Genomic DNA, 57,671 nt, shown 5'->3' on the forward strand with positions numbered 1-57,671 from the left:
GCCCGGCTCACCGAGCAAATTTTTGATGGCGGCTTTTTTGCGCTTTCCGCAAAAAAGGTGACAGCGGAAATTTGTCCGGTGCAGCCGTTTGTTAGAGCATGCCTGCATTTCGTAATAATGTTGCCGCACCAATTGCCTTCCGAACGGCGGCTCCAATTTCTGAGTGCTTACGTCCATTGGATATTGAGCAAAGTGCCTTCAGCTCTTTTTCATTGCTGATTCTTGGGGCTGCCTCAATATTAATGGCTGAATTTACCGTTCTTACATAGACATAAATGCACTTTTTTTCAAATGCCTTACCTGTCTTAGCGCCAGAAGCTTTATAGGCGCTCCAGTCGTCAAGTTTTAACTTTGACAAGCCCTGATCATTTTTCATACGGAATGCCAATAATTTGTCGCAGAGAGCCAAGCCTAAAGCTTCGTCTGTAGCGTTTGCATCAAGAACAACCGGATCTCCAAACTCAGAAATTCCGGCAATCGAGCACACAATGAACTTGTCTTCGTTGTACAGGTATAGAGCCGCGCGCAGCTCGGTTCCGAGCCTCGCCTTAGCGTCAGTAATCTCCCGAGTGGATTGATCAGGCAATACCCTCATGCGTCTCTTTTTCCTAAATAAATTCTCCAACATTGTGCGCTCTAACGCCCGCAGCACGCGCGGCTTTGTAGTGGCGAAGCCGCAACGAAAAAGCCGTCGCCGTGCCTGCGCTTGTTAACTATGACTGGAAACCAACTTGGTACATTCATCGATAATTTCCGGAATACAGTTTTCTGCCGTGATGCCTATATTTTCATGGTCGTGTTGTTCGTGCGCAAGAAGACCAAATGCTGCCAGCTCAGTTGGCCAATCAAGATCACGGTTGATTTCTCCGAGCTTGGCACAACCAATGTTAGGGTCAATGTCACCCGCCAATATTTTTTTAGCAATTTTCAACGCATCAGCTAACATTTCGATTTTCTCAGTTTCGTCCATAGCTTGCTTTTACAGTTAACGCTGCGAGCAGCGGCGCGTGTTTTTGCGTCCGCTGCCTTGCCTGGTTAAGTGGCGATACACCCACCCTACCTAAGGGCACGATGTGAGCCTGCGAACCAGAGCTGAATTTTGGCACCCGCAAGAACTGAAGACTTGAAGATACCCCCAACCTGAAATGTGGCCGCCCACAACGAACGGGAACACCGAGCCACAACCTATTATTTTTCTAACGGCACCCAGTTGCTCGCTCATGGCACCGACTTGGAAGCTTACGCTGCCATAAAAAAGCAGAGCCATTTAACGCTCAGCTCACCGAGTAAATTTGCGATGGCGGCTTTTGTGCGCAATTATGCACAAAAGATGACAGCGAAAATTTATCCGGTGCAGCTGATTGTTATGTGACCCCTTGGCTTGATAAAACACTTCTAACTTGCTCTTCATTCTCAGCATATTCCTCTACAAGATAACCGATCAAATCCTCGACGCTTCTGCCTACCTCTCTGACCTCATCCAGACCATCAACGCAGTAAACAACGAAAACAGGCGTCGCCCCGTCAAAATAGAACCCTGTTATTGTGTGGTCTGACTCCCACAGAGGCGTTACGTCCAGGCCAGACGGATAAAAAGCTTCCGACTCAAGGTAATACTTTGGCTCATTGCATCTGAACTCCAGATCTTCGTGAACAAACTCACCTCGAGTAAGCTTCAATAACGCACTCGTCAAATTAAGCTTACTGATTTTAAGTTTTCTGTCGTGCTCAGAAGCCCTCATGGCACCCTGCCTTTACACATAACAGCGTATTCAGTCGAACGGTTCGACATATCTTTTTTCGACATAATTCTTAATGGACCAAAGGGCACATATCCGAAAAGCACTTTACTTTCAGCACCTTAACGAGCAAACGCGAGACTTTCTCGTCTGGCAAAACTCGAACGTGCGGCTTATTTCCGGGAATCAGGTGCACTTAACCGCTTCACATGACTTATTAAAATCACTTTATATCAACCGGTTAGCTTTTTCTGTAAGTCATATCCTACAAAGATTAGGACCCATCTGTTGAGCACGACCCGCGCCATCATTTAAATATCGTGCTTCGGAATAAATACGCCAACGACATCCACACAGCATCCTCCCCGTTAGAGTGAGTCGAGGAACGGAGCCCTGTGACGGCGCAGAGCAAAAAACCTGTCTGAGCGGAGCGAGTCTTTTTTGCGTCCGTCACAGGGCGAGTACCGGAGTGTGCCCGCGAAGCGGGTCGAACGGAGTCGGGGCAAGGGGGCGGAAGCGGGGGTTTGCAAAACATGTTTTGCCCGCTGGAGCGCCATTCCCATACCGGGGAATGGCCGGAATGCCAGAGGGGTGTCGCGTAGCACCCCTTTGGGCCCGTCCGGCGAGGACACTCACGGTTATCGGTTCGATGGCATCACAGGTTGGCAGCAAGCCATCCAGGCGGGGACCACCATCACCGCAGGTTCGCACCTCGAGAGGTGCTCCTACAGCAACCCAGACCTCCAATGAACCAGGCCCAGACCACGCGGCGCATGGCGCCTACAAGAACGCCCCCTCTGTGGGTTACAATGTCTCCCCTTATGCACAGTTACTGACCATTACGAGGTTCCCATGCCGCAGTATCGCTCCCGTACCACCACCCATGGCCGCAATATGGCCGGCGCCCGTGCCCTGTGGCGCGCCACGGGCATGAAGGACGGTGACTTCGGCAAGCCGATTATTGCCATCGCCAACTCTTTTACCCAGTTCGTGCCCGGTCACGTGCACCTGAAGGACATGGGGCAGCTGGTGGCCGGCGAGGTAGAGAAGGCCGGCGGGATCGCCAAGGAATTCAACACCATTGCGGTGGATGACGGCATCGCCATGGGCCACGACGGGATGCTCTACTCCCTGCCCAGCCGCGACATCATTGCCGATTCCGTGGAGTACATGGCCAACGCCCACTGCGCCGACGCGCTGGTGTGCATTTCCAACTGCGACAAGATCACCCCCGGCATGCTGATGGCCGCCATGCGCCTGAACATCCCGGTGATCTTCGTCTCCGGCGGCCCCATGGAAGCGGGCAAGACCAAGCTGGCCGAGGGCAAGCTGGATCTGGTGGACGCCATGGTGATGGCAGCGGATGACAGCGTGGACGACGAGACGCTCAACGAGGTGGAGCGCTCCGCGTGTCCCACCTGTGGATCCTGCTCCGGCATGTTCACCGCCAACTCCATGAACTGCCTGACCGAAGCCCTGGGCCTGTCCCTGCCGGGCAACGGTTCCCTGCTGGCCACCCACGCCGACCGCCGCGAGCTGTTCCTGGAAGCGGGCCGTCGCATCGTGGATATCACCCGACGCTATTACGAGCAGGACGAGGAAGCGTTGTTGCCGCGCAATATCGCCACCGTGCAGGCGTTCGAGAACGCCATGAGTCTGGACATCGCCATGGGCGGGTCCACCAACACCGTCCTGCACTTGCTGGCGGCGGCCCTGGAAGGGGAAGTGGACTTCACCATGGAAGACATCGACCGCCTGAGCCGCAAGGTGCCGTGCCTGTCCAAGGTGGCGCCGGCCACCCAGAAATACCACATGGAAGATGTGCACCGCGCCGGTGGCGTGATGGGCATCCTTGGGGAGCTGGACCGCGCCGGGCTGCTGCACCGCGACATCCCCATGGTGCATTCGGCCACCGTGGCGGAGGCACTGGAGCATTACGACATCATGCGCACCCAGGATGAGGGCGTGCGCAAGATGTTTACCGCTGGCCCTGCCGGCATCCCTACCCAGACCGCCTTCAGCCAGGACACCCGCTGGGAGAGCCTGGATGATGACCGCGAGAACGGCTGCATCCGCAACTACGAGCATGCCTACAGCAAGGACGGTGGCCTCGCCGTACTCTACGGCAATATCGCCGAGCGCGGCTGCATCGTGAAAACCGCGGGTGTCGACGACTCGATCCTTACCTTCACCGGCCGTGCGCGGGTGTTCGAATCCCAGGATTCTGCGGTGCGCGCCATCCTTGGCGATCAGATCGTGGCTGGTGACGTGGTGGTGATCCGCTATGAAGGCCCGAAAGGTGGCCCGGGCATGCAGGAAATGCTCTACCCCACCAGCTACCTGAAATCCAAGGGGCTGGGCAAGCAGTGTGCCCTGCTCACCGATGGCCGTTTCTCCGGCGGCACCTCTGGCCTGTCCATCGGCCATGCATCTCCGGAAGCTGCCGAGGGCGGCGCCATTGCCCTGGTGGAAGAAGGCGACACCATTGCCATCGATATCCCCAACCGCACCATCAACCTGGATATCACCAATGAGGAGCTGGCCCACCGCCGCACGCACATGGAAAACCGTGGCAAGCTGGCCTTCAAACCCAAGGAAATTCGTCCGCGCCGGGTTTCCACCGCGCTGAAGGCCTACGCGGCCCTGACCACCAGTGCCGACCGGGGTGCAGTTCGGGATCTCAGCCAGATCGGCGATTGATCTGCACGCCAGAAAAGGCGGCCTCAGGGCCGCCTTTTTTGTGCTCACAGTTACGGCCCGACCAACCCCGGAGGTTTCACGCGAACAGCAGACAACGCCACGCCCCCTGCTTTTAATTGTTTTCACGGATTCACAGCGAGGGCTTGCGTTATAGTCGAACGATCGACAACACCTCCCCTGCCGAAGGAGCAGCCAACCGCATGAGCCTCAAACACAAGCTGATGCCCCTGTTTGCCCGCCTGATCACCAGTGAGGGCCTGCAACAGTTCCGTCGCAGACTACTGGAGTGGCGTCGCGTGCTGCGCCGCCAACCCCACCAGGCCACGTTCTACTTCCGCATTGATGACCCTTACTCGGTGCTGATGGCCCAGGTGCTACCCCGGTTTGCCCGCCACTTCGGCATTCAGATCACCCCGAAAGTGGTGCTGTATCTGGACCAGCAGATGTACCCTGCCGCCGACATGCTCGCCGAGCTGGCTCCGCGGGATGCACGCCAACTGGCACAGCTGCACGACCTGAGTTTTCCGCAAGATTGGCAGCTGCCCCAGCGGGAAGTCAGCCTCGCAGCCACCCGCTGTCTGCTGCGTCACGAAAAGGATGAGCGCTTCTGGAGCCTGGCGGCAGCGCTGTCAGAGGCGCTGTGGCGCCATGACCATGACAGGCTGGAAGCCTTGCTCAGCGAACATGGACAGATGCCCGCCGACCGGGCTCAACTGGCCCTGGAGGCCCGTCGCGACCAGTTTCTCAACGATGGCCATTATCTCACCGGTACCCTGCTCTATCAGGGCGAATGGTACTGGAGCGTGGAGCGCCTGGATCATCTCGGTCGTCGGCTCAATGAGCTTGGTCTTGGCACACGGGACTGGCCGCTTCCCTATGGCCGCGCCAAACGGGCCTTGCTCACTCGCAGCGAAGCGTCCCTGAAAGGCAAGCCGCTGGTACTGTTCTTTTCATTCCGCAGCCCCTACTCCTACATCGCCCTGTCGCGCACCTACGCGCTGGCGGATCACTACGGGCTGGACCTGAAGATCCGCCCGGTGCTACCCATGGTGATGCGCGGCCTGAGCGTACCGAAGGAAAAACGTTTCTACATTCTCAAGGACGCCGCCCGTGAAGCCCGCCTGCACGATGTGCCCTTTGGCCGGGTGTGCGATCCGGTGGGTGCCGGGGTGGAACGCTGCATGGCCCTGTGGCCCTTTGCCGAAAAGGAAGGACGCTTGCGCGAATGGTTACGCGCTGCCGCCACCGGCATCTGGAGCCAGGGGATCAATGCCGCCAGCGATGGCGGTCTGAAATTCCTGGTGGAGAATGCCGGCCTCGACTGGAACCGGGCGCGGCGCTGGCTCGACGACGACAGCTGGCGCGACCGCGCCGAGGATAATCGCAGCGCTATGATGGCAGCGGGCAGCTGGGGCGTGCCCAGCTTTATGACGCAAGATGACATGGTATGGGGGCAGGATCGTTTTGCGATAATCGAGCGTAGCCTGCTAGCCTCGGTCTCACGAGAACGCGACGGCGGTTAAGATAGTCTGCCGAAGCGGGTTTGGTGGCCGCGGCGGCGGGGCAGAGTTGAAAGTTCAAGGTTTAAAAGCGCGGAAAGGGTTTATCGAAGTTTCAAATGCCCTGCCCACGCACCATACCCGTGAAGCGCGGAGCGTCAGAGCTGGAAATCGCAGGCTCTTTCTTCGCGTTTCAACATGAAACTTTGAACTGCTCCTGTCTCCACCTTCCTGCCCCCAAGAACATTTAAAAAACCAAGGAGAACCTCATGACCATTGCTTACTGGTGCGTGCTTGCCGCTATCTTTCTGCCCTACCTGTCCACCGGCATCGCCAAGTTTCAGGGCGGATTCGGCCCCAAACAGAACCACAATCCTCGCGAGTTTCTGGAAACCCTTGAGGGAAGCCGCAAGCGCGCGCACTGGGCCCAGCAAAACGGTTTTGAGGTCACACCGGCCTTTGCAGCCGCAGTGATCATTGCTCATATGGCGGCCACGGCGCCGCAGGGCACTATCGACGGCATCGCACTGGCCTTCGTCCTCAGCCGGGTCATGTTCACCGTCTGCTATGTGGCCGACTGGGCCAGCGCACGCACCCTGGTCTGGGCCTTCGGCATGGGCTGTATCGTAGCCCTGTTTGTGGGTGTGGGCGGTTAAACGCAGTTTCGAGTTGCAAGCGGCGAGTTTCGAAAAGCAGACCCCGGAGAACCCTCTGTATTTTTTGCTTTTCGCTACTCGCGTTTCGTAACTCGCAACGCATACCTACCTGCTGATGACCACATTCACCATCACCGTCAACGGCAAGGACACCTTCCCCTGCCGTGCAGAGCAGAAGATTATTGAAGCCGGCCAGCAGGCCGGCTTCAGCTTTCCCACGGCCTGCCGAAATGGCAACTGCCTGCGCTGCGAAGGCGGATTGACCTCTGGTCACGTTCTGCAAAAAAACCACACCATTCATGCGGGCGATGCCGGCAGCACTCAGGTGCTATACTGCGTTGCCTATCCCTTGAGCGATTGCGAGATTAGCGTGACAGATGTGACGGCCCCCGGCGAACTGCCGGTGCATACCCTCAATTGCCAGATCGTCCGGATTGAGTCTCTCAATCACGATGTTAGCCGTGCCTGGTTACAGCTGCCCGCTGGCAAGCGTATCCACTGGCATGCGGGGCAGTACCTGATGCTGAACCTGCATGGCGAGTGCTATCCATTCTCCATCGCCAATGCCTGCCAGGGGCGCCAGATCGAGCTGCACATCCGCCACGGCGACGACAACAGCGCCGCCCAGGACATCATGGCCAGCCTGAACAGCGACAGCACGGTCAGCGTCACCCTGCCCGCCGGCATTCGTTTTATTGATCAGGCGCCTGACCAGCCGGTGTGGTTCATCTGTGGCTCCACCGGTTTTGCACCGGTAAAGGCCATGATCGAACGACTGGTGGCGCTGGATTTCCAGCAACCCGTACGGCTGTTCTGGGGAGCCCGGACAACCCAGGATCTTTACCTGCCTGATCTGCCGGGGCAATGGACGGAAGAGCTGAAGGACTTCGAAGGCACTACCGCCCTGTCCGACATGCAGCACCCGGATCACCAACAAGGCCTGGTGCACGAAGCCGCCCTCGCCGCCCTCAGCGAACCGCATCTGCCCCTGTTCTTCCTCGGTGGGTCCCCGCCCATGGCATGGGCCGTGTTTGATGCGCTGGTGGAAGAAGGCGTCCCCGCTAACAACATTCACTGCGACGTGTTCGATTACGCACCCCGGGATTGACCCCCCTTTTTTCTGTAGGAGTTCCTCTCGAGGGACGAACCGCGCGAAGCGTCAAATCCAGGGCATTACGGGAGACAAGTTGTGAAAACCCTTCAACCGTGGTGTTTCTTGCTTTTCGAAACTTGCTCCTCGTAACTCGCATTTTTCGCCTGGAGGCAGGCTCCTGCGGCAACACCGGACGATGCACCAAAACAAAAAAGCCGCACCCTTGGGCGCGGCTTTTTTTCTCGTGTTACATGAAGCGTGATGCGTCTCTTAAAGCGCCTTGTCCGGCAACGGCAACGCCGGCAACTCACCCTGCAGGTTTTCCAGACGCTTTTCAAAAGTCTTCATGGCCTTGGTGGAATCGCCCAGGGCCTGATAAAGCCGGGAAAGTTCAGCCAGGGCAGTAGCACTCTGGCTGGAATTGGCGGCCGCTTCGAAGAAGCCCTGCGCCTTGCCCCACAACCGTGCTTTCAGTGCCACACGCCCTGCGGTAATCAGTACCGCCGCATTGCCCGGACGCTGTTCCAGCCAGCGTTCCAGCACCTGCAAAAGATCATCCGGAGAGACATCATCAATCGCTTCCAGCACCGGCGGTAAACGATCATCCCACTGCATCTCCAGCTGTTCGCGAACCAGATTAAGGGCGCCCTTGCCTCCTCCCAACTGGGCGAGAAAGCCGGTATAACGCGCAACCATGGCCGGGTCATTCTTGAGCTGAACCGGCACATCCTTCCAGAGCTTGCGCAGCTCCTCGCGGCGGCTGTCCGCATCATTGAAGCCTGGCTTGCGCGCAGTCTCCTGCAGCAGTGCCAGCCAGGCACGGCGCTCCCGGCGGGACTCTCCGTCACCGAAGGCACGCTTGAGACGCGGCATCAGTTTGCACAGGGCCGTCCAGTCCTTCTGGCTTTCCAGCACCTGCGCATAGGTACGCAGAATGCGCTTGTTACGCGGTGCCATGTCCGCCAGCACCTTCAATTCCTGGCGCGCCTGGTCCGGGTAGCCATCGTCGAGGGCAAAACGGGCTTTCATCAGCCCCGCCACCAGACGGCCACGTTGATCACTGCCGGCCTTTTCCAGATAGCGCTGAGAGGCATCAATATTGTCCTGCTCCTGGGCCGCTTCAGCGGCCAGCAGCCAGGCGAGCAGAGGCCAATCGCCGTCTTCACCCGCCGCCACCAGCAGGCGCTCGGATTTTTCCAGTTCGCCATCCACCAGCTGCAGAAAACCACTGCGAAGACGACGTGAGGCTACCGATTTTTTCCAGCGGCTGGTCGCACGAACCGGTTCCAGTGCATTCCATGCGGCGTTACCCAGCAGGGTTAATACCACCAGCGCCACGGCCGAAGCGATCAGCATCAACACCACAAAACCCAGCGTGGCATCCATGGAGAAATCATCCCGGATCACCAGCACATAGCCTGAGTCCGCCGCCATCCAGCGCCCCATCACCAAAGCGGCGACCAGCGCGGCAACGACCAGCAGAACTATTTTCTTCATGCGTCACCTTCCTTGCGCTTGAGGGCTTCGATGGCAGCCAGCCCGGCGCCAATCTCGGGCAGCACATAGGCCACCTGACGTCCGCCCATTTCCGCAATCACATCACGCATGTGAGAGGCACGAGGATCGTCGTTGCGGAACCACTGCTTGAGGGTCAACTCGGCATTGGCAAGAGCCTGCTGATACGCTTGCCCACGGCCCTGCATCAGGGCCAGTTGGGCCTGCTGCAGACTGCCATCCAGAGTCAGGCGGACCAATGAAGCCTGCTCGGCGGACAACGGTAAGGGCACTTGCCCTTCGTGATGGCGTATGTTCACCGGCATCCGATCCAGCAAGTCTTGCCACCAGGGCTGACTGATGTCCGGCAAATCCCGTTCCGGCGGCGCCTCTTCCGTCGGTACCGCCAACTCGGCAACGGTCTGGCGCAGCGCCCCCAGTTGCAGGACCATGCCCTGCACATCCACCTTGCCGGCGCGACTCAGCTTATCCATGTCCACGGCCAGGGCCTGACGGGCAGGCAATACGGAAGGATCATCAAGACGTGCGAGCACGTTGTCGGCCGCCTCCAGCAAGCGGCGAGCCGCCATGGCATCCTGGGTAAGTAGCAGACGCTGACTGGCCAGACTCGCCAAGGCACGCGCTTCGTTGATAAGCCAGAGTTTCTGGCCACCGGTCTTCATGTCGGTGAGGATCGCCTGATCCTTGATTCTCTGGGCAGCCTGTTCCGATTGTTTTTTCTCAAACGCAGCCAGGGCGCCTTGCACTTCGCTACGCTGGGTAGCCATCTCGGCCTTTAGCGTTTCCATCCGGCCGACCACATCCGCCTTGTCGGCCTCCAGACGCTGATACTCCTGCCAGCCCCACCACGCGCCGGCTGCGATCGCTGCGACAAGAATCAGAATAACGAGCACCAGCCAACGGGCCGCTCCGGTCTGGCGGGAAAAAAGACGGTCCTGCGTCATGACAGCTCCATATTCTGTTTTCTGATTATCGGTAAGGGCGACACTTCAAAAACCTTAATGGGGGCAAGGCCTTGTGTCCATTAAACAATGTAATGTGTTGCGTCAGGTCTGTTCAGGCACTACCGGCAGGGCAGACTGCATATCTTCATCATGGGCGCTGGCCGCCACCCGGATCTCGCCACCAAATTGCCCGGCAACAGCCTCGGCCACGCGCTCCCCCGCGGCCACAATGCCACACCCTGCGGGCACATAATCTGAGAGCGCACGCCAGCTGTCCACACTGGTGACCATGATCCAGTCACACCCCGCAGGCACCTGAAAATGCGGATTGGGCAAGCGTCGATAGAACGGCAGCGCTGTCACCTCGGCACCGCGATCGGTCAGCGTGTTCGCGAGCAATTCCCGACCACTGTCACCACGACAGATAAGCACTTTTTTCTCGGTCAGATCCTGCAGGCTGGGCAAGGCAAGCACCGCCTCGCTATTGAATCCCTGCTCGGGCCGTTCCCCCTGAAGGTGCCAGGCCTCCAGCTCTGCCGCCGTGGCCCGGCCCACGGCCAGCCAGTGCACGCCTACCGGCCACTGGGGCCACAGGTCTGCCATGGCGGTCAGCGCCAGCCGCGCCGCATTGGCGCTGGCAAAAAACACCGCATGGAACAGATCCAGATCCATCAACACCCGGCGAGTGTCACCGTCCACCGGAAGCGGCTCAATCACCAGAGCGGGAGAATGTGCCGCCTGATAACCCGCTTTCTGCAAGGCATCCATCAATGCCTGCTGCTGACCTGCCGGGCGGGTGACCAGAATCTGCATGATTAGTGACGGTCGTACAGGGCCTTGAGGATCGCATCGGCCCCCTGCCCCAGCAGCTCTTCAGCCAGACGGACGCCCAGCTTTGCGCCCTCACTCCGGTGGGCACGGCCTTCGGCATGCAGCACCCGGCTGCCGTCTTCCTCAGCCACCAACGCGCGCATCCACAGTTCATTCCCTTCCAGCAGGGCAAACCCGGCGATCGGCACCTGACAGCCCCCTTCCAGGCGACGATTCATGGCACGCTCGGCGACCACCCGGTCCCAGGTGTCCGCATCGCTGAGCGGGCTCAGCAGTTCGATGGTGCGATCGTCCCCTTCACGACATTCAATGCCCACAGCACCCTGGCCCACGGCAGGCAGGGATTCTTCCGGGGGCATCTCGTAACGGATGCGCTCATGCATCTCCAGACGCTTGAGACCCGCGGCCGCCAGGATAATGGCATCGAACTCACCGGCATCAAGCTTGCCCAGACGGGTCTGTACATTGCCACGCAGGCTTTTCACCACCAGGTCGGGCCGGTTGGCCTTCACCTGTGCCTGACGACGCAGGCTGGAGGTGCCCACGCAGGCGCCCTGGGGCAGCGCGGACAAACTTTCGAAGGTGTTGGACACAAAGGCATCGCGGGGGTCTTCCCGCTCACAAATCACCGGCAGCACAAAGCCTGCCGGCAGCTCCATGGGCACATCCTTCATGGAATGCACGGCGATGTCCGCACGGCCATCCATCATCGCCTCTTCCAGCTCCTTAACAAACAGCCCCTTGCCACCGATCTTGGCCAGCGGGGTATCGAGGATCTTGTCCCCCTGCGTCTTGATCCGCACCAGTTCCACACTCAACCCGTCATGCAGACTTTCCAGACGCTGCTGCACATACTCGGCCTGCCAGATGGCCAGCGGGCTGGAACGGGTGGCGATACGCAAGATTTCGCGGGACATGGGGGATCCTGTTGTTCAAATGAAAAGCTAGTTTACAGGAAAAGCAGCGGCAAGCTTCAAGCTGCAAGCTACAACGCGCCGTAAAGGATGGTGTTTGCTTCACGTTTTGGGCCGCGTCCCTACACGCCGAGCAAGCCGGAGAGGCTGAATAAAAAGCCACAAGACCACTCACCCGGATCGAGACCTACTCTTTTTAAACGACCGGGGCCGCGCCCAGATTCTGGACGCGGCCCCGGTGTTGCAGCCCGCACAAGCCTCAATGCCGCGTTGTAGCTTGAAGCTTGAAGCTCGTAGCTGTCTTTATCAGTTGCCGTACACCACCACTGTATATTCCGCCAGCACCCCGAAGAAGTTCTGCGCTTCGTAATCCACATGATGGATTTCGGTGATGCCACCGTTGCGGGCGGCGGTCTGGATGGTGGCATCGCCGGAGGCGATCAGGCCAAGGATGGAACGGGTGGAAGCACGGCCCACGCGGGTCGGTTTCTCAGTGGAGGCAGTTGCCGTCAGCGGCGCCTTCACATTGGCATACAGCAGACCGGATACCGGCATGGTGGCAGTGGCACAGCCACTGAGCAGCACGGCACTGGCGAGCAGCATAAGTAATTTTTTCATGGCGTTTTTCCTGTTGTTGTTATTTGAGGCAATTCTTTGGGCAACCCCCAGCAGAGCCCAAGGCTAGCATGACCGGGCAAGCCTGTTAATTACCCGATCTGTCACCCTCTAAAGACTCTGCAGCACCTTGCGCAGGCCAGCCACATGGCGGCGGCTAACCGTGAGACGCTCATCAATACCACGTAGCCGCACCTGATGATGACCGGCCGTCGCCAGTTCCATCCCCTCGATATACCGCAGCGCTACCAGCGCATTGCGGTGAATCCGCACAAATTGCTCGCCAAATTCCGTTTCCAGGTCCTTGAGGGTTTCGTCAATCAGCACTTCACCCTCACTGAAACAAACGGTGACGTACTTCTGGTCGGCCAGGAAATAGCGCACGTCATCCACCGGCACCAGCTCCAGCCCCCGATGGGTGCGGGCACTGATATGACCCCGGCGACGGGGTTTGTCCTCGCTGACTTCCCGGCCCAGCTCTGCCAGCTGCACCCGGTTCAGGGTCCGCGCCTTGGACAGGGCCATCTCCAGGTCACTGAGACTGACCGGCTTGAGCAGGTAGTCCACCGCATGAACCTTGAAGGCCTGCAGGGCGTGCTCATCATAGGCGGTACAGAAGATCAGCGCCGGCGGATTGTCGATCTTGCTGAGATGCTCGGCCGACTCCATGCCATCCATTTCCGGCATGCGAATATCCATCAGGACCACGTCCGGGCGATGCTCCTGGGCCTGCTCAATGGCTTCACGTCCATTGGCCGCTTCGGCAACCACTTCCACGTTGTCGGCTTTCTCGACCAAACGCTTCAGTCGATCCCGGGCCAGCTGTTCATCATCACACACTAGTACCCGCATAATTTTCGTCCCTTATCGTTGCAGCGGATATCGAATCTCGATCTCATATTCTTTTTCTTGTGGTGTGGCTTCCACCACCACTTGATCACCATACAGGGCTTCCAGACGATGGCGAATATTCTCCAGCGCCATGCGGTTACCCTTGTGATGACCATCGCCGGAAGGCTTGGGATTGCTTACCGACAACACCAGCATTCCGTCCGCTTCCACGGCACGGATGGTCACCAGACCTCCCGCAGCCAATGGTTGAATACCATGATAAATGGCATTTTCGAGCAAGGGTTGCAAGGTTAACAGTGGAATTGACACCCCTGCGGCATCCACCTGAATGTCCCACCCTACCTGAAGACGGTCGCCCATGCGGAGCTGTTCGATGTGGATATAGCGTCGGCACAACTCCAGCTCATCTTCCAGCGACGCCGCTGTCCCAGTGCTTTTCAGGCTGGCACGGAACAATACAGAGAGATCTTCCACCACCTGCTCAGCGGCATCTGGATCCACCGCGATCAGGCTGGAAATGATATTCATGGAATTGAACAGGAAATGGGGGCGAATCCGCGACTGCAGGGCCTGGATCCGTGACTGCAGCTCCGCTTGCCCTTTTTGCCGCAATTGCTCCTGGACATAGAAATAGCGCATCACCAGCCCGGTGATGATGGCCGCAATCAAGCCGTTGACCAGGGTTTCCCCATTGAACAGCGGCACCGCTGACAGGATACCTTCCACCCAACCCATCACAGCGTTGGCGATGACACTGAAAACCAGCGTATCCACCACCACCAGCAACACCACCGCAACGGCGGCCAAATCCGGAGAAAGACGATTGAGGCGGGGGCGAAGCTGGCACACCAGGGCTGCCGAGGTCAGGCCTACCCACTGCACAAACAAGGAAGTGCTCGCCAGTCTGGCCAGGCTGAAATCATCGTAATAGGTGGCAACCAGCGTCACCACCAACGCCAGCAGTTCCCCCACCACCACCACCACCAGCACCGCACGGGCGCTGCACAAATCCGGCAGAAAGCTTGAGGAGGGCTGCTCTTCCGTGGCCGCCATTCCTGCTCCTTGTCAGTAGAAATTATGAGTCTTCAAACACTTATACCTGAACATCGCTTCAGCCCCAAGGGATTGTTTTCAGGCGCCACCGCATCATCACGGGAGCATCTGCCTGCACTCAGTTATTCAGGGAGCCCCCTGTCCCTGCTATACTGCGCGCCCGCAATTCCGGCTTTAGATGAGCAAGACGATGACTGACAAGCAGCAGAACAAACTCTGGGGCGGCCGCTTCAGCGAATCCACCGACCAGTTCGTGCAGGAATTCACCGCCAGCGTGAATTTCGACCAGCGCATGTATCGTCAGGACATCTTTGGCTCCCAGGCCCACGCCACCATGTTGGCGGAAGTGGGTGTGCTCACCGAGGAAGAACGCGACGCCATCATCAATGGCCTGGCGGAAATCCAGAAGGAGATCGAAGCCGGCGAATTCCAGTGGTCCGTGGCCCTGGAAGACGTGCACATGAACATCGAGGCGCGCCTCACTGACAAGATTGGCATCACCGGCAAGAAGCTGCACACCGGCCGCAGCCGTAACGACCAGGTGGCCACGGATATTCGCCTCTGGCTACGTGACGAAATGCTGATCATGGAAGAGCAGTACCTGTACCTGATGCAGGGTCTGCTGAACCTGGCCGAACGCGAAGCCGCCACCATCATGCCCGGCTTTACCCATCTTCAGACGGCTCAGCCGGTGACCTTTGGCCACCATCTGCTGGCCTGGTTCGAGATGCTCAAGCGTGACCGCGAGCGCCTGCTCGACTGCAAGAAGCGGGTCAACCGCATGCCGCTGGGCGCCGCCGCGCTTGCCGGCACCACCTATCCGATCAACCGCCAGCGCACTGCCGAGCTGCTCGGTTTTGACGGCGTCTGCGAGAACTCCCTGGATGCAGTCAGCGATCGCGACTTTGCCATTGAATTTTGTGCCCTGGCTGCGCTGACCATGACCCACCTGTCACGGATCAGTGAAGAACTGGTGCTGTGGACCAGCGCCCAGTTCAACTTTATCAACCTGCCCGATCGTTTCTGCACCGGCAGCTCCATCATGCCGCAGAAGAAAAACCCGGACGTCCCTGAGCTGGTGCGCGGCAAGACCGGCCGCGTCAACGGCCACCTGATCAGCCTGCTGACCCTGATGAAGTCGCAACCGCTGGCCTACAACAAGGACAACCAGGAAGACAAAGAACCGCTGTACGATGCTGTGGACACCATCAAGGGCAGTCTGCGTGCCTTTGGTGACATGATCCCGGCGCTGGAACCCAACCGTGAGGTCATGCGCGAAGCGGCCCGTCGCGGCTTTGCCACCGCCACCGATCTGGCCGATTACCTGGTACGCAAGGGTATCGCCTTCCGAGATTCCCACGAGATCGTCGGCAAGGCCGTGGCCTACGGCGTGGAGAAGAAGAAAGACCTGGGTGACATGTCCCTGTCCGAACTCAAGCAGTTCAGCGACCAGATCGAGGACGATGTATTCGAAGTGCTGACACTGGAAGGCTCCGTGAGTGCCCGTAACCACATCGGTGGCACTGCCCCGGATCAGGTGCGTGCCGCCGTTGCCCGCGCCCGCGAAGCACTGGACAATACCGGTAACGCCTGAGTGCATGCCCGCCTTGATGGCGGGCATCTGATATTCCCGGCGGAGATGGTTGCGGCCATTTCCGCCCTACCTTATTCGGAGCCGGATAATGCGTGTTTCCGCCCTGTTCCTGCTTGCCCTGCTGGCCGGTTGTGGCCAGAAAGGCCCACTGTATTTTGCGCCCGATGAGCCTGTGCAGCCGGCCGCCGAACAGCCCGCTCAAGCCCCCGCTGACGATGCTCAGCAAGATGACGACCAACAGGACTGATCATGGACCCCTTTCAGTACCGCGACGGTGAATTGTTTGCCGAAGAGCTGCCCGTAGAACAACTGGCGGATCGCTTTGGCACGCCCCTTTACCTCTATTCTCGGGCCGCCCTGGAGCGTCATTATCAGGCTTTCGATGAAGCCTTCGGCGACCACCCGCACCAGGTCTGCTATGCGGTGAAAGCCAACTCCAACCTGGCGGTGCTGAATGTTCTCGCCCGCCAGGGCGCCGGCTTCGACATCGTTTCCGGCGGCGAACTGGAGCGGGTACTGCGTGCCGGCGGCGAACCGGACAAGATCGTTTTCTCCGGCGTTGGCAAAACCGCCGCGGAAATGGCTGCCGCCCTCAAGGTCGGCATTCACTGCTTCAATGTGGAATCCGCCGCCGAACTGGAACTGCTCAATCTGGTGGCTGGCGAGCTGGACATGGAAGCGCCCATTTCCATCCGTGTAAACCCGGACGTGGATGCCCAGACCCACCCGTACATTTCCACCGGCCTGAAAGACAACAAGTTCGGAGTGGACATCAACAAGGCCCCGGCCCTGTACCAGCGCGCCCACGAGATGCCGCACATCCGCATTCTCGGCATCGACTGTCACATCGGCAGCCAGCTCACCAGTCTCGACCCGTTCGAAGACGCCCTGGAGCGGGTGCTGAAGCTGCTGGAACAACTGCAGAAACTGGGTATCGAGATTCACCATCTGGATCTCGGTGGCGGCCTTGGCGTGACCTACGATGACGAGACTCCGCCAGATCGTGCAGCCTATGTGCAGGCCCTGCTCAAGCACATCCCCGGGGATCTGCCGGTACACATTGAACCAGGCCGATCCATTGCCGCCAACGCCGGCCTGTTCATCACCAAGGTGCTGTTCCTCAAGCCCACCGAACACAAGAATTTCGCCATTGTCGACGGCGCCATGAACGACCTGATTCGTCCCAGCCTGTACTCCGCCTGGCAGAACATCGTGCCGGTAAAACCCCACGATGCAGACTGCCGCACCTGGGACATCGTTGGCCCGGTATGTGAAACCGGCGACTTCCTGGGCAAGGACCGCGCCCTGTCCCTGGAAACCGGCGACCTGCTCGCCGTGCGCAGTGCCGGGGCCTACGGCTTCGCCATGGCCAGCAACTACAACAGCCGCAACCGCCCCGCCGAAATCATGGTGGATGGCGACCAGGCCTTTGTGGTGCGCCAGCGAGAAACCTTTGAGGAGCAGCTCAAGCTGGAGTCACTTCTTCCGTAAAGAGACGCAACATGCTGGACGCTCACGCAACAACGCGGAAACGGTTGGGCGCTGACAGCAACGCAAGAGGCCGCGCCCGGATGCCGGGTGCGGCCTCTTTGTATGGGGACAGGCATATCCGTGGGAGCGATCGCTTGCCATGCCCTCCGGGTGCGACCGCGCCCCCTTTCCAGCCAAAGACCGCGGTCGAACGACCGCTCCCACAGTGCAAACAGGTGCGAGATTTGTGCTTAACTTGCATCTCAGTCACTTCTCACTCTGATCATGACAAGACACCTCTTCCTGCTCGCTCTCCTTGCCGCTGTCGCCGCCCCGTCCCGGGCTGCAACACCGCTGGACAAGGTGATCCGCCTTAGCCTGGCAGAAAGCTATGTCACCGCCATCCTGCTCAATGGCGGCGATGCGGTGCGCTTTGGTTTCTGGGATTTTGACCCGAACAATTTCATCGGTCTGGAAGATGAAAATCTGGGCTCACTGGAAGCTCAGCAACTGCGTCAGCGTCTCTCTACCCTCTCGATTCCCTACACTTGGAGCACCCCGCTGGGGGAGGACAGCAACACCCTGGTGTTGGGTGTCAAGGCCGCTTACCTGGGCCAGCGACAGGAAACCCAGATCGTCAGCTCCGACATGAGTACCGTGGACGCCATCGACAGCTCAATCACGACGTTGACGCTGGGCGGTGAAGTTCGGCACCGGCTTAATGGCTATGTGGGGCTGGCCGCCGGACTGAATCTGAACTGGCAGCGCTATCGCAATCGCACCGACTTCAACACCCCCGAATCCCAGGCGCTGGCTCCGCTATTTGACGGCTTGATCACCAACTATTCCGCCAACGCCTGGCAGGCAGAGCCCCATGTCCGTGCCACCTGGTTTGTGGGCGGAAGGGATGCCGAACTGAAGCTGATCAGCAGCCTGCACTACATGCACGGCCGCACCTTCGACACCGGCGAAACCGCCCACGATGTGCAACCGGAAGCCTGGTACTGGTCCAACAGCGCCCGCTGGCGCCACCCCTATGTCACCCAAATCCTGCCCGGCCAGAATGTCTGGCTGCAGGCCTCACGGTATGATCTGGGTGGCGATCTGGATGGCCCGCTGGGCAACCATTACTACTATGAGGCAGGGGTTGGCTGGCTGCTGGATATACGCAAGATGAATATCCCCTTCGTAGACAACGTGGGCATCGGCATCAACCTGAACTACGGCAGCGCGCTGCGCGGCGGCACCCTGGTGTTGCTTTTCAACGAAGAATAACCACCGCCCTGCAGTTCACAGACCCGTTATTGCTGTGCAGCTCTCACCGCAGGCGGTTCCAGCCTGAGCACCTTGATACCTAGCCAGGCATACACCAGTGCCAGCACCGGATTGATCAGGTTGAAAAACGCGAAGAAGAGATAGTCTGTCACGGGCACCAACAGCACCGACTGCATGTAGGCGCCACAGGTGTTCCAGGGAATCAGCGGGCTGGTGATGGTGCCGCCGTCTTCCAGGGCACGGGACAGGTTCACCGGCGCCAGCCCCTGGCGCTCATACTCCTCGCGGAACATGCGCCCCGGCATGATGATGGAAATGTACTGGTCGGCGGTGAGGATATTGCTGCCAAGACAGGTGCCCAGGGTGGCGGTAATCAGACCGGCCGCTCCTTTCACCATGCCCAGCAAGCCCTCAATCAGGCGCGCCAGTAGTCCGGCTTTTTCCATTACCGCGCCAAAGGTCATGGCGCACATAATCAGCCAGACGGTGTTCATCATGGAGGCCATGCCGCCGCCGGAGAGCAGGTCATTGAGCGCGGCATCACCGGCATCCACGTTGATACCGGCAAAGAAGGTCTGCCAGATCACCTGCAGGGTCTGTTGCCAACCCGGATCGGCCACCCCAGCCTGCACGGCAATGGCATCCTGCTGGAATAGCAGCGCCCAGACACCGCCCACCAACGCACCAATAAAAATGGCCGGCAGGGCCGGCATGCGCTTGAGTGCCATGAACAACAACAGCCCCAGCGGTAGCAGATGGATGATGGAGATATGGAACTGGCTCTCCAGTCCAGCCAGTAACGGCGCGATACGATCCACACCGGTTGCAGGAATTTCCGTGTTCAGGCCCATTACCAGAAAGATCAGCAGCGCAATGACAATGGAGGGCACCGTGGTCCACAGCATCAGCCTGATGTGCTCGAACAGTTCGGAACCGGCCACCGCCGGCGCCAGGTTGGTGGTTTCAGACAGGGGGGAAATCTTGTCACCGAAATAGGCCCCGGACACTACCGCCCCAGCGGCCACCGGCAGGGATAACCCCAGCCCGCTGGCCACACCGATCAGCGCCACACCCACGGTGGCAGCCACGGTCCAGCTGGAGCCGATGCTCAGGGCGATGATCGCGCAGATCAGGCAGGCAGCCGCATAGAACAGCGACGGGTTCATCAACTCGAGGCCGAAATAAATCAGGGACGGTACGATGCCTGCCAGCCGCCAGGTGCCGATCAGGGCACCCACCATCAGCAGTATCAGAATGGCGCCCAGCGCCACCGAGATACCCTGAATCATGGCGGTTTCCAGTTCCCGCCAGGTCAGGCCGTTCTTCAAACCGATCAGCGAGGCAAGACCGGCGCAAAACAACAGGGCAATCTGGTTGGGACCGTAGGACGCATCATCGCCATACAGATACACCGCCGCCGCCAGCAGGCTGATCAGCACAAGGATCGGGAACAGGGCATCCACAAGGGAAGGGCGGCGGATTCGGGTCTCGGTCATGGCGGCGCTTTCTGTCATGGAGTCATCACTACGATGCTTCCGGTTATACGCTTCCGGCAAGCAGTAAGCACTTACCGGGGCGCAGAAAACGGCGCAGTCTACCAGCGCTCACAAGCCCGTGCAGCGCCGACCGTCGGAGACTGGTGGTGTCAGAACGAGGCCGTGCGTGCCAGGGTATTCAGGGCATCGCCGTCCAGCCGGTAACGGATCCACTCCGACTGGGGCTCGGCCCCCAGGCTCTGGTAGAACTCGATGGCCGGGGTGTTCCAGTCCAGCACGCTCCACTCAAAACGGCCACAGCCCTGCTGCACGGCAATGGCGGCCAGCCGGGCCAGCAGCGCCTTGCCGAGCCCGGCCCCACGGCAAGTGGGCTCCACAAACAGGTCTTCCAGGTAGAGGCCGTTGCGCCCCTGCCAGGTGGAATAATTGAAGAAGTAGATGGCCATGCCCACTAGCCGCCCTTCCTGTTCGGCCACAATGGCATGGGCGGTGGCGCCGTCATCAAACAGGGTGGCCGCCAGCTGGGTCTCGCCCGTCTCTACCTGATCCTCGGCTTTTTCATAGCGGGCCAGCTCGCGAATCAGCCGCAGCAATTCTGCCGCATCGTCCCGGCGAGCCTCTCTCAACTGCGCGCCACCCTGCTCCACACTCATGTGGGGGCTTCATCCGTGAGCTGACGCACCAGGGTGTGGCCTTCCGGATCACACAGCAACTTCTTCAAAACCGGCATGGCCTGAGCCATGTGCTGGGCCAGGGTATAGGGCGGGTTGATCACCAACATGCCCGACCCGGTCATACCGCGGCCGGAGGCGTCCGGGCGCACACACAATTCCAGACGCAGCATGTTGGGGATCTCGGCCTTCATGAACTGACGAAGGAAGGATTCGGTGCGGTTGCGATCCATCACCGGGTACCAGATGGCATAGGTCGCGGTGCTCCACCGTTCCATGGCCATGCGCAGGGCCGGGAGCATTTCCCGGTAATCCTTCTCCAGCTCGTAGGATGGGTCTATCAGCACCATGCCGCGGCGATGCTCCGGCGGCAGCATGGCCTTGAAACCCTGCCAGGCATCCATCTTTTCCACTCGCACGCGCTTGTCTTTGGCAAAGCGCTTTTGCAGCAGATCCACATCGGTGGTGTGCAGCTCGGTGCATTGCAGCCGGTCCTGTTCACGGAGCAGGCTGGCGGCGATCTGCGGCGACCCGGGGTACTCCATCAACTTGCCCACCGGGTTGAGCTGCTTGATCAGATTCACATACTGGTCGATCACCCCAATCTCGGTGCGCTGATCGATCAGGCGGGCGATACCGTCGCGGTATTCGCCGGTCTTCTGCATGTGATCACTGTTGATCAGGTAACTGCCCGCGCCACTGTGGGTATCGTGCACCGTGAAGGGCTTATCCTTCTTTTTCAGGTACTCGATGATGGCAATCTGCACGATGTGCTTGAGGACATCGGCAAAGTTGCCGGCGTGATAGCTGTGGCGGTAGGAAAGCATGATGGCTGCCTGAAATAGTGTAGGGGCGCATTGTACACCCAACGGCACGATAATCCTCTGGCTACGAAGCACCTGTAGGAGTGCCTCTCGAGGCGCGAACCCGAGCCCAAGCAAGGGAAGGAGTTTGAGCGTGGTTATCCCCTTTATCAATGCACCTTGGGTTGTGTTGTCTGATGCTTCTCCTTCGCCAAGGCTCGGGTTCGCGCCTCGAGAGGCACTCCTGCAGGTGGCAATAACAAGACGCCGCCCCCTGACGCCGCCCGCCAGCCGGAGTACAATGGACTTTTAACCTGTACCGGACACCAGCAATGAACCTGCGTTTCACCAAAATGCACGGCCTTGGCAACGATTTCATGGTGATTGATGGCATCAATCAACCACTGCCAGAGGACGGCCTGCCGTTTCCTGCCGACGAAATTCGTCGCCTTGGCAGTCGCCATTTCGGCGTCGGGTTCGACCAGATGCTGATCGTCCAGCCGGCCCGGGGCGGCGAAGCCGACTTCCGCTACCGCATCCTTAATGCGGATGGGTCGGAAGTCAGCCAGTGCGGCAACGGCGCGCGCTGCTTTGCCCTCTTTGTCCGTGATCAGGGCCTGAGTGACAAGCAGGAGGTGGTGGTGGAAACCGCCGCCGGCCTGATGACGCTCACTATCACCCCGGATGAACAGGTGACCGTGGACATGGGCGCCCCACGCTGGGCACCGGATGCCATCCCCATGACCACCAAAGCCGAGGCCGACAGCTACTTTCTGGTCTCCGGCACCCAAGCCTGGGAAGTGGGTGCAGTAGGCCTTGGCAATCCGCACTGCACCCTGCTGGTGGAAAACGTGGACACCGCCCCGGTGGAAACCGTGGGGCCGATTCTGGAAAGCCACGAGCAGTTCCCGGAGCGGGTCAATGTGGGTTTCATGCAGGTGATCAACCGCAACGAGGTGCGCCTGCGGGTGTATGAGCGAGGCGCTGGCGAAACCCTGGCCTGTGGCTCCGGCGCCTGCGCCGCTGTGGTGATCGGTCAGCGTCGCGGCGTCCTGGATCAGCAAGTCACCGTGCATCTTCCCGGCGGCAGTTTGCAGATCGAATATGCCGGAACCGGTGGCATTCGGATGACAGGCCCCGCCAGCCATGTCTATGATGGCAACATTGAGATCAAGACTGACTGAATCCGCACAGACGGACCCCACCAGCACAGGATAGACAGATGACGGATCACAGCCCGGTAAGCGCCGATCAGGTGGCCGCCTATTTGCGCGACAACCCGGAATTCTTCGAACAGCGCCCGGAGCTGCTGGAACTGATCCGGCTACCGGATTCCAAAGGGGACGCCGTCTCCCTGCTGGAACGTCAGGCTTCTATCCTGCGCGAGCGCAACACCGAGCTGCGAGACCGTCTCAACGGCCTGCTCGACGTGGCCCGTGAAAACGACCATCTCTTCGACAAGACCCGCAGACTGACCCTGAGCCTGCTGGAAGCCCGCAGCGCAGAGAAACTGTTCCGCAACCTGCTTACCAGCCTCGCTGATGACTTCCGCAGTGACCGCGTTTCGCTGATGCTCTACGATCGCGAAGTGCCCATTCTCGGCGATCTGCGCAACCAGATCCGCTGTGTGGACAGCACCGCCCTGCCCCAGGCGCTCAACCATCTGCTGCGCAACGGCAAGGCCGTGTGTGGCGCCATGCGCCAGGAAGAGATGGAAGCCCTGTTCAAGGATCACGCCACCGATATTCGCTCCGCCGCCATGGTGCCGCTGGAATATCAGGGCCGGCTCGGCCTGCTGGCCATTGGCAGCAAGAGCGCCATGCACTTCCGCAGTTCCCTGGGCACCTTGTTCATTACCCATATCGGCCAGGTGCTTAGCCGCCGTCTGCACGAAGTGTTGCGTCAGTACCCGCATCAGGCAGCCAAAAAATCAATTAATAGTGAATAATCAATAATGAATAGTGAAAAGAACGGCGCTTCTGACGTTATTAATTATTCACTATTAACTATTCATTCTTTTCTCAAGCACCTTGAGTCTGAACGGCGGCTTTCACCGCATACGGTCAGCAATTATCAGCGAGATCTGAAAGAGGCCTCTCGGATATTGGGGTCCCGCGACTGGGCGGACATTACCGTACATGACATTCGCTCACTGGTGGCCACGCTCCACCGCCAGGGAAAAGGCGGCAAGACCATCGCGCGCCTGCTTTCCACACTCCGAACGTTCTACCGGTATTTGATGCGTGAAGGCATCGCCAAAGACAATCCGGTAATCGATGTTCGCGCCCCCAAGAGTGGCAAGCGCCTGCCCAAGGCACTGGACGCGGATCAGGTGACCCAACTACTGGATGCCGGCACCGACAAGGGCGACCCACTGAGCCTGCGAGACCAGGCCATCATGGAGCTGTTCTATGCCTGTGGTCTGCGATTGGCGGAGTTGCTGAGCCTGAACCTGGACAGTATCGACATGTCCGCCGCGCAATTGCTGGTGACAGGCAAAGGCAACAAGACCCGCCAGCTGCCCATGGGCAAACCCGCCGTCACCGCCCTCAAGCGCTGGCTCAAGGCCCGCACCCTGTTCGTCAAGGACAGCACCGAGAATGCGGTTTTTCTCAGCAAGCATGGCAAGCGGCTGTCGCCCTCCAGCGTCCAGCAACGCCTCAAGCGCCATGCTCTGGAGCGCGGGCTGGATGACCACCTGCATCCCCACAAGCTGCGCCACTCCTTTGCTACCCATCTGCTGGAATCCTCCGGCGACCTGCGCGCCGTCCAGGAACTGCTCGGCCACGCCGACCTGGCCACCACCCAGGTCTATACCCATCTGGATTTTCAGCATCTGGCCCAGGTGTACGACGGGGCACATCCAAGAGCACAGAGAAAAAAAGACGAAGAGGAATAGCCTCACTATCGGGAACCCCGCCCCCCATACCCGAACCCTGATCAGGGCACCGAGCCCAAAAGCGCCATTCGATCAATTACCCGATACCCAAAACCCGGCAACTATTCCCTATCCCCGAATCCAGTCGTAGCTCGTAGCTCGTAGCTCACCACTCGCCGCTCACCCCCAGCCTGCTATACTCGCATCAAACCTTTCTGGTTACCCTGTCTACAAGGAACACCATGAAATACCGCGACCTGCGAGACTTCATTAGCCAGCTGGAACAGCTCGGCGAACTCAAACGCATCACCGTACCGGTGGACCCCAAGCTGGAGATGACCGAAATCTGCGATCGCACCCTGCGTGCCGGCGGACCCGCCCTGCTGTTTGAAAATCCAGTGGGCTTTGGCACCCCGGTACTGGGGAATCTGTTTGGCACCGAGCGACGGGTCGCTCTGGGCATGGGCCGTGATTCGGTGGAGGAACTGCGCGAGCTGGGTGAGCTATTGGCCTTCCTCAAGGAACCGGAGCCCCCCAAGGGGTTTCGTGATGCCTGGGAAAAACTGCCGGTATTTCGCAAGGTGCTGAGCATGTCGCCCAAGGTATCCAGCAGCGGCCCCTGTCAGGACAAGGTACTGGAAGGCGACGCGGTAGACCTGTATCAACTGCCCATCCAGACCTGCTGGCCCGGCGATGCCGGTCCGCTTATCACCTGGCCACTGGTGATTACCCGCGGCCCTCACAAGGAACGCCAGAACCTGGGCATCTACCGTCAGCAGTTGATCGGCCGCAACAAGCTGATCATGCGTTGGCTCAGCCATCGCGGTGGGGCACTGGATTTCCAGGAATGGCAGCAGGAACATCCCGGTGAGCCCTTCCCCATCTCGGTGGCGCTTGGCGCCGACCCGGCCACCATTCTTGGTGCCGTGACCCCGGTGCCGGACACCCTCAGCGAATATGCGTTTGCCGGGCTGCTACGCGGCTCCAAAACCGAGCTGGTGAAATGTATCGGTAACGACCTGCAGGTACCCGCCAGTGCCGAATTCGTCCTCGAGGGTCACATTTACCCGGATGAAATGGCCGACGAAGGCCCGTTCGGGGACCACACCGGCTACTACAATGAAGTGGAACGTTTCCCGGTCTTCACCGTCGAACGCATTACCCACCGCCGCGACCCGATCTACCACAGCACTTACACCGGCCGACCACCGGATGAGCCCGCCGTCCTCGGCGTGGCCATGAATGAAATCTTTGTGCCGATTTTGAAGAAACAGTTTCCGGAAATCGTGGACTTTTATCTGCCCCCGGAAGGCTGTTCCTACCGCATGGCGGTGGTGACCATGAAGAAGCAATACCCCGGCCACGCCAAGCGCGTGATGATGGGGGTGTGGTCCTTCCTGCGCCAGTTCATGTACACCAAGTTCGTGATCGTTTGCGACGACGACGTGAATGCCCGCGACTGGAAGGATGTGATGTGGGCCATTACCACCCGCATGGACCCTGCCCGGGATACGGTATTGGTAGAAAACACCCCCATCGACTATCTCGACTTCGCCTCCCCGGTGGCCGGCCTGGGTTCCAAGATGGGCATGGATGCCACCAGCAAGATGCCCGGCGAAACCTCGCGAGAATGGGGCCGAGCCATCAGCATGGACAAGGCTGTGAAGGAGAAGGTGGATGAGATGTGGGCCAGTCTAGGAATGAATAATGAATAGTTAATAACGCGCGAACCCGGTCCTGATAGCCTTAAGCGCAAGAAGCCGCGACCAAACCATGGGCGCGGCCTCTTAGGTCTCAATACGGATTGAATCAGTTCCGCGACGTTATTAATTATTCACTATTAACTATTAATTGCCTTTCTTGTACCATGGTGCCAAACAATAACATGGATGAATGATGGCACTTCTCGACTCCATTGACCGACGCGGCTTTCTGAAAGCACTGGGCAGCGCAGGTGCGCTGAGCGCGATGGCTCCGCAGACGCTGCTTGCTGACACCGCAGAGCCCGCCGCCCCGTGGCAAAACTGGTCGGGCAATCAGCAGGCCACCCCTGATCAGTTACTGTTCCCGCGGGATGAAAAAACCCTGCGTGACGCCGTCACCGCCAGCACCGGCACGCTGCGCGCCTTTGGCGGCAGCCATTCCTTTAGTGGCATTGTTCCCACCAATGACACCCTGATTTCCCTTGAGGCCATGGCCGGGCTGCGTGACCAGCAAGACAACCTGTTCACCTGGGGCGCTGGCACCCGGTTAGGCATGGCCAGCGCACAGGCTTATTCTCTTGGCCACAGCTTTACCAATGAGCCGGACATCAATCTGCAATCACTGGCCGGCGCCATTGCCACCAGTACCCATGGTACCGGCAGCAAACTGACCAGCTTGTCCGGACAAGTGGAAGCACTCACTCTGATGCTGCCCAGCGGTGAAACCCTGCATCTGGACAAGAAAGATGGCGACCATTTTCTGGCCGCCTGTTGCAGCGTCGGCGCACTCGGCATCGTCACCGACATCACCTTCCGCCATGAACCCGCCTATCGCCTCAAGGAACACACCTGGACGTTGCCCCTGCGCGAGGCCATGGATTTTGTCGAAAAGGAAAAAGACAACCTTCGCCATATCGAGTTTTTCGCCTTCCCGCTGGGCAACCAGGCCATCGTCAAGACCATGGAAGTCACCGACGATCCCCAGGACAGTCCGCCCCGGGAAGATGACAACGAACTGCTGGAAACCATCTGCAAGGTAGCCATGCATGCGGGCTGGCTGACACCCTCCCTGCAAAAACTGGTCACCCTGTTTGTGGAAGACAGCACTTTTGTGAGCGGCTCCCCTACCGTTTATGGCAACCGCCGCACGGTACGTTTCAACGAAATGGAATACACCGTTGCAGCACAAGACGGCATGGCCTGCCTGGAAGAGGTCTGTGACACCCTGCGCAAGGAAGACATCAATGTGTTCTTCCCCATCGAGTTCCGCTATGTCGGCCGTGATGACCGACTGCTCTCCATGTTCCATGAACGCGATGGTGCCAGCCTGTCGATTCATCAATATTTCGCGCAAGACTACCAGAAGGTATTTGCACCGGTGGAGCCCATTCTGAACCGCTACGCCGGTCGCCCCCATTGGGGCAAGCTGCACAACCTGACCCGCCAGGAGCTGGCCGAGCTATACCCGGCCTTCGATCGCTTTCAGGCGGTGCGCCGTGAACTGGATCCGCAGGGCAGGATGTTGAATCCGCATTTGATGCGGCTGTTTACGTGACAATGCGTTCGACCAAAGAGGGCGGAGACAAGCATCCACCTATTTCTGCGCTGCGAACCACACTCTGGGGTAACAGATGAAACGCCGAGGATTTCTTATCGGGCTGGGCGCCCTTGCCGCGGGTGGCTGGCTACTGCGCCCGGACAACAAGGGAGCGCCCCATGCGGCCTATTTCCAGGGCATCAATGACACCCTGAAAACCACCGGGCCGGGCCGGCCAGTGATGCTGGTGGACCGCCAGCGTCTGGCCGATAACTGCCAGACCCTGATGACGCTTCTGCCCAGCCGCTGCAACTTGCGGATTGTCGCCAAGTCACTGCCCAGTGTGCCGTTGATTCAGGACGTCATGACACACACCGGCACCAACCGGGTAATGGTTTTTCACCAGCCCTTCATGAATGCGCTTGCCGAGGCACAACCCGATTGCGACATGCTGCTGGGCAAGCCCATGCCAATACAGGCTGCGCGACAGTTTTATCGGGAATTGGAGAACGCCAGCGGCTTTGATGCTGACCAACAGCTGCAGTGGCTCATCGATGGCCTGCCCCGGCTGGAACAGTATCTGGCCCTGGCCCGCGAGCAAAATCGGCAGCTGCGAATCAACGTGGAAATCGATGTGGGCCTGCACCGGGGCGGCCTTACCGATCCTCAGCAGCTGGACGCCCTCCTGGCGTTGATTGCCGCCAATCCTGAGCACCTGATTTTCAGCGGCTTCATGGGCTACGACGCCCATGTAGGCAAACTGCCGGCCTTTATCCAGAACGCCGACGAGGGCCACCGGGAAACCGAGGCGATTTACCAATCCTACATCGAACGCCTCTACAGCCAGGCGCCGCAGTATCAGCAGCAGACGCTGTGCTTCAACGGCGCAGGCAGCCCGACACTGGCGCTCTATGACAACGACACGGTACTCAATGAACTCAGTGCGGGCTCCTGTCTGGTGAAAGCCACGGACTTCGACCTGCCCCTGCTGGATGGATTCCAGCCCGCCGTGTTCATTGCCGCCCCGGTGATCAAATCCCTGCCCGGACTGGCCATGCCGGGCCCGCTGCCACTCGGAAGCCTCTGGAAAGCGTGGGATACGAATCGTCAGCACACTTACTTTGTCTACGGCGGATACTGGAAAGCAGAACCGGTGTCTCCAGCGGGAATTCAGGCCAACCCGGTGTACGGCGTCAGCAGCAACCAGATGATGTACAACGGCAGCAACGAAACGGCCCTGAACATGGACGACCAGATTTTTTTCCGCCCCACCCAGAGTGAATTCGTACTGCTGCAGTTCGGCGATCTGGCGGTCTGGGAGCACGACAGCATCAGCGAATGGTGGCCGGTGCTGCCCCAGGGAGCCGGCGCCTGACGATCGCCTTTCCGTGCCGGGAACATGTTGGCCAAACAGGGCTCTAACAGGGAGAGACATCCACTCAAGGACGTTCATTCATGAAAACCCTGATGGCAGCCGCCCTGCTGATACTGGCAGCGTCCGCCAGTGCCGATAGCGACATGCTGCACAGCAGCGCAGACATTTCTGCCCATACCGCCGCAGGCACACCGGTGCAGTTGAAAGGCGAAATCCTCCAGTCGCTTGGCAACGACCGCTATCTGCTACGCGACCGCGAGGGCAGAATTGAAATCCAGCTACCAGGCAAACTCACCGCCGGACAAACCCTGGACCCGGGTACCCGGCTAACCATTTCCGGCGAGGTCGAACAGACGTCGACCCACCCTCGGGTAGACGCCCACAAGCTCCACTCCCTGAAAAGCGCCATCAACCCGGCGTCATCGACGATCAGTTACTGAGAGGGACGCCCTCGCACTGGAAGCGGATTAAACGACGTACAACATGCTCTCCGCCCTTGTGTCTGGTGCAAGATGCCCCCCGCCCGCCCCTATTCCCCTCTTCGGGGGAACCCTCAAGCCACTGACAAAATCAGGACAGATCATTTTCCAATGCGATTCACTTCCATTGGATATCAACATGTTACCCGCCCACCCCCACCGCCGCAGGCCACTGCAAACGATGACATTGACCACTGGCACAGTTTCGTTGTAGCTTTACCCTGTTCACACAGATAGAACAAGAAGACCCGGAAAGTGAAGAGAGCACAGCCATGACTACAGCCCAGCGTCATCTGTTAAAACCTCGTAAAGTGGAGTTCGACTTCGCGTCCACGCCACTGCACTGGTTACGCAACGATCCCTTCTCCACCCACATCATCAACGGTATCCACATGCTGCTGCCCGCCGGCGAACTGTGGTTTTGCCGGGTCTATAACCAGGCGCTGCCGCTAGTGACCGATGAGGCGTTACGGGAAGACGTTAAGGGCTTTATCCGCCAGGAAGCGATTCACTCGCGCCAGCACAGCAAGGCACAGACTTATCTGGAAGCCCATGGATTGAGCGTTGACTACGTACAGCGTGCGGAGTGGTTGTTCGACACCATTCTCGGAGATGCGCCCTTCGGGATGAAATTCCTGAAACAGCGGGCCTGGGAAAAACAATGGCTGATTCTGCGAGTAGGGCTGATTGCGGCCATCGAGCATTTCACCGGCGTACTGGGACAGTGGGCCATGGACAACGACACCTGGGAAGAAAATGGCGATGCCGCCATGGTGGACCTGTTCAAGTGGCACCTGGCCGAAGAAGTGGAACATCGCACCGTCGCCTTCGATCTGTTCGAACACCTGTGCAAGAGCGAACTGGGCTTCTATGTCAGCCGTCAGGCACTGATGGCCATCGTCTTCCCGTTGTTCCTGTATTTCATCTCCGAAGGGGGCCGTAGCCTGGCCAAACAAGATCCGGATCCAGAAGCACGCCGTATTGGCCGCATGCTGCTTCCCCGCATCCTGCTTGAGCTGCAGAAGGTCGGAACGCGAACCCGCAACGTCCCCACCTTCTCATTACTGCTGCGCGCCACCGCCCGCTGGGTCTCCCCCCGCTTCCACCCGATCGACGAAGGAGACACTGAACAAGCGCTGGCCTACCTGGCCCGATCCCCCGCCGCACAGGCTGCGGCAGCAATGAACGCCTGACAGCCGTAACCCGGCCTCCGGCATCAAATGTCCGGAGTCTTGTCGAACCAGGGCGCAGCTTGCTCAAGCTGCGCCGCCAGCGACAGCAGCTTGCCTTCGTCGCCATGGGCACCCACGAACTGGGAGCCCAGCGGCAAGCCTGCCTCGGTCCAGTGCAACGGCACCGACATGGCCGGCACACCGGTGACGTTGGCAAACTGGGTAAACGGCATGTACTTGAAATTCTCCAGCGCCATCTGCTCAATCATGCCGGTTTTCATCAACAGCTTTTCTCCGCCCACCTTGAGCAGCATCTTCAGCGCATTCTGCTGCCACATTGGTGTCGCCATGGCACCGATGCCCGCTGGCGGCATGGCCAGTGTTGGCGTCAGCCAGAAATCATACTGTTCCAGGAAAGCATCCATCGCGATCATGTATTGCTGCCAGCGGGACTGACACTTCACATATTCATGGGCAGGGGTTGCGCGCCCAAAGGCCGCGATGGCAAGGGTGTCCAGTTCGAAACCCTCATCGCCACAGCCAGTGAGTGCCTTCACCTCATCCACTTCCGCCGCGCACTGCCCGAACCAGACTGTCAGCCAATCCATACACATCTGTTTGGCGTCCATTTGCGGCTCGGCCTCTTCCACTTCATGGCCCAGATCCCGCAACAGCGCAACGGTTTTTTCCACGGCCTTCACCGCCTCAGGATCCACCTCTTTGCCCAGCGGAGAGCGCGTAGAGAAACCAATGCGCAGACGTCCCGGCTTGCCACTACCCGCCACCACATAACGCTGTTCCGGTGGCGCGATATGGAACAGGCTGCCACGCTCATCCCCCTGCTCCAGGTCCAGCAACAAGGCACTGTCACGCACTGAGCGGGTGACCACATGATTCACCGCAATACCGTGCATGGCTTCGGTAAACGTGGGTCCCCATGGCGTACGCCCACGACCCGGCTTGAGACCAAAAAGCCCACAACAGGCAGCGGGAATACGGATACTGCCACCGCCATCATTGGCACCAGCCAACGGGACAACACCAGCAGCAACCATGGCCGCGGAACCACCGGAAGAACCACCCGGCGTGTGGCCGGTATTCCAGGGGTTGCGCGCCGGACCAAAAGAGTCGGGCTCAGTGATACCCTTGGCACCGAACTCCGGGGTGTTAGTGCGACCAAACGGCACCAGCCCGGCCTGCTTCCAGCGTGCAACCAGCGTTGAATCCTGCTCGGCACGAATGTCATGTTGTTTGCGCGCCTTGTTGCCCCGGTAGTCCGGCTGTCCGCCTATCTCCTGAAACAGATCCTTCACCAGCATTGGCACCCCGGCCAAGGGCCCACTCAGAGAGGCAGCCGCACGTTGGCGCGCCATCTCATAGAGTGGAATGATCAGGCCATTCAATTGCGGGTTGACCGCCTCCGCCCTGGCAATTGCCAGCTCCAGCAATTCACTGGCGGTCACCTCCCCTTTGTTAACCAATTCCGCCAGGCCAATGGCATCAAACTTTCGGTATTCTTCGAATTTCATGAAAACTCCTGCTCTCCCATTATTGCCAAACCGGAACGGCAGCAACCGCTTTACTGTGGCATAGTCAGCGCTTCAATATGTGCCAAATTGTTAACGCCTGACGCTCGACATTAGCGCAATAGCACACTGTGCAGAGGGGAGAAGATGAAAGCCATCGGGTTCAATCAACCGCGTACCATTGATGACGTTCATGCGCTGGAAGATATTCAGCTGGATTTGCCCAGCCCCGGCCCGCGGGATCTGCTGATATCGGTACAGGCAGTATCCGTGAATCCCATCGACACGAAACTTCGCCAGCGGCCGCTGGAGCAGCCCGGCTACCGTGTTCTGGGTTTTGATGCGGCAGGCGTGGTGGAATCCGTAGGCAGCGAGGTAACGGGCTTCAAGAAAGGGGATCGGGTCTGGTATGCCGGGGCGGTTCAGCGCCAGGGCAGTAACGCCGAACATCAATGCGTGGACGAACGGCTGGTGGCCCGAAAGCCGGACAGCCTGGGCATGCAGGAAGCAGCAGCACTACCGCTCACCGCACTCACCGCCTGGGAAGCACTGGAGGATCAACTGGGTTTTCGGCCCGGGGAGTGCAACGGCAAAACCCTGTTGGTAATTGGCGGCGCCGGTGGGGTGGGCTCCATCGCCATCCAGTTGGCAGCCCGACACTTTGGCCTGCGTGTGATCGCGACGGCCGGGCGCGAGACCTCCGCCAACTGGTGTGAAGCCATGGGGGCCCATGCGCTGGTGGATTACCGCGAACCGCTCCTGCCTCAACTGGAAGCACTCGGGGCGCCCCAGGTGGACGGCATTTTCATCACCCAGAACCTGGATCACTACTGGCAAACCGCCTGCCAGGCCATCGCCCCGCTGGGCGGCATCTGTGCCATCGTCGACGCCCGCGGACCGCTGGACCTGAACCCGCTCAAGGCAAAAAGCGCCCGCTTCTGCTGGGAATTTATGTTCACCCGCGCCATGTTCGCCCAGGACATGCAACGTCAGGGCGACATCCTTAGACAACTTGCCGAGCTGGTGGATACTGGCACGATTCAAACCACGCTTAGCGAAGGCATGGGGCCGATCAACGCCGAAAACCTGAAAGCCGCCCATCGACGCCTGGAGGAAGGGAATACGATCGGCAAGCTGGTGTTGGCGGGCTGGGAATAAGTCGGGCTTGCCCCCACGCATTACCCCTGCATTGGCGGCGGTCTATTCAGAGCAGCACCACGGCATCCCGATAGAGGGATACCGTAGTGCCAAAGGACTCATACGGGCAGCAGCCCCTCATGCACTACCATGTATTGAGGGGCCGTGACGCCTGTCGCCAGGATCAGGCAGCGTCCTGCTTTTCGCTCACGCCGTATTGCACGTCGTAGTCAGACAGGCTGAATGCGCTCAGGCGTTTTTTCAGCTCAGCCAGCGACCACGGCCAGGCGGCAAAGTTGCGGCCGTTCTGATCCAGGTAATAGCTCTTGCAGCCACCGCTGTTGAACACGGTGCCTTTCAGATGCTTCTGCACTTTGTCGTTGTGACGCTGCAACACGCCCGGATTAATCGCCAGACGACTAATGCCCTTCGCCTTGATCTTCTTCAGGCCATCAATGATGTAATCCAGCTGCGCTTCGGCCAGGCCGATAAAGGAGTCATACACCAGCACGTTCGGGCCCAGCACCAGGAACGCGTTGGGCACATCTTTCATGGTGGCGCCAAGATAGGCTTCCGGCGACGTATCCTTCCACAGGTCAGACAGACGCTCGCCGTTGGCATTGATGACTTTGCGGCCAATCGGCGGATGAGACACCTCGAAGCCGGTACCCCAGATAATCACATCCACTTCGTGCCGCTCACCATTGGCAGCAATCACCGTGTTGCCTTCTACTTCCACCAGGCCATGAGGAATCAGATTGGCGTTATCCGCCTGTAGGGCAGGGTAATAGTTGTTAGCGAACAGAATGCGCTTACAGCCCAGCGTAAAGTCCGGCGTTACGGCCTTGCGCAGGGTCTTGTCTTTCACCTGAACACGCAGCAGCTGTTTGGCGGCGGTGCTCACCGGCTTCAGCGCCACGGGATTACGCAAGCCGAAGTTGATCACGTTCAGGGATTGCGCCACGGCCTTGCGCCAGGTTTTCTGAATCACCGGCAGTTTTTCAATCAGCTGTTTGCTGTTGTCACCCAGATTCATGTCCGGCTTGGGCAACACCCAGGGGGCGGTGCGCTGGAACACGTGCAGCTCTTTCACCTTTGGCTGAATCTGCGGTACAAACTGGATCGCCGATGCGCCCGTGCCGATCACCGCCACACGCTTTCCTGTCAGATCATAATCGTGGTTCCACTTGGCTGAGTGGAACATTTCACCTTTGAACGTATCCAGTCCGGGCAGATTGGGGATCTGGGCTTCAGTGATCGGACCGGTGGCGAATACCACGGTGCGTGCCAGCGTCTGGGACGGCTTGCCATTGGTGGTGGTGTCCAGTACCCACAGGTGACGCGCCTCATCCCACTGGGCATTGTCCAGTTCAGTGCCGAACTCGATCAGCTCTTCAATACCAAACTCCTTGCTGACCCCTTCCAGGTACTCAAGGATTTCTGGCTGACGAGCAAACAGGTGGCTCCATTTGCTGCTTGGCGCAAAGGAAAACGAATACAGGGAAGACGGCACATCACAGCCGCACCCCGGGTAGGTATTCTCGCGCCATGTGCCACCCACGCGATTGGCTTTCTCGATAATCTTGAAATCGTGATAGCCCTCTTTCTTCATTTTGTACGCGGCACAAATACCGGAAATACCGGCACCCACGATAAAGCTGTCGTAAACTTTGGCCTCAGTGGCCTTGGTCTTTTTTGCTGCTGCCATGAGAAAAAACCTCTATCAATTCTTCACAAACCGGTACGAAAAACCGAGCAAATCGGCATACAGGTTTGGCGATACGCGCTTCATCACCCAGAACAACTTGGCGTCGACCTGGGGAGTGGTGTACAGCTCACCCTTGTCGAGACGGTTCAGGGTCAGCTTGGCCACGGAGTCACTGGTAGTCATGGCGTAGTTCATCAACGCATGGTCAGCCAGTTTGGAGTAACGATCCGGAATACGGCCATCTTTGATGATATTGGTGGGCACCAGGGTCGGGCACAGTACGTTGACCTTGATGTTGTCCCGCTTGAGCTCCGCATACAGCGTTTCCGACAAGGCACGCACACCGGCCTTGGTCACGTTGTAGGCACTCATTTCCGGTGCAGCAGTGTACGATGCCGCTGAGGCCACATTGATGATCGCGCCGCGGCCTTGCTTCTTGAAGCCCGGCACAAAGTAATGGCACCCATGGACAACACCCCACAGGTTCACATCCATCACCCATTTCCAGTCTTTCAGGCTCAGTTCATCAAACTTTCCGCCGATGCCGACACCGGCATTATTGATCACCAGCGTGACCGGCTCTCCGAGCAGCTCTTCAGCCTGCTTGGCCAGTTTTTCCACCTGCTCCGCGCTGCCCACATCGCACGCCACCGCATAGGCCGTGCCACCGGCTTCTTCGATCAGGGCAGCGGTTTCTTCCGCACTTTCCAGTTTCAGGTCAGCACACACGACGGCACTGTTACGGCGAGCCAGCTCCAGAGCAAAGCTGCGACCGATGCCGCTACCGGCACCAGTGACTACCGCATAGCCGTTATAACTCGGCTTGCTGGAACGAAACTTGAGAATATTCAGCATGAATTTCACCCATCCAGGTAACGTATTTTTTTGCTCAGGCGCGCTTGCCCGGTACAAATTCCTTGGTCAGATACGGCGTCAGCAACCCGGTTTTCGGGTGCAGAAGCTTCTCCTTGTAATACTCCAGATAGGCAGTGGTGTCGTGATCGCTGGGATGAAAGTCACGACGGGTGTAATCCAGAATGTGCTTGATGGTGCTGCCGTAGACGCCCTCTTTCGGGCCAGCCAGCATCGCCAGGCTTCGACGTACATCTTTCCAGTAGCGGGGGCTGATCAGATTACGCGGTTTACGCATTACCGGAATCACTGAGGCAGCAACCGGTATCAGGAAAACAATGGTGAACGCCGCCAGCACAAACCCGCGCATACGCAGGGCATAATCACCAGACAACTCCTGGAACACATCGTATGCCACGTCCTTATGCTCGGACTCTTCCAGCATATGCCACATCCACAGGGCACGCTGCTTCTCATCCATGGACTCATAGAAGATGTCCTCGTGCTTCATCATGTACTCCGCCAGCACCGCGGTGAAATGCTCAATGCCCGCCATCAATGACAGCTGCATGCGGTTGGACAGTTTCTTGAAGCCGTGCTCGAACACCTTGTCCGCAAGGAAGCGGTACAGGCCCACAGGAAAACGGTGCTTGGCCAGCACATCGTTGAACTCATTGTGCATCTTGGAGTGGATGGCTTCCTGACCGATCAGGGCAGTGACCAGACGCTTGAGCTCCGGATCTTTTACAAACTGACGGTGGTAACGGGCCGTATCGATTACCAGATCTTCACCAAACGTCAGAAAGATAGACAGCGCTTCAAAATACGCTGACGCCAGCTCGGTATTTCTGAAAAAAGTATCGTCCAGCTCCCGGGGATCGAACTTAAAATCCATATGCCGAATGGGCATCTCATAGTTCTTCTGGGTGCTTTTCGGTACGTACTGATGAATTGTTGCAGTTGTCATGTCGGCTCACCTGAGTCCGTTGAAGGCACATGGCTGGCGGGTCTGGGAGCGCACAAGAGCGCACCCGCCAACTGTTACATTGATGAGTGACACAATAAAGCAAACGCTTGTTCGGGTTCAATTCGGATTAAAGTGCCGAAAGGCTGGAGGCGAGAGACCTGAAAGAATAACGATGCCGCCCCGCCACAGGCATGCGCCCGCAGCGGGAAGGAAGGAAAGCCGTTTTGATGTTTGGATTTTGGCGCAGGCGCGGGAACTATTCCGCTGGCGCTTTTACGCCCCAAAGGCCGCCCAGGCTGCTGAGGGCGGAGCTTGCCACCCCTTCACCACCGAGAAAACCGAGGATCTTGGGGGCAAACTGACTGATCATGTCCGGACTCAGGCCCAAAGCGCTGAACACCTTGCCAACCCCTTCCAGGCTGGAAATATTGCCCAGCATACTGCTGGCCAGACCGCTACCTTCTCCTCCAAGCAGGGAATCCAGCCCCGGCACCTTGGAAAGAATACCGCCGAACTGATCGGCAGACAGATTGTTCTTGGCCATGGCCAACAGGGCACCGGCACCGCCTGCTGCTTGCTTCTGGGTGACGCCCAGATCGGTAGTCAGACTATCCACCAGGGCCTGCGCCTCACCGCTGACCGCAACTCCGCTATCCAGGGCGCCACTGGCAGCACCCATGCCTTCATTGGCTTTTTGGGAAGCACTGTCCACCGCAGTATTGGCCGAGTCGGTCAGCTTCTTGAAATCAAAGGCCTGCGCCGGCCCACTGGCAGCCATGGCCAGCACCGAACCCAACATCACAACCTGTAGCTTGTTCATCCTTAGTCTCCCTATTAACCGTTCGCTTCATGCGTCCGGCACATTGTATTCAAAACGCGGCAGATGCCATCCAAAACGTATTGCCAACAGGCGTACAGAAAACCCGCTGACCACAGTGACCAGTACCGCCAACCACTCCGGGACCAGCCAATGCAGCAGTGCCAGATACAGCACCGCGGCACCCAATGATACTACTGCATAGAGCTCCTTCTGGAACACCAGCGGCACCCGGTTACACAACAAATCCCGGATCACGCCGCCGAACATCCCGGTGATCAGGCCGGCCAGCGCCGCCACCGGGGCCCCCAACTCCATGCCCAAAGCGACCTGGGCGCCAATCACGGTAAACGCCATCAGGCCCAATGCATCCAGAGCCAGAAACAGGTTTCGCAACCGGGACATATACGGTGCAATCCAGGTGGCCACCAGCGCCGCCAGGGTGGTCAGCAGCAGGTATTCAGGGTGGGCAATCCAGGTGAGCGGATAATGTCCGAGCAGGATATCGCGTACCGAACCACCCCCAAAAGCAGTCACGGAGGCGATCATTACCACCCCGAACAGATCCATCTTGAGACGGCCTGCGGCAAGGGCGCCGGTCATGGCTTCGGCGGTGATTCCGATCAGATACAAGGTTATCAGCATGCGCCCTCCATGTTGGCATCAGGGCTGGCCGGCAGACCCCGGGCATGAAGTTAGAACAGAGGGTCAGGCCCGACGAATGCGGTCTTTCTCAATAGTGATCTTGCGGGCCTTGTAAAGCCCGCCAATGGCCTGCTTGAAGGCGTTCTTGCTGCAGCGGAAGGCATCGAAGATCGCCTCCGGGGAGCTCTTGTCTCCCAGCGGCAATTCACCACCGGCCTGCTCCAGTGCGGCCATGACCTGCTCACTCAGTGCATCACTCTTGGCCGCACCCGGGGCATTCAGGGACAAGCTCAACTTGCCGTCTTCGCGCAGGCGCTGCACATAACCGGTGACGCGCTGGCCGTGCTTGAGCGGTGCACGCAGTTCCTTGCGGGCAATCATGCCCCAGTAGCGGTTATTGACCACCATCTTCCAGCCCAGATCGGTTTCCCGGGCCGCAATCAAGGTGACTTCATCGCCCTGCTGAAATTCATCACAGGTATCTTTCATGAACCGGTCCAGCTTGGCGCTGGCCAGCAGACGACCTTCCCGGTCGGTGGTCACAATCACCAGCACGCGCCCACCTGGACGCAGCGGCCCGGTTTGCTCAGCAAACGGCAGCAGCAGATCCTTGGGCATGCCCCAGTCAAGAAAAGCGCCCAGCTTGCTGGTGGATACCACACCCAGGGTTGCCACCTCGCCTCGCAAGACCTTGGGCGCCTTCACCGATGCCATGACACTGCCCTGACCATCGTTGTACAGCGTAACCAGCACACTGTCCCCAGGCGCCAGATCACCGGCTTCGCGGCTCGGCAGCAACACATCGCCCAAACTCCCGCCATCCAGCAACAGTCCGTTACGTACCGCCCGAATCACTTCCAGCGAATAGCGACGGCCAAGCGTCAGAGAGGACGATTCAGTCATAAAAAAGCTCACTTGCCGGAGAGTGCAGACCAGATCTTGGACTGGCCGGAATCGCGGGCTCGGCGGTTTCGGTGACTCCGCCCTCACCCGCGGTGTTGCGTGGTGCGTCTCTTTTTACCACATCAGATCATCAGGAATCGGGAAATCCTTGTACGGATCATCGTCATCCACTTCCTGATTGCCGCGTTCGTTCAACAGCAGCACCGCCTGCTCATCACGCTGGCGGATCTTTTCCGCCACCACGGTGGGCACCAGCTCATAACCGTCGCCAAGCGCCACAATGGCAATCTGTCCACGCTCCAGCTGTTGCTGCTGCTTGGCGGTTACCCAAGCCTTCTTGATCTTCTTGTCCTGCACAAACTGGAATGCCACATCACCCTTGCTGCGATCGATCCGGCTCTGCTCGGTCATCTGCTTGATCTGCGCAGCAATTTCCTTCTTTTCACGCTCAGCCTTGCGTTCTGCCTCCAGCTTGCGATCCGCTTCCGCCTGTTCTTCACGCAACCGGCGAGCCCGCTCGGCAGGATCTTCCAGATCAATCTCACCACGCTTGGCCTTGTTGACCTCTTCGCGCTTCTGCTGCTTGGCCTTGCGGGCCTTTTTCTTGTCTGCCAGACCGGCCTTCATCAACTGTTCTTGCAGGGAGCTCATGCGGATCTCTCGTTCATTCGGTGTGGTGACTTATCGTAGGTCGGAAACTGGCGAAAGGAAATCGCCGCAGCTGCCGCCCTATGGCCTGGTCAACGGTGTGGCCGGTGGTGTTCCCAGCAACGGCTGGGCACGACTAAAACGGGCATCGTAGCCCGGCTGCCAGGGGAACACCCCCTTGGGGTCCGGCCACACCATCTGCAATGCAGGGTAAGGGGCCGGCAGGCTCTGATAAAACCAGTTGGCAAAGCCCAGGTATTCCTTGTAGTGAGGAAAGGCCACAGGCAGAAACATGACCTCCAGACCATCGGCAATATCGCTGTAAAGACGATACGGCTGATAGGGCTTGTTGAGCCCGCGGATACGCACCGCCGCACTGTCCAGCAGCCGGCTGGCCAACGAATCCTTGAGCCCCACCACAATCAGTTCCGGGTGATTCAGATTAAGGAAATGCCCGACGCTGAAGGTATAACCGGGCTGGCCATCACCGCCGGCGACGGCAAAGTGGTGCCACCCCTTGCGCTGGATATCCGCAAGCAGCGCTTCGTCTTCCGTATCTTCCGGGGCCGGATAACGGAATTTTCCTGGCATTTCTTCGAGAAACATGTGGCTGTCTGACTCCGTGGGGCGGGGGTTACCCATGTCTTGTTCGCCGGGCCAGTTTAACAGAAAGCAGGCGGACTTGGCGCCCCGACCACTTGCTGCGCTACACTCCAGAACACAGCCTCTTCCCAGGGATCGATCATGAAACGGACACTCTTCGCCACCTGCACCCTGCTTGCCTGCTCGGCACTCCATGCCGCCCCCGGTCTGTCCATCTACGGCGGGGGGTATAACTGGGATACGGATTTCTCCGGCACGGTTTCGTCCGGCGGCGCCAACATCGATGTGGAAGACGACCTGGGCATGGGCAAGGCCGACCAGAGCGTTATCTGGCTGGGACTCGAACACGCCGTTCCGCTAATTCCCAATGCCCGCATCCGCTACTTTGATCTCTACGAATCCGCCAGCAACCGTATTCAGCGGAGCTTCGAATTCAACGGCCAGACCTATTTGGCCAGCACCCGGGTGGATAGCGAGCTGGAGCTGGACATGCTGGAAGGCACCCTTTACTACTCGCCCATCGACAGCAACCTGAAGCTGGATCTGGGGCTGACCATCCGCCACATTGATGGCTTCATCCGTCTCAACAGCATTATTGCCGACTCCCGATTGGATATTGACGAGATACTGCCGCTGGCCCATGGCGCTGTCAGGTTCGACATACCGGGTACCGGGGCCTACGTGGGCGGCGAACTGAATGCGATCAAATACGACGGTTCGTCCATGAGCGACTACAACGCCCGGGTGGGCTGGCGATCTGACTTTCTGCTGGGCGTGGAAGTGGGCTACAGCCAGATAAGCCTGGACCTGGATAACGTCAGCCAGCTGACCACCGAACTGGATATGGGCGGTCCGTACCTGGCCCTGTCGCTGGGCTTTTAATCGTGGCCCTTGCACGTGTTGCCCTCGGGATCGCCACCACAGTCTGTGTTTGCGCCCAGGCCAACGCCGCCGCTCAGATCAGCGCCGGCGCCTACAACTGGAACAGTGAACTGGAGGGTACTGTCGCCTCCGGGGCAGCAGCCCTGGATCTGGATGATGATCTCGGTTTCGGTTATTCCCGCCAGACCGGTGCCATGCTGCAACTGCAACATGCTGCTGCCCTGCTGCCCCAGGTTAGCCTGCGTTACCTGTCTCTCCGGGAAAACAGCCAGGCACTGCCAGGCCAGTCCCTGGCGTTTGACAGCGAGACCTTCCCAGCCGGGCAACCCCTGCACAGTGATCTGGAACTGGGCATCCTGGACGGCACCCTGTATTACGCGTTTCCCCAAGAACATGGTCTACGGCTGGATGCCGGTCTGACAGTACGCAATCTGGATGGCGAGCTGATACTGGAATCAAACTCCCGTCAGGGGCAGCAAGCGATTGAGGACACCCTCCCCCAGCTCCATCTTGCCGCCCATTACCCCTTTCGCCTGCTATCCGACAACGCCTATCTCGGCGCAGAGGTTAACGGTGTCTATCTGAAAGATGATCAAGTGACCGACTTCACACTAAAAGCCGGGTGGCGCAGTGATTTTCTGTTCGGGGTGGAAGTGGGCTTTAACCAGATGTTCGTCAAGCTGGACGACGATTCCGACAGCGCCATCGACCTGAAATTCGGCGGGCCCTATCTGGCCCTGACACTGAATTTCTGAGGCATTACCGTTACAGCACACGCTGCAGCTCGGTGATGCGCTGGTCCTTATCGTCCCAGAGCTCACTCACCCACTGCTGGACTTCCGCCCTGAACACCGGGTCATCCTGATAGTCACTGCGCCACAGGGCGGGCTCCAGCGGACGGGTCTGCACATCAACGACCACGTGACTCACCCTGCCACAGAGCAACTCCCAGAACCCCGGCGGCTTGCCTTGCGGATACACAATCGTCACGTCCAGCAACGCATCCAGGTTATCCCCCAGCGCGGCCATCACAAATGCCACACCGCCGGCCTTGGGCTTGAGCAAATGGGTATAAGGGGATTGCTGGGCCTGTTGCTTGGCCGCTGTAAACCGGGTGCCTTCCAGGAAGTTCACCACCGTCACTGGAATACCCTGAAACTTTTCACAGGCACGACGGGTAATCTCAAGATCCTTGCCTTTCAGCTCGGGGTGTTTATCAAGAACCGCCTTGCTGTAGCGCTTCATGAACGGATAATCCAGCGCCCAGAATGCCAACCCCAGGAACGGCACCCAGATCAGCTCTTTCTTGAGGAAGAATTTGAAATAGGGCGTCTTGCGATTAAACGTTTCCACCAGAGCCGGAATATCCACCCAGGACTGATGATTACTGACCACCAGATAGGAGGTGTCCTGGCGCAGGTTTTCCACCCCACGGATATCCCAATGGGTGGGCGTCATCAGGGCAAAGATAGCCTTGCAGATTTCCGCCCAGGTTTCGGCAATCCACATCACCACCCGGGAACAGAACCGGCGCCAGCCAGTACCGGGCAAGACCTTGAGAAGGGCCACAATCATCATGGGGCCGATCAGCACCAGCGTATTGATCAGTAACAGCAGTACCGTCGTGATTCCCCGAACCATGCCCTTGTCCTCTGCCTCTATCCTGACCGCTCACTGCCTCGTGTGATTGCCGGCCCGCAGGCCGGCACAACCTCACTCGCTGTCCTTGCGTTCTACTGCCATGCTATCCACGTTCTGGAAACCCCGTGGCAGCTTGGCACCACGTCGGCCACGCTCACCGTAATAGTGTTCCAGATCGCTGGGTTTGAGCGTCAGATGACGCCTGCCGGCAAAGATGGTGAGCGAATCCTGCGGCCCCACCACCTGCACATCCTGGACGAACTCTTCGCGGGCCTGCACCCGGGCCGAGGGCACCGACATCATCTTGTTACCCTTGCCGCGCATCATTTCCGGCAGCTCCTTCACCGGGAATACCAGCAATCGGCCTTCGTTGGATACCAGGGCGATCAAATCCTCTGCCGTGCTGGCAATGGGTTGCGGTGGCAGTACCCGGCCACCCTTGGGCACGCTAAGCACGGTCTTCCCGGCCTTCTTGTTGGCTAGTAGATCCCCGTAGCGCACCACGAAGCCATAACCGGCATCCGTGCTCATCAGGAAGGCATCTTTGTCCTTGCCCATCACTGCCGCCATGAAGCTGGCACCGGAAGGCGGACTCACCCGCCCGGACAGGGGCTCACCCTGCCCCCGTGCACTGGGCAGCGTGTGCGCCAGTACGGAATAACTGCGGCCGGTACTGTCGAGGAAACACACCGGCTGGTTGGATTTGCCCTTCGCCGATGCCTTGTACTTGTCTCCCGCCTTGTAACTCAGGCCTTCCACATCCACATCGTGGCCCTTGGCGGCACGCACCCAACCCTTTTCGGACAGAACGACGGTGACCGGATCTGCACTGACCAGATCGGTTTCATCCAGGGCGGCGGCAGCATCACGTTCCACCAGCGGCGAGCGACGATCATCGCCATATTTTTCTGCGTCTTCCTTGAGCTCTTTGGCCACCAGCTTTTTCATTTTGGCGGTGGAACCCAGTGTCGCTTCCAGCTTTTCACGCTCTTCGTTGAGCTCATCCTGCTCGCCACGGATTTTCATTTCCTCGAGCTTGGCCAGGTGGCGCAACTTCAGTTCGAGGATGGCTTCCGCCTGCCGATCGGAAATGCCAAAGCGCTCCATCAGCACCGGCTTGGGTGCATCTTCGGTACGGATGATGTGAATCACTTCATCAATATTGAGGAAAGCAACCAGCAAGCCTTCAAGGATATGCAGGCGATCGAGCACCTTGTCGAGACGGTGCTGAAGGCGACGACGCACAGTGACCATTCTGAACTGCAGCCATTCATTAAGAATGGTATCCAGGCTCTTCACCTGTGGCCGGCCATCGATGCCGATCATGTTCAGGTTCACCCGGTAGTTCTTTTCCAGATCCGTGGTGGCGAACAGGTGACTCATCAACTGTTCCACATCCACCCGGTTTGAACGTGGCGTGATCACCAGACGGGTCGGGTTTTCATGATCGGATTCATCACGAAGATCGCTGACCATGGGCAGCTTCTTCTTGTTCATCTGATCGGCGATCTGCTCCAGCACCTTGGCACCGGATACCTGGTAAGGCAGCGCGGTAACAACAATGTCGCCATCCTCCCGCTCATACACGGCGCGCTGCTTCAGTGATCCCTTGCCCTCCGCGTACATGCGAATGATGTCATTCTGCGGGGTGATCACTTCGGCTTCGGTGGGGAAATCCGGCCCCTGGATGAACTCCATCAGGTCATCCAGGGACGCACCTGGATCCTTCAGTAGATGAATACAGGCGTTGGCCACTTCGCGCAGATTATGGGGCGGAATATCCGTGCTCATGCCCACCGCGATACCGGTGGTGCCATTGAGCAACACATTGGGCAGCCGTGCCGGCAGCATTTTCGGCTCTTCCATGGTGCCGTCGAAGTTCGGCAACCATTCCACCGTACCCTGACCCAGCTCGGAGAGCAGCACTTCCGCATAAGGCGCAAGCTTGGATTCGGTGTAACGCATGGCGGCGAACGACTTGGGATCATCCGCGCTGCCCCAGTTGCCCTGCCCATCCACCAGCGGATAGCGGTAACTGAACGGCTGCGCCATCAGCACCATGGCTTCGTAACAGGCCGAATCACCGTGAGGGTGATACTTACCCAGCACATCACCCACGGTACGGGCTGACTTCTTGTGCTTCGCGGTGGACTTTAATCCCAGCTCGCTCATGGCGTACACAATACGCCGCTGCACCGGCTTGAGACCGTCGCCAATGTTCGGCAGCGCCCGGTCGAGAATCACGTACATGGAATAATCCAGATACGCTTTTTCGGTGTATTCCCTTAAGGGAAAACTTTCAAATTCTTCTGCCATTTTTGCTCGCTATATTCGCTCAGGTCTGACGTCGGACATCTGCAGTCGAACGCCAGGACCGGTTATTCTTTTGTGTCAGACGTCCGACATCAGACGCCCGACCTGCCGCAGGCATCACACTTCGGCCAGATTGCCCTTCTCTTCCAGCCAGCTTTTGCGATCGGATGCACGCTTCTTGCTCAGCAGCATATCCATCAGCTGATGGGTTTCGTCATCGCTGCTGATAGACAGTTGCACCAGCCGACGGGTATCCGGAGCCATGGTGGTTTCACGCAACTGCAGCGGGTTCATCTCACCCAGGCCCTTGAAGCGGGTCACATTGACCTTGCCGCGTTTCTTTTCTGCCTTGATGCGATCCAGCACACCTTCACGCTCTTCCTTGTCCAGGGCGTAATACACTTCCTTGCCCACGTCGATCCGGTAGAGCGGTGGCATGGCCACGAATACATGCCCCTGTTTGACCAGCGCAGGAAAATGACGCAGGAACAGGGCACAGATCAGCGTGGCGATGTGCAAGCCATCGGAGTCCGCATCCGCCAGAATGCACACCTTGCCGTAGCGCAACCCTTCGATATCGTCGCTGCCCGGCTCAATACCCAGCGCCACGGCAATATCGTGAATTTCCTGGCTGCCCAACACCTCGTTGGAATCCACTTCCCAGGTATTCATGATCTTGCCGCGCAGCGGCATGATGGCCTGGAACACCCGATCGCGGGCCTGCTTGGCAGAGCCCCCCGCCGAGTCCCCTTCCACCAGAAAGATTTCGCTCTGGGCCGGGTCATCGCTGGTGCAGTCTGCCAGCTTGCCGGGCAGCGCCGGACCACTGGTGACTTTTTTACGGGTGACTTTCTTGGCCGCGCGCAAACGCTTCTGGGCATTATTGATGCACAGGTCTGCCAGTTTTTCGGCTTCGTCGGTGTGCTGGTTCAGCCACAGGGAGAAGGCGTCCTTCACGACCCCGGAAACAAACGCCGCGGTCTGACGGGAGCTGAGACGCTCCTTGGTCTGGCCGGCAAATTGCGGGTCCTGCATTTTCACGCTCAGCACGTAGGCTGCCCGGTCCCAGATATCTTCCGGGGTCAGCTTGACGCCACGGGGCAACAAATTACGGAATTCACAGAACTCGCGCATGGCATCCAGCAGACCGGAGCGCAAACCATTCACATGGGTGCCCCCCTGCGCCGTCGGGATCAGGTTCACATAGGATTCCTGAACCAGCTCGCCCCCTTCCGGCAGCCAGGTCACCGCCCAGTCCACCGCTTCGGTTTCCGCACTCATGGCGCCGTTGAAGGGCTCCTGCGGCACGCGCTCCCAACCGGCTGAGGATTCCAGCAGATATTCGATCAGGCCATCTTCAAACTGCCAGGTATCGGTCTCACCGTTGTTCTGGTTTTCCAGAATAACCTTGAGCCCCGGGCACAACACGGCCTTGGCGCGCAACAGATGTTTGAGTCGGGAGACGGAAATTTTCGGCGAATCAAAATAGCTGGCATCCGGCCAGAAACGCAGAATCGTGCCGGTGTTGCGCTTGCCAACGGTGTCGACCACTTCCAGTTCGCTGCGTTTTTCACCGTCACCGAATTCGATGCGATGCAGCTGGCCATCACGCTTGACCAGCACTTCCAGTTTGGTGGAAAGGGCGTTCACCACGGACACCCCCACACCGTGCAGGCCGCCGCTGAACTGGTAGTTGTTATTGGAGAACTTGCCACCCGCGTGGAGCGTGGAAAGAATCACTTCCACCCCCGGCTTCTTCTGCACCGGGTGCATGTCCACCGGCATGCCACGACCATCATCTTCCACTTCCACGCCACCGTCCTTGAACAGGGTGACCTTGATGGACTTGGCGTGCCCCGCCAGGGCTTCATCGACGGAGTTGTCGATCACTTCCTGGGCAAGGTGGTTGGGGCGGGTGGTATCGGTGTACATGCCCGGGCGTTTACGCACCGGCTCCAGGCCCGACAAAACTTCAATATTTTCGGACGTATAATTATTGGTCATAAATTATCTTGAATTCAGGGTCTGACGTCGGAAGTCAGGCGACAGACAAACAGTTTGTAGCGTCAGACTTCAGACATCCGACGTCAGACTTACACCACAAAACCGCAGTATCAGCGGTATGAAGGCGTCAAAGTTATCAAAGCCGTGGCTTCCACCCAAGCCACAATAGCGGTGGCAGTCGCCATAATAGTCCCAGCCGTCTTCCCAGTTGAGGGTTTCGTCCCCGGTCTGGGTGAGCAGCAACAGGTTTTCCGGCTGCGAAATGTCCGCCACTTCGTAGCGGCGCAGGGCCTCCAGCCAGGCGGGATCAAATTCCCAGGCCTCGCCGGTGTGATAGTTATGCTGGATACCTGTGTATTTGTCCAGTAGTAGCCAGGGACGAACAGCAGGATTCAGGACCACCGCCTTCAGATCATGATGCTCAGCCAGCCAGGTGGCGTAGAAACCGCCCAGCGACGAGCCCAGCAACGCCACCGGCCCGGCCGAGGCAATGGCTGCATCCAGCTCGGCCATGGCCTCACGGGGCGAGGGCGGCAATGCCGGGGCAATCAACCGTTCCGCGCAACCCGCCCGCTCGAACACCTCGCGCAGCAGGCCGGCCTTGTGGGAGGCAGGGGAACTGTTGAAGCCGTGAATATAGAGGAGGGAGATTTCGGAGGCCATGGGAAGAACCAAGTGATAATTGAGAATGGATAATTGATAACGAAAGAGCCTCGCAGGCCCCGGACACGTTGTCCATTATCAATTCAGGATTCGGGATTTCCAGGAAACCTCGGGGACACTCCCGTCATCCCGAAGCTATTCGCTGCGCCCCTCCGGGGCCAGACTTCGCTTTGCGGTGCAGGCTCTCCTTGCTGGAGGCCGCATTGCTTCGCAGGCGGAGATGCTGGATCAAGTCCGGCATGACGTTTCCAGGCTATCAATTATCAATTAATCAGTAGCCCTTCACCGAGAAATCCACCTCAAAGGTGATGCCTTCCACGCGGCTAACGCCGGTATCGATGCGGCCGTCAGCATGAAGGTCCAGCCAGCGGTAACCGGGATTTGTATCATCCACGGCAAAGTCTTCGCTGAACGGCTTGAACTGCACACAGGTACTGGGCACGGCCATCATGCGGACACCGTTGCGCTCGCTATCGTATTCCTGGTGCACATGGCCCCAGATGATCGCCCGCACACGCGGATGCCGGTCAATGACGTCGAAGAACTTGTTCGCGCTACCCACCACTTGGGTATCCAGCCAGGCACAGCCCATGGGCACCGGATGGTGATGCAGGCACACCATCAGGTGCTCGCCTTTGGCGTTGGCCAAGGCATCATCGAGGAATTTCAGGTCTTCATCGAACAGTTCGCCGGGGACTTCGCCAGGAATGGTGGAGTCCAGCATGACGATTGTCCAGTGATCCAGCTCCAGCACACAGGGACTCATCCTGTCCCGCTGGGCATGCAGCGCCTCCAGCATGGGGGCGGGCTTGTCGTGATTGCCCTCCAGCCAGTACACCGGCACCTGGAAGGTGCTCAGGGCATCATCCAGTCGCTGATAGGATTCAAAGGAAGCATCCTGGGACAAATCCCCGGTCGCCAGTATCAGATCCGGATTGGGCTGTTCCTTGCGGATCAGCTCCAGAACCTTGTCCAGGCTAAACTGGGTATTGAGGCCCAAAAGCTTGCCACTGACATCGGCAAACAAGTGGCAGTCCGATAACTGCACAATTCGAAGGGGCTGCAACTGCTGCGTCAAATCCCCGCTCCCGTGACCATACTCTTTATTCCATCTTGTGGGGGAGGCCGACCCTCCCTGGCGTCCCCGTTACGCCGCCTGACCATTTTGGTCAGCACATTCACTTATAACCAAGATGATGGCACTTTTCTAGGCAACAACACCCATACCCTGAAATGGTTACCAATTCTCCACAATTGATACTGTCAGTGATTGCTTAGCGCCACAATCCGTGTCAGTCACCGGAAACCTGCTGTCGCCAGTGCATCCCGGCATCCCGGCCATGGTCGTGAACATGCCGCAGCCATTCCGCGAGGAAACCGTTCCACTGGGCCTTTTCGTCGCGCTGATGCATGTGGCGATTCGGGTAGGTGTAGCGGGCGGCGACCCGCCGAAAAGGGCGCGCCTCGGTAACTTCCGCCAGACGCGCATCGTGATACAGGCGCACCGTTAGCCGGGAGGCCGGCAGCACCGCCAGCAACTCCTGATCTTCAAGGCGAACCGTGGTGGTATAGGGAGAACGCTCCAGCACTCGCAGGTGCAGAGTGTGGGGATGATGTTCATGGCCAAGCTCAACCGCCAGGCTATCCTTGTCTCCCAGGGCCTTCATCAACGGCATCATGCGTGCATAGTTTTCCTCGCACTGGGTCATCAATGCGCGAAAATCGAGACGATAGCGGCCCCGTCGGCTCACACCTGTCCCCAGCGTGCATCCAGCTCGGCACGGTGCAGCAGCAGCCACTGCAGTGCAATCAGGCTGGCCGCATTATCCACCCGCCCCGACTCCAGCAGAGCAGGAATTTGCGACACCGACACCGTCAACGCACGAATATCTTCTCCTTCGTCCGGACAACCGAAGATACCGCCCGCCCCCTGTAGATCCGCCCGCCCCACAAACACATGCAAGCGCTCATCGGTACCGCCCGGACTGGGCATATAGCGCGCCACGGTTTCCATCTCGCCCAGCGTCAGACCGGCCTCCTCCACCGCCTCACGGCGAATCAGGTCTTCGGCACTTTCGCCGGCCTTGTCCGCCAGCCCGGCAATCAACTCCAGACACCAGGGCGATGATCGCCAATCCAGGGCACCGACACGAAACTGCTCTACCAGCAGGATTTCACCACGCACCGGATCATAGGGCAGCACCGCCGCCGCCTGCGGACGCACAAACAGCTCACGGCGGATGGGCTTGCCCCAGCCACCCTCATACTGGCGATGACGCAGGGTCAGGGCATCGACACGGAAGAACCCCTGGAACGGGGTTTCCCGCTCCAGAATTTCCACATCGTCCTGAGTGAAGCGCGGATCGATATCAGTCATTGGCTTTGTGATAGAGGGCACTGCCCTTTTCACGGAATTCCCGGGACATTTCCTCCATGCCGGCTTCTGCATCGGCCTGTGCCACCTGGGCCTTGCCATCGCCGTAAGTGTCGCGCACTTCCTGGCTGATCTTCATGGAGCAGAACTTGGGGCCACACATGGAGCAGAAATGCGCCACCTTGTGAGCCTGCTTGGGCATGGTTTCGTCATGGAATTCGCGGGCACGATCCGGGTCCAGGCCCAGGTTGAACTGGTCTTCCCAACGGAACTCGAACCGGGCCTTGGACAGGGCGTTGTCACGAATCTGCGCCCCGGGATGCCCCTTGGCCAGATCGGCAGCATGGGCAGCGATCTTGTAGGCAATGATGCCTTCCTTCACGTCTTCCCGGTTGGGCAGACCCAGGTGCTCTTTCGGAGTCACGTAGCAAAGCATGGCGGTGCCGTACCAACCGATCATGGCCGCACCGATGGCGCTGGAGATGTGATCGTAGCCAGGAGACACATCAATGGTCAGCGGGCCCAGCGTGTAGAACGGGGCTTCACCACAGTGCTTCAGCTGCTCGTCCATGTTGGCCTTGATCATGTGCATGGGCACGTGGCCGGGACCTTCAATCATCACCTGCACGTCATGCTCCCAGGCGATCTTGGTGAGCTCACCGAGAGTGCGCAGTTCGCTGAACTGGGCTTCATCGTTGGCATCGGCAATGGAGCCGGGACGTAGACCATCCCCGAGGCTGAAGGTCACATCGTAGGCCTTCATGATCTCGCAAATGTCTTCGAAGTGGGTGTAGAGGAAATTCTCTTTGTGATGCGCCAGACACCACTTGGCCATGATCGAGCCACCGCGGGACACGATGCCGGTAACCCGGTTGGCGGTCATCGGCACATAGCGCAGCAACACGCCGGCGTGGATGGTGAAGTAGCTCACGCCCTGCTCGGCCTGCTCGATCAGGGTGTCGCGGAAGATTTCCCAGGTCAGGTCTTCGGCAATACCGTTCACCTTTTCCAGCGCCTGGTAGATCGGCACGGTACCGATGGGCACCGGCGAGTTACGCAGGATCCACTCGCGGGTTTCGTGAATATTGTCGCCGGTGGACAGGTCCATCACCGTGTCGCCGCCCCAGCGGGTGGCCCAGGTCATCTTGGACACTTCTTCCTCGATGGAGGAGGTCACCGCCGAGTTACCGATATTGGCGTTGATCTTGGTGAGGAAGTTGCGGCCGATAATCATCGGCTCGATTTCCGGGTGGTTGATGTTCACCGGAATCACCGCGCGACCGCGGGCCACTTCATCACGGACAAATTCGGGGGTTATTTCCGACGGAATCGCCGCCCCAAAGCTCTGCCCCGGGTGCTGGCTGTCCGGCAGACCGGCTGCACGCTGTTCCTGCAGACGCTGGTTCTCGCGGATAGCCACGAATTCCATTTCCGGCGTGATGATACCCTGACGGGCATAGTGCATCTGGGAAACGTTTCTGCCTGCTTTGGCGCGCAACGGTGTGCGCACGTGCTCGAAGCGCAGACCGGCCACTTTCAGGTCCACTGCACGCTTGCGGCCATATTCGCTGGTCAGACCGGGTAATTCCTCGGTATCATCCCTTTCCTGAATCCAATTCAAACGGATTGGTGCCAAACCCTTGCGCACATCAATTTGCACATCCGGATCGGTATAGGGCCCGGAAGTATCATAAACTGTCACCGGCGGGTTATCCTCGAACTTTCCGTCCGCCAGCGGAGTCGGATCCTGACGGATCTCGCGCATGGGCACCCGGATATCCGGCCGGGAACCAACTACGTGGATTTTGCGGGACCCAACAATGGGCTGACAGGATTCATCAATGGCAGTAGCCGCGATGGGGCGCTGATCGTCTGGCACGTCGGCCTCCAGATAGAAATAAGGTACGGAGAGGAATGGCGGACACTATACGCCAGCGCCCATTGGCCAAACAACCGCATTCCCGGACCGCAAAAGTCACTATCAATTTCTAAACCAGCCGGTACTATAATTGGCTGACAACGACAGGAAAGAGTGCCCCAGAATGAAGCGCAGCCCCAGCAAGTCCCTTGTATTCATGCTGACCGCCCTGGCCAGCTCCGTTAATGCCGCCGATCTGGTTGACGTGGCCAATGCCGCCTGGAGCTATGACGGTACCTGGCGCGCCGCCCGCATGAACTGGAACGCAGACCAGCAACTGCTGGTGCAAGGTCGGGCCGCCCTCTTTCCCACCGTGTCTGCCAGCTATGGGCGCTACGACAACAAGCAGGAAATCGAGGACATCAACTTCGACCAGAACTACGGCAGCGAGGTCAGCACCTTCACCCTGGCCCAGCCTCTGTTCCGTGTAGATGCCTGGTACGGGTACAAGGAAGCCAAGTCCAGCACCGATGTGGCGCATGCAAACTTTGAACAGGCCCGGCAGGATTTCGTCCTCCGCGTCGCCCAGGGCTACTTCGGCGTGCTGCGCGCCTGGGATACCTGGGTGTCCGCCAAGGCCGAAGAGAAAGCCATTGGCCGCCAGCTGGAACAGACCCGGGAACGCTTCGATGTGGGCCTGGTACCGGCCACCGATGTGGAAGAAGCCCAGGCCACCTATGACCTGACCCAGGTGAACCTGATCGTGGCACGCCAGCAGTACGAAATTGCCCGCGACCAGCTGGAAACCCTCACCGGCCAGCAGTGGGAAAGTCTGGCCGAACTGCGCGAAAACCTGCCCATGGAAGGCCCGCAACCTGCCGCCATGGATGACTGGATCGAGAAAGCCAAGGCGGAAAACCCCCAGGTGCGCGCAGCCCGCTACAACACCGAACTCACCGAGAACACCGCCAAACGCCAGCTGGGTGCAATGATGCCCCAGGTGCAGCTGGTGGCTCAGTATCAACACTCCCACCTGTCCCCGGATGAAGATCCGGCAGTGACAGGCACCGGCACCACCGGTGGCAGAAACTCCCTGTACGACACCCAGAACCGTCAGATCGGCATTGAAGTCAGCATGCCTTTGTTCCAGGGGGGTGGCTTGAACAGCCGTCGCAAGGAAGCCTACCTGCGCGCCGATGCAGCAGACTACCAGTACGACCAGACCCTGCGTAACGCGGTTCAGCAGACCCGCAACGCCTACCGCACCGTGGAAGCCGATGCCCTGCGCATCAAGGCCCGCGAACAGGCCATTCGCTCCACCCGCTCCGCCCTGGATGCCACCCAGTCCGGGTATGAAGTGGGCACCCGTAACGTGGTCGACGTACTCAACGCCCAGCGCGCCCTGTTCGCCGCCGAGCGTGACTATGCCAACGCCCGCTACGACTACATCGTCGATTCCCTGACCCTGAAATCCAGCACCGGCGACCTCCACCAGGGCGACCTGGCCGCAGTGAACCAGTGGCTCTCTACCGATGAGACCCTGAACCTTTATCAGCCGGACCTGGAAGGCAAGAGTGAAGAGATGATGGAAGAGAATTCAGTTAATAATGAATAACGGCGCGAACAAGCGCCGGATTGACGTAAAAAAAGAGGCCGCGCCCATCCCATGGGCGCGGCCTCTTTGCCTTCAGAACAAGGGCTTTAGTTATTAATTATTCATTATCAACTATTAATTGATCCCCAACTGTTCACTGATCAAACCCAGCCCCTTCTCAAGCGCCCCCCGATTGGCTTCCACCACCGCGGCGGCGGCCTGCCCCTGTTGACGGCAACGCTCGGCATCGTCAAACAGCGCCAACAGGGTGGTTGCCAGCTCTTGCTCATTATTGACAACCGACAACCCGCCGGCATCATCCAGCAACCGGGAAATGGCGGTGAAGTTGTGCAAATGAGGGCCGGTGAGGACCGGCTTTTCCCACGCGGCAGGCTCGAGAAGATTATGACCACCCACCGGCACCAGAGAGCCACCCACAAAGGCCAGGTCCGCCGTGCCGAACAGCATCAGCAATTCCCCCATGGTGTCGGCCAGATAAACCTGCACGTCCGCCGGAGAGGCTTCTGCACTGCGGCGGGCCAGGCTCAAGCCCTTGCCGCGAATCTGTGCGGCCACATCATTGAATCGTTCCGGGTGGCGAGGCACCAGCACCAGCAGGGTATCCGGATGGCTGGCCAATACCTGTTGATGGGCCGCCAGCACCGGTTCGTCTTCACCGGGATGGGTGCTGGCCGCAATCCATACCCGACGCTCGCCCATCTGTGCACGCAGCGCAGCCGACCGGTCACGCAACACAGCATCCAGCGTCATGTCGAACTTCACGCTGCCAATGGCATGCACTCGTTCCGGCCATGCCCCCAACGCCACATAGCGCTCCGCCTCCACCGGAGTCTGCACCGCCAGCGCATCGAACTGCGCCATCATCGGCCGCACCAGTCGCGGCAACTTGCCGTAGCCCCGATAGCTTTTTTCGGACAAGCGCCCGTTCATCAGCATCAGTTTCGCGCCATGGCACTTCACTGCCGCACACAGGTTCGGCCACAGCTCGGTTTCCAATACCACCACCAGCTGCGGATCAAATGCTTTCATGAAACGATTCAGTGCACCGGGAACTTCCCAAGGGCAATACACATGGCTCACCCGATCACCAAACAGGGCCTTTACCCGTTCAGAGCCTGTGGGCGTCGTGGTGGTCACCAGCAAGGGCGTGTCCGGATGATCCGTCAGCAACCGCTCTATCAGGGGAGCCGCGGCAAGGGTTTCGCCTACGGATACCGCATGTACCCAGAGGCTGTTCCTCAGCGTGCCGGGGCGATACCCCCACGCCATGCGCTCAGCCCAGCGTTGACGATAAGCTGGAGCCTTGCGGCCGCGTAGCCACAAGCGCAGGAACAAAAACGGCAGGAGCAGATACCAGAGGGCAGAGTAAAAGGTACGCATAGGGCTTCTTGTGTCTGACATAGGACGCCGGACGTCTGCCGCCCGACCCGTCTATGCTAGCATAGCCGCACAGATCAACGATGGTGTTCCATGAGCAACCCAACACTAAAACCTGATGTACTGATTTTTGGTGGCGGTATCGCCGGGCTGTGGCTGATCAACCGCCTGAATGCGGCCGGCTACCAGTGCCTGCTGCTGGAAAGCGCCACCCTTGGCGGCGATCAGACCCTGGCCAGCCAGGGCATTATTCATGGCGGCCTCAAGTACGCCTTGAGCGGCAGCCTGTCCAGCGAGTCGGAATCCATTGCCGCCATGCCGGACCGCTGGCGCGCCGCCATGGCAGGGGACGACCCGGTGGATCTGCGCAACCTGAAGGTCCTCAGCGACACCCAACATATGTGGTCCAGCGGCTCCGTGGCCTCGCGGATGACCAATTTTTTCGCCAGCAAGATGCTGCGCGGGCGCATCGACAAGCTGAAGCGAACCGACTTCCCTTCCGCACTGGCGGACAAGGCATTCAAAGGCAACGTCTACAAACTGGACGATCTGGTGATCAACACCGAGTCCCTGATCGACACCCTGAGCGCCCCGGTCCGTGACCGCCTGCTCGCCTTCGATACTGACCGCGACACCCTGGAATGGAATGACAACGGGCTGGCCAGTTGCACCCTCAACGGAATTCGCATCGAACCCAAACTGACCCTGCTGGCCGCTGGCAATGGCAATCCTGCATTACTTGAGCAGGCCCACAAGGCGCATCTGCTGGAAGACGAAAACAGCCAGCTGCGCCCCCTGAAAATGCTGCTGGTCAAACATGACCTTGGCCATCGTCTCTATGCTCATTGCGTCGGCACCAGCAACAAGCCGGTACTCACCGTCACCACCCATGACTGCCCCGATGGCAAGCTGGTGTGGTACCTGGGCGGCGACCTTGCCGAACAGGGCGTGGAGCGTACCGACGAGGAGCAGTTGGCCGCCGGCCGCGAAGAACTGAACAAGCTGTTCCCGTGGCTGGATTTCAGCAAGGCACAACTGGCGACCCTCGACGTGGTAAGGGCCGAACCGAAACAGCAGAATCTGGTAAAACCGGATAACGCCTATGCTCGCCGGGATAAAAATCTGATCATCTCCTGGCCCACCAAACTGACCCTGGCTCCGGATCTGGGCGACCGGGTGATGGCGCTGGTGGAAGAGAGCGGATTGCAGCCAGGCGAACCGTTTACTGTACCGGCAGAACTCGAGCGGGCACCGCTGGGCACGCCGTACTGGCATCGGTGTTTTGAAGAAGGTCTGACGTCTGACGTCTGACGTCTGACGCCAGCATAGTCCTAATTTTCTTCTGACGTCCGACTTCCGACGTCAGACTTGTTTATCAGGGGTTCATTCATGGCTTTCATGCGCCCGCTGGGCAACACAGGTTTGACCGTCAGCGCCCTGGGGCTCGGCACGGTAAAGATCGGCCGTGACAAGGGGGTAAAGTACCCTAATGGCTTCACCATTCCCGACGATGCTGCGGTCATCGAGCTGCTGGCCCGGGCCCGGGATCTGGGTATCAATCTGGTGGACACCGCCCCCGCCTATGGCCACAGCGAAGAACGGCTGGGCAAGCTGCTCACCCAACGGCAGGACTGGGTGATTGTTACCAAGGTGGGCGAGGAATTTGATAACGACAGCGGCGAAAGCCGTTTCGATTTTTCCCCGGAGTACGTGCGCACTTCCGTGGAACGCAGTCTGAAAAGACTGAACACCGACTACCTGGATTGCGTGCTGGTGCATTCCGACGGCAATGACATGGCCATCATTGAGCAGGGCACCCTGGACGTCCTCAATGATCTGAAAAAAGCAGGACTGATTCGCGCCACCGGCATGTCCACCAAGACCGTGGAAGGCGGCATCGCCACCCTGCAGCAGGCAGACGTGGCCATGGTCACCTACAACCTTCAGCACCTTGGCGAAGTGCCGGTCATCGATCATGCCGCCGCTCACCAGAAAGGCATCCTGATCAAGAAAGCCTTCGCCAGTGGTCATCTGGCCGATGACATTGTCGACCCGGTGCAGGAAAGTCTGAACCAGATCCTTGGCACCTCAGGTGTAGGCAGTATCATTGCCGGCACCATCAACCCGAAACACCTGCAGGAAAATGTGGCCAAAGCCCGCCTCGCCTGCAGCGAAGAATAATGACAGGAACTCCCGCCATGCGTTTTGCCCTCATTGCCACTCTTGTTGCCTTCACGTCCCTCGCCCAGGCCAACGATGTTCAGCTGTTACGGG

The 57,671-nt window shown here is 58.9% G+C and carries 54 protein-coding genes (1 of these 54 running past the window's edge); 23 read left to right on the plus strand and 31 right to left on the minus strand.

Annotated features, from left to right (window positions below; all coding sequences use genetic code 11):
• Positions 1-91: 91 nt before the first annotated feature.
• The 3 genes from GQF00_RS07085 to GQF00_RS07095 form a co-directional block, all read right to left on the minus strand.
• Positions 92-628 carry a hypothetical protein gene (locus GQF00_RS07085; RefSeq protein ID WP_161318473.1) on the minus strand — a complete coding sequence of 179 codons (537 nt, stop codon included), beginning with the start codon at positions 626-628 and terminating at the stop codon, positions 92-94.
• An 81-nt stretch (positions 629-709) separates the two neighbouring features.
• The gene (locus GQF00_RS07090; protein WP_161318474.1) at positions 710-970 is read right to left on the minus strand and encodes a hypothetical protein; all 261 of its coding nucleotides are present in this window, start codon (positions 968-970) and stop codon (positions 710-712) included.
• 394 nt (positions 971-1,364) lie between these two features.
• Positions 1,365-1,742 (minus strand): hypothetical protein, encoded by a 378-nt coding sequence (locus GQF00_RS07095; protein ID WP_161318475.1) that lies wholly within the window; start codon positions 1,740-1,742, stop codon positions 1,365-1,367.
• A gap of 849 nt (positions 1,743-2,591) precedes the next feature.
• Here GQF00_RS07095 and ilvD point away from each other — a divergent pair.
• The 4 genes from ilvD (at position 2,592) to GQF00_RS07115 (ending at position 7,702) form a co-directional block, all read left to right on the plus strand.
• The gene (gene ilvD / locus GQF00_RS07100) at positions 2,592-4,439 is read left to right on the plus strand and encodes a dihydroxy-acid dehydratase (RefSeq protein ID WP_161318476.1); all 1,848 of its coding nucleotides are present in this window, start codon (positions 2,592-2,594) and stop codon (positions 4,437-4,439) included.
• 200 nt (positions 4,440-4,639) lie between these two features.
• Positions 4,640-5,962, plus strand: a complete 1,323-nt coding sequence (locus GQF00_RS07105; protein ID WP_161318477.1) for a DsbA family protein — start codon at positions 4,640-4,642, stop codon at positions 5,960-5,962.
• Between the two features lie 245 nt (positions 5,963-6,207).
• On the plus strand, positions 6,208-6,594 hold the full coding sequence (locus GQF00_RS07110) for an MAPEG family protein (protein ID WP_161318478.1): 387 nt from the start codon (positions 6,208-6,210) through the stop codon (positions 6,592-6,594).
• 115 nt (positions 6,595-6,709) lie between these two features.
• Complete coding sequence (locus GQF00_RS07115) at positions 6,710-7,702, plus strand: 2Fe-2S iron-sulfur cluster-binding protein (protein ID WP_161318479.1); 993 nt, start codon at positions 6,710-6,712, stop codon at positions 7,700-7,702.
• A 255-nt stretch (positions 7,703-7,957) separates the two neighbouring features.
• Here GQF00_RS07115 and GQF00_RS07120 read toward each other — a convergent pair whose 3' ends face one another.
• From GQF00_RS07120 to GQF00_RS07150, 7 genes are all read right to left on the minus strand, one after another.
• On the minus strand, positions 7,958-9,184 hold the full coding sequence (locus tag GQF00_RS07120; protein WP_161318480.1) for a heme biosynthesis HemY N-terminal domain-containing protein: 1,227 nt from the start codon (positions 9,182-9,184) through the stop codon (positions 7,958-7,960).
• A complete protein-coding gene (locus GQF00_RS07125; protein WP_161318481.1) occupies positions 9,181-10,146 on the minus strand; it encodes a uroporphyrinogen-III C-methyltransferase in 966 nt (321 codons plus the stop codon). The genes GQF00_RS07120 and GQF00_RS07125 overlap by 4 nt, the downstream gene beginning before the upstream one ends.
• A gap of 102 nt (positions 10,147-10,248) precedes the next feature.
• Complete coding sequence (locus GQF00_RS07130) at positions 10,249-10,959, minus strand: uroporphyrinogen-III synthase (RefSeq protein ID WP_161318482.1); 711 nt, start codon at positions 10,957-10,959, stop codon at positions 10,249-10,251.
• A gap of 2 nt (positions 10,960-10,961) precedes the next feature.
• A complete protein-coding gene (gene hemC, locus GQF00_RS07135) occupies positions 10,962-11,894 on the minus strand; it encodes a hydroxymethylbilane synthase (protein ID WP_161318483.1) in 933 nt (310 codons plus the stop codon).
• Positions 11,895-12,197: 303 nt separating this feature from the next.
• Positions 12,198-12,509, minus strand: coding sequence for a TRL-like family protein (locus tag GQF00_RS07140; RefSeq protein WP_161318484.1), 312 nt, complete (start codon positions 12,507-12,509; stop codon positions 12,198-12,200).
• Positions 12,510-12,617: 108 nt separating this feature from the next.
• On the minus strand, positions 12,618-13,358 hold the full coding sequence (locus GQF00_RS07145) for a LytTR family DNA-binding domain-containing protein (protein WP_161318485.1): 741 nt from the start codon (positions 13,356-13,358) through the stop codon (positions 12,618-12,620).
• A gap of 12 nt (positions 13,359-13,370) precedes the next feature.
• Entirely contained in the window at positions 13,371-14,411 is a 1,041-nt protein-coding gene (locus tag GQF00_RS07150) for a sensor histidine kinase (RefSeq protein ID WP_161318486.1), read from the minus strand.
• Positions 14,412-14,601: 190 nt separating this feature from the next.
• Here GQF00_RS07150 and argH point away from each other — a divergent pair, with 190 nt between their 5' ends.
• The 4 genes from argH to GQF00_RS07170 all read left to right on the plus strand — a co-directional run bounded on the left by argH (position 14,602) and on the right by GQF00_RS07170 (position 18,750).
• On the plus strand, positions 14,602-16,005 hold the full coding sequence (gene argH, locus GQF00_RS07155; protein WP_161318487.1) for an argininosuccinate lyase: 1,404 nt from the start codon (positions 14,602-14,604) through the stop codon (positions 16,003-16,005).
• Between the two features lie 88 nt (positions 16,006-16,093).
• A complete protein-coding gene (locus tag GQF00_RS07160; RefSeq protein ID WP_161318488.1) occupies positions 16,094-16,252 on the plus strand; it encodes a lipoprotein in 159 nt (52 codons plus the stop codon).
• Between the two features lie 2 nt (positions 16,253-16,254).
• Positions 16,255-17,496 (plus strand): diaminopimelate decarboxylase, encoded by a 1,242-nt coding sequence (lysA, locus tag GQF00_RS07165; protein ID WP_161318489.1) that lies wholly within the window; start codon positions 16,255-16,257, stop codon positions 17,494-17,496.
• 264 nt (positions 17,497-17,760) lie between these two features.
• Positions 17,761-18,750 (plus strand): Solitary outer membrane autotransporter beta-barrel domain, encoded by a 990-nt coding sequence (locus GQF00_RS07170; RefSeq protein ID WP_161318490.1) that lies wholly within the window; start codon positions 17,761-17,763, stop codon positions 18,748-18,750.
• 26 nt (positions 18,751-18,776) lie between these two features.
• Here the strand turns inward: GQF00_RS07170 and nhaC are convergent, their stop codons facing one another.
• The 3 genes from nhaC to GQF00_RS07185 all read right to left on the minus strand — a co-directional run bounded on the left by nhaC (position 18,777) and on the right by GQF00_RS07185 (position 21,744).
• On the minus strand, positions 18,777-20,264 hold the full coding sequence (gene nhaC / locus GQF00_RS07175) for a Na+/H+ antiporter NhaC (RefSeq protein ID WP_237440435.1): 1,488 nt from the start codon (positions 20,262-20,264) through the stop codon (positions 18,777-18,779).
• A 131-nt stretch (positions 20,265-20,395) separates the two neighbouring features.
• Complete coding sequence (locus GQF00_RS07180) at positions 20,396-20,899, minus strand: GNAT family N-acetyltransferase (RefSeq protein ID WP_161318491.1); 504 nt, start codon at positions 20,897-20,899, stop codon at positions 20,396-20,398.
• The gene (locus GQF00_RS07185; protein ID WP_161318492.1) at positions 20,896-21,744 is read right to left on the minus strand and encodes a 23S rRNA (adenine(2030)-N(6))-methyltransferase RlmJ; all 849 of its coding nucleotides are present in this window, start codon (positions 21,742-21,744) and stop codon (positions 20,896-20,898) included. The genes GQF00_RS07180 and GQF00_RS07185 overlap by 4 nt, the downstream gene beginning before the upstream one ends.
• A gap of 308 nt (positions 21,745-22,052) precedes the next feature.
• On the opposite strand from GQF00_RS07185, the gene dapF reads away from it, so the two are divergent.
• The 8 genes from dapF to GQF00_RS07225 all read left to right on the plus strand — a co-directional run bounded on the left by dapF (position 22,053) and on the right by GQF00_RS07225 (position 30,885).
• On the plus strand, positions 22,053-22,904 hold the full coding sequence (gene dapF, locus GQF00_RS07190) for a diaminopimelate epimerase (protein ID WP_161318493.1): 852 nt from the start codon (positions 22,053-22,055) through the stop codon (positions 22,902-22,904).
• Positions 22,905-22,942: 38 nt separating this feature from the next.
• Positions 22,943-23,668: a DUF484 family protein gene (locus GQF00_RS07195; protein WP_161318494.1), complete on the plus strand. Its 726-nt coding sequence runs from the start codon at positions 22,943-22,945 to the stop codon at positions 23,666-23,668.
• Positions 23,669-23,674: 6 nt separating this feature from the next.
• Positions 23,675-24,619, plus strand: coding sequence for a tyrosine recombinase XerC (xerC, locus tag GQF00_RS07200; protein ID WP_161318495.1), 945 nt, complete (start codon positions 23,675-23,677; stop codon positions 24,617-24,619).
• Positions 24,620-24,840: 221 nt separating this feature from the next.
• Positions 24,841-26,313: a 4-hydroxy-3-polyprenylbenzoate decarboxylase gene (ubiD, locus tag GQF00_RS07205; protein ID WP_161318496.1), complete on the plus strand. Its 1,473-nt coding sequence runs from the start codon at positions 24,841-24,843 to the stop codon at positions 26,311-26,313.
• 181 nt (positions 26,314-26,494) lie between these two features.
• A complete protein-coding gene (locus GQF00_RS07210; protein WP_161318497.1) occupies positions 26,495-27,856 on the plus strand; it encodes a D-arabinono-1,4-lactone oxidase in 1,362 nt (453 codons plus the stop codon).
• Positions 27,857-27,932: 76 nt separating this feature from the next.
• Complete coding sequence (locus GQF00_RS07215) at positions 27,933-29,213, plus strand: alanine racemase (protein ID WP_161318498.1); 1,281 nt, start codon at positions 27,933-27,935, stop codon at positions 29,211-29,213.
• Positions 29,214-29,293: 80 nt separating this feature from the next.
• On the plus strand, positions 29,294-29,653 hold the full coding sequence (locus tag GQF00_RS07220; RefSeq protein ID WP_161318499.1) for a NirD/YgiW/YdeI family stress tolerance protein: 360 nt from the start codon (positions 29,294-29,296) through the stop codon (positions 29,651-29,653).
• A gap of 311 nt (positions 29,654-29,964) precedes the next feature.
• Positions 29,965-30,885, plus strand: a complete 921-nt coding sequence (locus GQF00_RS07225) for a metal-dependent hydrolase (RefSeq protein ID WP_161318500.1) — start codon at positions 29,965-29,967, stop codon at positions 30,883-30,885.
• Between the two features lie 23 nt (positions 30,886-30,908).
• Here GQF00_RS07225 and GQF00_RS07230 read toward each other — a convergent pair whose 3' ends face one another.
• The gene (locus GQF00_RS07230; protein WP_161318501.1) at positions 30,909-32,393 is read right to left on the minus strand and encodes an amidase; all 1,485 of its coding nucleotides are present in this window, start codon (positions 32,391-32,393) and stop codon (positions 30,909-30,911) included.
• A gap of 144 nt (positions 32,394-32,537) precedes the next feature.
• On the opposite strand from GQF00_RS07230, the gene GQF00_RS07235 reads away from it, so the two are divergent.
• Complete coding sequence (locus GQF00_RS07235; RefSeq protein WP_161318502.1) at positions 32,538-33,548, plus strand: zinc-binding alcohol dehydrogenase family protein; 1,011 nt, start codon at positions 32,538-32,540, stop codon at positions 33,546-33,548.
• A gap of 163 nt (positions 33,549-33,711) precedes the next feature.
• On the opposite strand, the gene GQF00_RS07240 is transcribed toward GQF00_RS07235, so the two are convergent.
• The 8 genes from GQF00_RS07240 to GQF00_RS07275 form a co-directional block, all read right to left on the minus strand.
• Positions 33,712-35,235: an NAD(P)/FAD-dependent oxidoreductase gene (locus tag GQF00_RS07240; RefSeq protein ID WP_161318503.1), complete on the minus strand. Its 1,524-nt coding sequence runs from the start codon at positions 35,233-35,235 to the stop codon at positions 33,712-33,714.
• A gap of 15 nt (positions 35,236-35,250) precedes the next feature.
• A complete protein-coding gene (locus GQF00_RS07245; protein ID WP_161318504.1) occupies positions 35,251-36,090 on the minus strand; it encodes an SDR family oxidoreductase in 840 nt (279 codons plus the stop codon).
• Positions 36,091-36,124: 34 nt separating this feature from the next.
• Positions 36,125-37,054 (minus strand): metal-dependent hydrolase, encoded by a 930-nt coding sequence (locus GQF00_RS07250; RefSeq protein WP_161318505.1) that lies wholly within the window; start codon positions 37,052-37,054, stop codon positions 36,125-36,127.
• Positions 37,055-37,310: 256 nt separating this feature from the next.
• Positions 37,311-37,874: a DUF2780 domain-containing protein gene (locus tag GQF00_RS07255; RefSeq protein WP_161318506.1), complete on the minus strand. Its 564-nt coding sequence runs from the start codon at positions 37,872-37,874 to the stop codon at positions 37,311-37,313.
• 27 nt (positions 37,875-37,901) lie between these two features.
• A complete protein-coding gene (locus GQF00_RS07260; protein WP_161318507.1) occupies positions 37,902-38,516 on the minus strand; it encodes a trimeric intracellular cation channel family protein in 615 nt (204 codons plus the stop codon).
• 63 nt (positions 38,517-38,579) lie between these two features.
• Entirely contained in the window at positions 38,580-39,419 is an 840-nt protein-coding gene (locus GQF00_RS07265; protein ID WP_161318508.1) for a S1 RNA-binding domain-containing protein, read from the minus strand.
• Positions 39,420-39,533: 114 nt separating this feature from the next.
• Positions 39,534-40,070 (minus strand): DUF2058 domain-containing protein, encoded by a 537-nt coding sequence (locus GQF00_RS07270; protein WP_161318509.1) that lies wholly within the window; start codon positions 40,068-40,070, stop codon positions 39,534-39,536.
• 78 nt (positions 40,071-40,148) lie between these two features.
• Positions 40,149-40,673: a DUF4262 domain-containing protein gene (locus tag GQF00_RS07275; RefSeq protein WP_161318510.1), complete on the minus strand. Its 525-nt coding sequence runs from the start codon at positions 40,671-40,673 to the stop codon at positions 40,149-40,151.
• A gap of 138 nt (positions 40,674-40,811) precedes the next feature.
• On the opposite strand from GQF00_RS07275, the gene GQF00_RS07280 reads away from it, so the two are divergent.
• Both GQF00_RS07280 and GQF00_RS07285 read left to right on the plus strand, forming a co-directional pair.
• A complete protein-coding gene (locus GQF00_RS07280; protein ID WP_161318511.1) occupies positions 40,812-41,552 on the plus strand; it encodes a TIGR04219 family outer membrane beta-barrel protein in 741 nt (246 codons plus the stop codon).
• Positions 41,553-41,554: 2 nt separating this feature from the next.
• A complete protein-coding gene (locus GQF00_RS07285) occupies positions 41,555-42,307 on the plus strand; it encodes a TIGR04219 family outer membrane beta-barrel protein (RefSeq protein WP_161318512.1) in 753 nt (250 codons plus the stop codon).
• A gap of 10 nt (positions 42,308-42,317) precedes the next feature.
• Here the strand turns inward: GQF00_RS07285 and GQF00_RS07290 are convergent, their stop codons facing one another.
• The 8 genes from GQF00_RS07290 to thiC form a co-directional block, all read right to left on the minus strand.
• Positions 42,318-43,193 carry an acyltransferase gene (locus tag GQF00_RS07290; protein WP_161318513.1) on the minus strand — a complete coding sequence of 292 codons (876 nt, stop codon included), beginning with the start codon at positions 43,191-43,193 and terminating at the stop codon, positions 42,318-42,320.
• Positions 43,194-43,265: 72 nt separating this feature from the next.
• Positions 43,266-45,509 (minus strand): DNA topoisomerase IV subunit A, encoded by a 2,244-nt coding sequence (gene parC / locus GQF00_RS07295; RefSeq protein WP_161318514.1) that lies wholly within the window; start codon positions 45,507-45,509, stop codon positions 43,266-43,268.
• Positions 45,510-45,623: 114 nt separating this feature from the next.
• Positions 45,624-47,510, minus strand: a complete 1,887-nt coding sequence (gene parE, locus GQF00_RS07300) for a DNA topoisomerase IV subunit B (protein ID WP_161318515.1) — start codon at positions 47,508-47,510, stop codon at positions 45,624-45,626.
• Positions 47,511-47,579: 69 nt separating this feature from the next.
• Positions 47,580-48,173 carry a YqiA/YcfP family alpha/beta fold hydrolase gene (locus GQF00_RS07305; RefSeq protein ID WP_161318516.1) on the minus strand — a complete coding sequence of 198 codons (594 nt, stop codon included), beginning with the start codon at positions 48,171-48,173 and terminating at the stop codon, positions 47,580-47,582.
• A gap of 271 nt (positions 48,174-48,444) precedes the next feature.
• A complete protein-coding gene (gene cpdA / locus GQF00_RS07310; RefSeq protein ID WP_161318517.1) occupies positions 48,445-49,251 on the minus strand; it encodes a 3',5'-cyclic-AMP phosphodiesterase in 807 nt (268 codons plus the stop codon).
• Between the two features lie 214 nt (positions 49,252-49,465).
• Entirely contained in the window at positions 49,466-49,924 is a 459-nt protein-coding gene (locus tag GQF00_RS07315) for a DUF1249 domain-containing protein (protein ID WP_161318518.1), read from the minus strand.
• Positions 49,921-50,550: an NUDIX domain-containing protein gene (locus GQF00_RS07320; protein WP_161318519.1), complete on the minus strand. Its 630-nt coding sequence runs from the start codon at positions 50,548-50,550 to the stop codon at positions 49,921-49,923. The genes GQF00_RS07315 and GQF00_RS07320 overlap by 4 nt, the downstream gene beginning before the upstream one ends.
• A complete protein-coding gene (gene thiC / locus GQF00_RS07325; protein WP_161318520.1) occupies positions 50,543-52,426 on the minus strand; it encodes a phosphomethylpyrimidine synthase ThiC in 1,884 nt (627 codons plus the stop codon). Before thiC ends, GQF00_RS07320 begins: the two co-directional genes overlap by 8 nt.
• 163 nt (positions 52,427-52,589) lie before the next feature.
• Here thiC and GQF00_RS07330 point away from each other — a divergent pair, with 163 nt between their 5' ends.
• A complete protein-coding gene (locus GQF00_RS07330; RefSeq protein WP_161318521.1) occupies positions 52,590-54,020 on the plus strand; it encodes a TolC family outer membrane protein in 1,431 nt (476 codons plus the stop codon).
• A gap of 114 nt (positions 54,021-54,134) precedes the next feature.
• Here GQF00_RS07330 and waaA read toward each other — a convergent pair whose 3' ends face one another.
• Positions 54,135-55,400 (minus strand): lipid IV(A) 3-deoxy-D-manno-octulosonic acid transferase, encoded by a 1,266-nt coding sequence (waaA, locus tag GQF00_RS07335; protein WP_161318522.1) that lies wholly within the window; start codon positions 55,398-55,400, stop codon positions 54,135-54,137.
• A 90-nt stretch (positions 55,401-55,490) separates the two neighbouring features.
• Here waaA and GQF00_RS07340 point away from each other — a divergent pair, with 90 nt between their 5' ends.
• The 3 genes from GQF00_RS07340 to GQF00_RS07350 all read left to right on the plus strand — a co-directional run.
• Positions 55,491-56,708: an FAD-dependent oxidoreductase gene (locus tag GQF00_RS07340; RefSeq protein ID WP_161318523.1), complete on the plus strand. Its 1,218-nt coding sequence runs from the start codon at positions 55,491-55,493 to the stop codon at positions 56,706-56,708.
• Positions 56,709-56,786: 78 nt separating this feature from the next.
• The gene (locus GQF00_RS07345) at positions 56,787-57,578 is read left to right on the plus strand and encodes an aldo/keto reductase (protein WP_161318524.1); all 792 of its coding nucleotides are present in this window, start codon (positions 56,787-56,789) and stop codon (positions 57,576-57,578) included.
• 17 nt (positions 57,579-57,595) lie between these two features.
• Positions 57,596-57,671: the 5' end (the start) of a hypothetical protein gene (locus tag GQF00_RS07350; RefSeq protein ID WP_161318525.1), read on the plus strand. 254 nt of this gene lie beyond the right edge of the window; 76 of the gene's 330 nt are visible here — the first part of the coding sequence; the start codon lies at positions 57,596-57,598; the stop codon falls past the right edge of the window.

The sequence above is a fragment of the Alcanivorax sp. DP30 genome, assembly GCF_009882945.1.
Taxonomy (GTDB): domain Bacteria; phylum Pseudomonadota; class Gammaproteobacteria; order Pseudomonadales; family Alcanivoracaceae; genus Alcanivorax.

Bases quoted from the DNA above. Each gene is read 5' to 3' on its own strand.
- GQF00_RS07275 (WP_161318510.1), bottom strand. From the start codon at position 40,673: ATGTTTCTCGAAGAAATGCCAGGAAAATTCCGTTATCCGGCCCCGGAA.
- GQF00_RS07160 (WP_161318488.1), top strand. From the start codon at position 16,094: ATGCGTGTTTCCGCCCTGTTCCTGCTTGCCCTGCTGGCCGGTTGTGGC.
- GQF00_RS07150 (WP_161318486.1), bottom strand. From the start codon at position 14,411: ATGGCGGCCACGGAAGAGCAGCCCTCCTCAAGCTTTCTGCCGGATTTG.
- GQF00_RS07255 (WP_161318506.1), bottom strand. From the start codon at position 37,874: ATGAACAAGCTACAGGTTGTGATGTTGGGTTCGGTGCTGGCCATGGCT.
- GQF00_RS07195 (WP_161318494.1), top strand. From the start codon at position 22,943: ATGACGGATCACAGCCCGGTAAGCGCCGATCAGGTGGCCGCCTATTTG.
- GQF00_RS07230 (WP_161318501.1), bottom strand. From the start codon at position 32,393: ATGAAATTCGAAGAATACCGAAAGTTTGATGCCATTGGCCTGGCGGAA.
- GQF00_RS07170 (WP_161318490.1), top strand. From the start codon at position 17,761: ATGACAAGACACCTCTTCCTGCTCGCTCTCCTTGCCGCTGTCGCCGCC.
- GQF00_RS07290 (WP_161318513.1), bottom strand. From the start codon at position 43,193: ATGGTTCGGGGAATCACGACGGTACTGCTGTTACTGATCAATACGCTG.
- GQF00_RS07145 (WP_161318485.1), bottom strand. From the start codon at position 13,358: ATGCGGGTACTAGTGTGTGATGATGAACAGCTGGCCCGGGATCGACTG.
- GQF00_RS07090 (WP_161318474.1), bottom strand. From the start codon at position 970: ATGGACGAAACTGAGAAAATCGAAATGTTAGCTGATGCGTTGAAAATT.
- GQF00_RS07225 (WP_161318500.1), top strand. From the start codon at position 29,965: ATGACTACAGCCCAGCGTCATCTGTTAAAACCTCGTAAAGTGGAGTTC.
- GQF00_RS07115 (WP_161318479.1), top strand. From the start codon at position 6,710: ATGACCACATTCACCATCACCGTCAACGGCAAGGACACCTTCCCCTGC.
- GQF00_RS07125 (WP_161318481.1), bottom strand. From the start codon at position 10,146: ATGACGCAGGACCGTCTTTTTTCCCGCCAGACCGGAGCGGCCCGTTGG.
- GQF00_RS07235 (WP_161318502.1), top strand. From the start codon at position 32,538: ATGAAAGCCATCGGGTTCAATCAACCGCGTACCATTGATGACGTTCAT.
- nhaC (WP_237440435.1), bottom strand. From the start codon at position 20,264: ATGACAGAAAGCGCCGCCATGACCGAGACCCGAATCCGCCGCCCTTCC.
- GQF00_RS07095 (WP_161318475.1), bottom strand. From the start codon at position 1,742: ATGAGGGCTTCTGAGCACGACAGAAAACTTAAAATCAGTAAGCTTAAT.
- xerC (WP_161318495.1), top strand. From the start codon at position 23,675: ATGAATAGTGAAAAGAACGGCGCTTCTGACGTTATTAATTATTCACTA.
- GQF00_RS07140 (WP_161318484.1), bottom strand. From the start codon at position 12,509: ATGAAAAAATTACTTATGCTGCTCGCCAGTGCCGTGCTGCTCAGTGGC.
- GQF00_RS07220 (WP_161318499.1), top strand. From the start codon at position 29,294: ATGAAAACCCTGATGGCAGCCGCCCTGCTGATACTGGCAGCGTCCGCC.
- ilvD (WP_161318476.1), top strand. From the start codon at position 2,592: ATGCCGCAGTATCGCTCCCGTACCACCACCCATGGCCGCAATATGGCC.
- GQF00_RS07120 (WP_161318480.1), bottom strand. From the start codon at position 9,184: ATGAAGAAAATAGTTCTGCTGGTCGTTGCCGCGCTGGTCGCCGCTTTG.
- GQF00_RS07240 (WP_161318503.1), bottom strand. From the start codon at position 35,235: ATGGCAGCAGCAAAAAAGACCAAGGCCACTGAGGCCAAAGTTTACGAC.
- GQF00_RS07265 (WP_161318508.1), bottom strand. From the start codon at position 39,419: ATGACTGAATCGTCCTCTCTGACGCTTGGCCGTCGCTATTCGCTGGAA.
- GQF00_RS07340 (WP_161318523.1), top strand. From the start codon at position 55,491: ATGAGCAACCCAACACTAAAACCTGATGTACTGATTTTTGGTGGCGGT.
- GQF00_RS07110 (WP_161318478.1), top strand. From the start codon at position 6,208: ATGACCATTGCTTACTGGTGCGTGCTTGCCGCTATCTTTCTGCCCTAC.
- GQF00_RS07345 (WP_161318524.1), top strand. From the start codon at position 56,787: ATGGCTTTCATGCGCCCGCTGGGCAACACAGGTTTGACCGTCAGCGCC.
- GQF00_RS07320 (WP_161318519.1), bottom strand. From the start codon at position 50,550: ATGACTGATATCGATCCGCGCTTCACTCAGGACGATGTGGAAATTCTG.
- GQF00_RS07280 (WP_161318511.1), top strand. From the start codon at position 40,812: ATGAAACGGACACTCTTCGCCACCTGCACCCTGCTTGCCTGCTCGGCA.
- GQF00_RS07330 (WP_161318521.1), top strand. From the start codon at position 52,590: ATGAAGCGCAGCCCCAGCAAGTCCCTTGTATTCATGCTGACCGCCCTG.
- lysA (WP_161318489.1), top strand. From the start codon at position 16,255: ATGGACCCCTTTCAGTACCGCGACGGTGAATTGTTTGCCGAAGAGCTG.
- GQF00_RS07305 (WP_161318516.1), bottom strand. From the start codon at position 48,173: ATGGCCTCCGAAATCTCCCTCCTCTATATTCACGGCTTCAACAGTTCC.
- waaA (WP_161318522.1), bottom strand. From the start codon at position 55,400: ATGCGTACCTTTTACTCTGCCCTCTGGTATCTGCTCCTGCCGTTTTTG.
- GQF00_RS07250 (WP_161318505.1), bottom strand. From the start codon at position 37,054: ATGACAACTGCAACAATTCATCAGTACGTACCGAAAAGCACCCAGAAG.
- GQF00_RS07215 (WP_161318498.1), top strand. From the start codon at position 27,933: ATGAAACGCCGAGGATTTCTTATCGGGCTGGGCGCCCTTGCCGCGGGT.
- ubiD (WP_161318496.1), top strand. From the start codon at position 24,841: ATGAAATACCGCGACCTGCGAGACTTCATTAGCCAGCTGGAACAGCTC.
- GQF00_RS07210 (WP_161318497.1), top strand. From the start codon at position 26,495: ATGGCACTTCTCGACTCCATTGACCGACGCGGCTTTCTGAAAGCACTG.
- dapF (WP_161318493.1), top strand. From the start codon at position 22,053: ATGAACCTGCGTTTCACCAAAATGCACGGCCTTGGCAACGATTTCATG.
- GQF00_RS07130 (WP_161318482.1), bottom strand. From the start codon at position 10,959: ATGCAGATTCTGGTCACCCGCCCGGCAGGTCAGCAGCAGGCATTGATG.
- GQF00_RS07260 (WP_161318507.1), bottom strand. From the start codon at position 38,516: ATGCTGATAACCTTGTATCTGATCGGAATCACCGCCGAAGCCATGACC.
- parC (WP_161318514.1), bottom strand. From the start codon at position 45,509: ATGGCAGAAGAATTTGAAAGTTTTCCCTTAAGGGAATACACCGAAAAA.
- GQF00_RS07180 (WP_161318491.1), bottom strand. From the start codon at position 20,899: ATGAGTGTGGAGCAGGGTGGCGCGCAGTTGAGAGAGGCTCGCCGGGAC.
- GQF00_RS07105 (WP_161318477.1), top strand. From the start codon at position 4,640: ATGAGCCTCAAACACAAGCTGATGCCCCTGTTTGCCCGCCTGATCACC.
- GQF00_RS07185 (WP_161318492.1), bottom strand. From the start codon at position 21,744: ATGCTTTCCTACCGCCACAGCTATCACGCCGGCAACTTTGCCGATGTC.
- GQF00_RS07270 (WP_161318509.1), bottom strand. From the start codon at position 40,070: ATGAGCTCCCTGCAAGAACAGTTGATGAAGGCCGGTCTGGCAGACAAG.
- argH (WP_161318487.1), top strand. From the start codon at position 14,602: ATGACTGACAAGCAGCAGAACAAACTCTGGGGCGGCCGCTTCAGCGAA.
- hemC (WP_161318483.1), bottom strand. From the start codon at position 11,894: ATGTCCCGCGAAATCTTGCGTATCGCCACCCGTTCCAGCCCGCTGGCC.
- GQF00_RS07085 (WP_161318473.1), bottom strand. From the start codon at position 628: ATGTTGGAGAATTTATTTAGGAAAAAGAGACGCATGAGGGTATTGCCT.
- parE (WP_161318515.1), bottom strand. From the start codon at position 47,510: ATGACCAATAATTATACGTCCGAAAATATTGAAGTTTTGTCGGGCCTG.
- GQF00_RS07245 (WP_161318504.1), bottom strand. From the start codon at position 36,090: ATGCTGAATATTCTCAAGTTTCGTTCCAGCAAGCCGAGTTATAACGGC.